Source organism: Micromonospora sp. 050-3, assembly GCF_046549335.1.
In the GTDB taxonomy this organism is placed as follows: domain Bacteria; phylum Actinomycetota; class Actinomycetes; order Mycobacteriales; family Micromonosporaceae; genus Micromonospora; species Micromonospora trifolii.
Genome location: NZ_JAJPVX010000001.1, coordinates 56,671 through 112,546 on the forward strand (window position 1 = coordinate 56,671; position 55,876 = coordinate 112,546).

57 protein-coding genes, 1 pseudogene and 1 riboswitch (1 of these 59 cut by a window edge) are annotated in these 55,876 nt (G+C 71.1%); of the genes and pseudogenes, 35 read left to right on the forward strand and 23 right to left on the reverse strand.

Annotation, left to right across the window (positions count from 1 at the left end; genetic code table 11):
* Positions 1-138 precede the first annotated feature (138 nt).
* From ACLJOK_RS00275 to ACLJOK_RS00295, 5 genes are all read left to right on the forward strand, one after another.
* Entirely contained in the window at positions 139-1,425 is a 1,287-nt protein-coding gene (locus ACLJOK_RS00275) for a sugar ABC transporter substrate-binding protein (protein ID WP_410815390.1), read from the forward strand.
* Entirely contained in the window at positions 1,422-2,408 is a 987-nt protein-coding gene (locus ACLJOK_RS00280) for a carbohydrate ABC transporter permease (protein ID WP_410815392.1), read from the forward strand. The genes ACLJOK_RS00275 and ACLJOK_RS00280 overlap by 4 nt, the downstream gene beginning before the upstream one ends.
* Positions 2,405-3,235, forward strand: a complete 831-nt coding sequence (locus ACLJOK_RS00285) for a carbohydrate ABC transporter permease (RefSeq protein WP_410815393.1) — start codon at positions 2,405-2,407, stop codon at positions 3,233-3,235. The genes ACLJOK_RS00280 and ACLJOK_RS00285 overlap by 4 nt, the downstream gene beginning before the upstream one ends.
* A gap of 83 nt (positions 3,236-3,318) precedes the next feature.
* Positions 3,319-3,960: an MOSC domain-containing protein gene (locus ACLJOK_RS00290; protein ID WP_410815394.1), complete on the forward strand. Its 642-nt coding sequence runs from the start codon at positions 3,319-3,321 to the stop codon at positions 3,958-3,960.
* Between the two features lie 152 nt (positions 3,961-4,112).
* A complete protein-coding gene (locus ACLJOK_RS00295) occupies positions 4,113-5,306 on the forward strand; it encodes a low temperature requirement protein A (RefSeq protein WP_410815395.1) in 1,194 nt (397 codons plus the stop codon).
* Between the two features lie 27 nt (positions 5,307-5,333).
* Here the strand turns inward: ACLJOK_RS00295 and ACLJOK_RS00300 are convergent, their stop codons facing one another.
* The 3 genes from ACLJOK_RS00300 to ACLJOK_RS00310 all read right to left on the reverse strand — a co-directional run bounded on the left by ACLJOK_RS00300 (position 5,334) and on the right by ACLJOK_RS00310 (position 8,696).
* Positions 5,334-6,521: a low temperature requirement protein A gene (locus ACLJOK_RS00300; protein ID WP_410815396.1), complete on the reverse strand. Its 1,188-nt coding sequence runs from the start codon at positions 6,519-6,521 to the stop codon at positions 5,334-5,336.
* 190 nt (positions 6,522-6,711) lie between these two features.
* Positions 6,712-7,614 (reverse strand): phytanoyl-CoA dioxygenase family protein, encoded by a 903-nt coding sequence (locus ACLJOK_RS00305; protein ID WP_091409805.1) that lies wholly within the window; start codon positions 7,612-7,614, stop codon positions 6,712-6,714.
* A 221-nt stretch (positions 7,615-7,835) separates the two neighbouring features.
* A complete protein-coding gene (locus tag ACLJOK_RS00310; protein ID WP_410815397.1) occupies positions 7,836-8,696 on the reverse strand; it encodes a hypothetical protein in 861 nt (286 codons plus the stop codon).
* A 321-nt stretch (positions 8,697-9,017) separates the two neighbouring features.
* Between ACLJOK_RS00310 and ACLJOK_RS00315 the strand changes: the two genes are divergently transcribed.
* Positions 9,018-9,782: an SDR family NAD(P)-dependent oxidoreductase gene (locus ACLJOK_RS00315; protein WP_328652545.1), complete on the forward strand. Its 765-nt coding sequence runs from the start codon at positions 9,018-9,020 to the stop codon at positions 9,780-9,782.
* Between the two features lie 42 nt (positions 9,783-9,824).
* On the opposite strand, the gene ACLJOK_RS00320 is transcribed toward ACLJOK_RS00315, so the two are convergent.
* On the reverse strand, positions 9,825-10,613 hold the full coding sequence (locus ACLJOK_RS00320; RefSeq protein WP_410815399.1) for an enoyl-CoA hydratase-related protein: 789 nt from the start codon (positions 10,611-10,613) through the stop codon (positions 9,825-9,827).
* A gap of 19 nt (positions 10,614-10,632) precedes the next feature.
* Between ACLJOK_RS00320 and hemW the strand changes: the two genes are divergently transcribed.
* Positions 10,633-11,856 carry a radical SAM family heme chaperone HemW gene (gene hemW / locus ACLJOK_RS00325; RefSeq protein ID WP_410819181.1) on the forward strand — a complete coding sequence of 408 codons (1,224 nt, stop codon included), beginning with the start codon at positions 10,633-10,635 and terminating at the stop codon, positions 11,854-11,856.
* 66 nt (positions 11,857-11,922) lie between these two features.
* Here the strand turns inward: hemW and ACLJOK_RS00330 are convergent, their stop codons facing one another.
* Complete coding sequence (locus tag ACLJOK_RS00330; protein WP_410815401.1) at positions 11,923-12,549, reverse strand: DUF4870 domain-containing protein; 627 nt, start codon at positions 12,547-12,549, stop codon at positions 11,923-11,925.
* A 225-nt stretch (positions 12,550-12,774) separates the two neighbouring features.
* On the opposite strand from ACLJOK_RS00330, the gene hrcA reads away from it, so the two are divergent.
* From hrcA to ACLJOK_RS00345, 3 genes are all read left to right on the forward strand, one after another.
* Complete coding sequence (gene hrcA / locus ACLJOK_RS00335; RefSeq protein WP_354946410.1) at positions 12,775-13,797, forward strand: heat-inducible transcriptional repressor HrcA; 1,023 nt, start codon at positions 12,775-12,777, stop codon at positions 13,795-13,797.
* Positions 13,798-13,872: 75 nt separating this feature from the next.
* The gene (gene dnaJ / locus ACLJOK_RS00340; RefSeq protein ID WP_181518639.1) at positions 13,873-15,018 is read left to right on the forward strand and encodes a molecular chaperone DnaJ; all 1,146 of its coding nucleotides are present in this window, start codon (positions 13,873-13,875) and stop codon (positions 15,016-15,018) included.
* Position 15,019: 1 nt separating this feature from the next.
* Positions 15,020-15,754 (forward strand): 16S rRNA (uracil(1498)-N(3))-methyltransferase, encoded by a 735-nt coding sequence (locus ACLJOK_RS00345; RefSeq protein ID WP_410815402.1) that lies wholly within the window; start codon positions 15,020-15,022, stop codon positions 15,752-15,754.
* A gap of 20 nt (positions 15,755-15,774) precedes the next feature.
* On the opposite strand, the gene ppk2 is transcribed toward ACLJOK_RS00345, so the two are convergent.
* Positions 15,775-16,686, reverse strand: coding sequence for a polyphosphate kinase 2 (gene ppk2 / locus ACLJOK_RS00350; protein ID WP_410815403.1), 912 nt, complete (start codon positions 16,684-16,686; stop codon positions 15,775-15,777).
* A 168-nt stretch (positions 16,687-16,854) separates the two neighbouring features.
* On the opposite strand from ppk2, the gene ACLJOK_RS00355 reads away from it, so the two are divergent.
* Positions 16,855-17,526 (forward strand): hypothetical protein, encoded by a 672-nt coding sequence (locus ACLJOK_RS00355; protein ID WP_410815405.1) that lies wholly within the window; start codon positions 16,855-16,857, stop codon positions 17,524-17,526.
* Positions 17,527-17,553: 27 nt separating this feature from the next.
* On the opposite strand, the gene ACLJOK_RS00360 is transcribed toward ACLJOK_RS00355, so the two are convergent.
* Positions 17,554-18,315, reverse strand: a complete 762-nt coding sequence (locus ACLJOK_RS00360) for an SDR family NAD(P)-dependent oxidoreductase (protein ID WP_410815406.1) — start codon at positions 18,313-18,315, stop codon at positions 17,554-17,556.
* A gap of 98 nt (positions 18,316-18,413) precedes the next feature.
* Here ACLJOK_RS00360 and ACLJOK_RS00365 point away from each other — a divergent pair, with 98 nt between their 5' ends.
* The 8 genes from ACLJOK_RS00365 to ACLJOK_RS00400 all read left to right on the forward strand — a co-directional run bounded on the left by ACLJOK_RS00365 (position 18,414) and on the right by ACLJOK_RS00400 (position 25,846).
* A complete protein-coding gene (locus tag ACLJOK_RS00365) occupies positions 18,414-18,773 on the forward strand; it encodes a histidine triad nucleotide-binding protein (protein ID WP_124774517.1) in 360 nt (119 codons plus the stop codon).
* Positions 18,770-20,164: a serine hydrolase domain-containing protein gene (locus ACLJOK_RS00370; protein WP_410815408.1), complete on the forward strand. Its 1,395-nt coding sequence runs from the start codon at positions 18,770-18,772 to the stop codon at positions 20,162-20,164. Before ACLJOK_RS00365 ends, ACLJOK_RS00370 begins: the two co-directional genes overlap by 4 nt.
* A gap of 131 nt (positions 20,165-20,295) precedes the next feature.
* Positions 20,296-21,354 carry a PhoH family protein gene (locus ACLJOK_RS00375; protein ID WP_393222717.1) on the forward strand — a complete coding sequence of 353 codons (1,059 nt, stop codon included), beginning with the start codon at positions 20,296-20,298 and terminating at the stop codon, positions 21,352-21,354.
* Between the two features lie 15 nt (positions 21,355-21,369).
* A complete protein-coding gene (gene ybeY / locus ACLJOK_RS00380; RefSeq protein WP_030491788.1) occupies positions 21,370-21,843 on the forward strand; it encodes an rRNA maturation RNase YbeY in 474 nt (157 codons plus the stop codon).
* Complete coding sequence (locus ACLJOK_RS00385) at positions 21,819-23,243, forward strand: hemolysin family protein (RefSeq protein WP_410819183.1); 1,425 nt, start codon at positions 21,819-21,821, stop codon at positions 23,241-23,243. Before ybeY ends, ACLJOK_RS00385 begins: the two co-directional genes overlap by 25 nt.
* A complete protein-coding gene (locus tag ACLJOK_RS00390) occupies positions 23,236-23,622 on the forward strand; it encodes a cytidine deaminase (RefSeq protein WP_112619633.1) in 387 nt (128 codons plus the stop codon). Before ACLJOK_RS00385 ends, ACLJOK_RS00390 begins: the two co-directional genes overlap by 8 nt.
* A 5-nt stretch (positions 23,623-23,627) precedes the next feature.
* A complete protein-coding gene (gene era, locus ACLJOK_RS00395) occupies positions 23,628-24,524 on the forward strand; it encodes a GTPase Era (RefSeq protein ID WP_112677269.1) in 897 nt (298 codons plus the stop codon).
* Positions 24,525-24,676: 152 nt separating this feature from the next.
* Positions 24,677-25,846: an acyltransferase family protein gene (locus ACLJOK_RS00400; RefSeq protein WP_410815410.1), complete on the forward strand. Its 1,170-nt coding sequence runs from the start codon at positions 24,677-24,679 to the stop codon at positions 25,844-25,846.
* A gap of 11 nt (positions 25,847-25,857) precedes the next feature.
* Here ACLJOK_RS00400 and ACLJOK_RS00405 read toward each other — a convergent pair.
* Positions 25,858-26,532 (reverse strand): annotated as a pseudogene (locus tag ACLJOK_RS00405) (DUF4097 family beta strand repeat-containing protein); the annotation flags it as partial.
* Between the two features lie 102 nt (positions 26,533-26,634).
* Here ACLJOK_RS00405 and recO point away from each other — a divergent pair.
* The 5 genes from recO to ACLJOK_RS00430 all read left to right on the forward strand — a co-directional run bounded on the left by recO (position 26,635) and on the right by ACLJOK_RS00430 (position 29,720).
* Positions 26,635-27,501 (forward strand): DNA repair protein RecO, encoded by an 867-nt coding sequence (gene recO, locus ACLJOK_RS00410; protein WP_354946403.1) that lies wholly within the window; start codon positions 26,635-26,637, stop codon positions 27,499-27,501.
* A gap of 4 nt (positions 27,502-27,505) precedes the next feature.
* On the forward strand, positions 27,506-28,318 hold the full coding sequence (locus ACLJOK_RS00415) for an isoprenyl transferase (RefSeq protein WP_091409745.1): 813 nt from the start codon (positions 27,506-27,508) through the stop codon (positions 28,316-28,318).
* Positions 28,319-28,389: 71 nt separating this feature from the next.
* A complete protein-coding gene (locus ACLJOK_RS00420) occupies positions 28,390-28,575 on the forward strand; it encodes a hypothetical protein (protein WP_124820420.1) in 186 nt (61 codons plus the stop codon).
* A gap of 186 nt (positions 28,576-28,761) precedes the next feature.
* Positions 28,762-28,962 (forward strand): thioredoxin reductase, encoded by a 201-nt coding sequence (locus ACLJOK_RS00425; RefSeq protein ID WP_410815411.1) that lies wholly within the window; start codon positions 28,762-28,764, stop codon positions 28,960-28,962.
* Positions 28,959-29,720: a pirin family protein gene (locus tag ACLJOK_RS00430; protein ID WP_410815413.1), complete on the forward strand. Its 762-nt coding sequence runs from the start codon at positions 28,959-28,961 to the stop codon at positions 29,718-29,720. Before ACLJOK_RS00425 ends, ACLJOK_RS00430 begins: the two co-directional genes overlap by 4 nt.
* A gap of 122 nt (positions 29,721-29,842) precedes the next feature.
* Here ACLJOK_RS00430 and gndA read toward each other — a convergent pair whose 3' ends face one another.
* Positions 29,843-31,285: an NADP-dependent phosphogluconate dehydrogenase gene (gndA, locus tag ACLJOK_RS00435; protein WP_410815414.1), complete on the reverse strand. Its 1,443-nt coding sequence runs from the start codon at positions 31,283-31,285 to the stop codon at positions 29,843-29,845.
* Positions 31,286-31,474: 189 nt separating this feature from the next.
* Positions 31,475-31,771 carry an MTH1187 family thiamine-binding protein gene (locus ACLJOK_RS00440; RefSeq protein ID WP_196929949.1) on the reverse strand — a complete coding sequence of 99 codons (297 nt, stop codon included), beginning with the start codon at positions 31,769-31,771 and terminating at the stop codon, positions 31,475-31,477.
* A 290-nt stretch (positions 31,772-32,061) separates the two neighbouring features.
* On the opposite strand from ACLJOK_RS00440, the gene ACLJOK_RS00445 reads away from it, so the two are divergent.
* Complete coding sequence (locus ACLJOK_RS00445) at positions 32,062-32,478, forward strand: hypothetical protein (protein WP_410815415.1); 417 nt, start codon at positions 32,062-32,064, stop codon at positions 32,476-32,478.
* A gap of 279 nt (positions 32,479-32,757) precedes the next feature.
* Here ACLJOK_RS00445 and ACLJOK_RS00450 read toward each other — a convergent pair whose 3' ends face one another.
* The 3 genes from ACLJOK_RS00450 to ACLJOK_RS00460 form a co-directional block, all read right to left on the reverse strand.
* Positions 32,758-33,558 (reverse strand): energy-coupling factor transporter transmembrane component T family protein, encoded by an 801-nt coding sequence (locus ACLJOK_RS00450; protein WP_410815416.1) that lies wholly within the window; start codon positions 33,556-33,558, stop codon positions 32,758-32,760.
* Complete coding sequence (locus tag ACLJOK_RS00455; protein WP_410815418.1) at positions 33,555-34,985, reverse strand: ABC transporter ATP-binding protein; 1,431 nt, start codon at positions 34,983-34,985, stop codon at positions 33,555-33,557. The genes ACLJOK_RS00450 and ACLJOK_RS00455 overlap by 4 nt, the downstream gene beginning before the upstream one ends.
* A gap of 119 nt (positions 34,986-35,104) precedes the next feature.
* Complete coding sequence (locus ACLJOK_RS00460) at positions 35,105-35,698, reverse strand: ECF transporter S component (RefSeq protein ID WP_410815419.1); 594 nt, start codon at positions 35,696-35,698, stop codon at positions 35,105-35,107.
* Between the two features lie 74 nt (positions 35,699-35,772).
* A riboswitch (TPP riboswitch) is annotated at positions 35,773-35,877 on the reverse strand.
* Between the two features lie 107 nt (positions 35,878-35,984).
* Here ACLJOK_RS00460 and ACLJOK_RS00465 point away from each other — a divergent pair.
* The 5 genes from ACLJOK_RS00465 to ACLJOK_RS00485 all read left to right on the forward strand — a co-directional run bounded on the left by ACLJOK_RS00465 (position 35,985) and on the right by ACLJOK_RS00485 (position 41,142).
* On the forward strand, positions 35,985-36,815 hold the full coding sequence (locus ACLJOK_RS00465; protein ID WP_410815420.1) for an alpha/beta fold hydrolase: 831 nt from the start codon (positions 35,985-35,987) through the stop codon (positions 36,813-36,815).
* A gap of 29 nt (positions 36,816-36,844) precedes the next feature.
* Positions 36,845-37,651: an aminoglycoside N(3)-acetyltransferase gene (locus tag ACLJOK_RS00470; protein ID WP_410815422.1), complete on the forward strand. Its 807-nt coding sequence runs from the start codon at positions 36,845-36,847 to the stop codon at positions 37,649-37,651.
* The gene (locus tag ACLJOK_RS00475; protein WP_410815423.1) at positions 37,648-38,397 is read left to right on the forward strand and encodes a sugar isomerase domain-containing protein; all 750 of its coding nucleotides are present in this window, start codon (positions 37,648-37,650) and stop codon (positions 38,395-38,397) included. The genes ACLJOK_RS00470 and ACLJOK_RS00475 overlap by 4 nt, the downstream gene beginning before the upstream one ends.
* Before the next feature lie 139 nt (positions 38,398-38,536).
* Positions 38,537-39,040, forward strand: coding sequence for a DUF6328 family protein (locus ACLJOK_RS00480; RefSeq protein ID WP_410815425.1), 504 nt, complete (start codon positions 38,537-38,539; stop codon positions 39,038-39,040).
* Positions 39,041-39,144: 104 nt separating this feature from the next.
* The gene (locus ACLJOK_RS00485; protein ID WP_410815426.1) at positions 39,145-41,142 is read left to right on the forward strand and encodes an acyl-CoA dehydrogenase family protein; all 1,998 of its coding nucleotides are present in this window, start codon (positions 39,145-39,147) and stop codon (positions 41,140-41,142) included.
* A gap of 63 nt (positions 41,143-41,205) precedes the next feature.
* Here ACLJOK_RS00485 and ACLJOK_RS00490 read toward each other — a convergent pair whose 3' ends face one another.
* From ACLJOK_RS00490 to ACLJOK_RS00525, 8 genes are all read right to left on the reverse strand, one after another.
* Positions 41,206-41,373 carry a hypothetical protein gene (locus tag ACLJOK_RS00490; protein ID WP_179780499.1) on the reverse strand — a complete coding sequence of 56 codons (168 nt, stop codon included), beginning with the start codon at positions 41,371-41,373 and terminating at the stop codon, positions 41,206-41,208.
* A gap of 158 nt (positions 41,374-41,531) precedes the next feature.
* Positions 41,532-42,140, reverse strand: a complete 609-nt coding sequence (locus tag ACLJOK_RS00495) for a hypothetical protein (RefSeq protein WP_410815428.1) — start codon at positions 42,138-42,140, stop codon at positions 41,532-41,534.
* A 69-nt stretch (positions 42,141-42,209) separates the two neighbouring features.
* On the reverse strand, positions 42,210-42,608 hold the full coding sequence (locus ACLJOK_RS00500) for a Fur family transcriptional regulator (protein WP_091409697.1): 399 nt from the start codon (positions 42,606-42,608) through the stop codon (positions 42,210-42,212).
* On the reverse strand, positions 42,605-42,904 hold the full coding sequence (locus ACLJOK_RS00505; protein ID WP_030338189.1) for an ArsR/SmtB family transcription factor: 300 nt from the start codon (positions 42,902-42,904) through the stop codon (positions 42,605-42,607). The genes ACLJOK_RS00500 and ACLJOK_RS00505 overlap by 4 nt, the downstream gene beginning before the upstream one ends.
* Positions 42,905-42,947: 43 nt before the next feature.
* Complete coding sequence (locus ACLJOK_RS00510) at positions 42,948-43,814, reverse strand: metal ABC transporter permease (RefSeq protein WP_410815429.1); 867 nt, start codon at positions 43,812-43,814, stop codon at positions 42,948-42,950.
* A 3-nt stretch (positions 43,815-43,817) separates the two neighbouring features.
* Complete coding sequence (locus ACLJOK_RS00515; RefSeq protein ID WP_410815430.1) at positions 43,818-44,579, reverse strand: metal ABC transporter ATP-binding protein; 762 nt, start codon at positions 44,577-44,579, stop codon at positions 43,818-43,820.
* Positions 44,576-45,523, reverse strand: coding sequence for a metal ABC transporter substrate-binding protein (locus ACLJOK_RS00520; protein WP_410815432.1), 948 nt, complete (start codon positions 45,521-45,523; stop codon positions 44,576-44,578). Before ACLJOK_RS00520 ends, ACLJOK_RS00515 begins: the two co-directional genes overlap by 4 nt.
* A gap of 54 nt (positions 45,524-45,577) precedes the next feature.
* Positions 45,578-45,835 (reverse strand): hypothetical protein, encoded by a 258-nt coding sequence (locus ACLJOK_RS00525; protein ID WP_030338196.1) that lies wholly within the window; start codon positions 45,833-45,835, stop codon positions 45,578-45,580.
* A gap of 29 nt (positions 45,836-45,864) precedes the next feature.
* On the opposite strand from ACLJOK_RS00525, the gene ACLJOK_RS00530 reads away from it, so the two are divergent.
* The 4 genes from ACLJOK_RS00530 to dusB all read left to right on the forward strand — a co-directional run bounded on the left by ACLJOK_RS00530 (position 45,865) and on the right by dusB (position 50,334).
* Entirely contained in the window at positions 45,865-46,206 is a 342-nt protein-coding gene (locus ACLJOK_RS00530; protein WP_112642190.1) for an antibiotic biosynthesis monooxygenase family protein, read from the forward strand.
* 24 nt (positions 46,207-46,230) lie between these two features.
* Positions 46,231-46,710 (forward strand): hypothetical protein, encoded by a 480-nt coding sequence (locus ACLJOK_RS00535; RefSeq protein ID WP_238678531.1) that lies wholly within the window; start codon positions 46,231-46,233, stop codon positions 46,708-46,710.
* 114 nt (positions 46,711-46,824) lie between these two features.
* On the forward strand, positions 46,825-48,204 hold the full coding sequence (locus ACLJOK_RS00540; RefSeq protein WP_410815434.1) for a glycine--tRNA ligase: 1,380 nt from the start codon (positions 46,825-46,827) through the stop codon (positions 48,202-48,204).
* Positions 48,205-49,161: 957 nt separating this feature from the next.
* Entirely contained in the window at positions 49,162-50,334 is a 1,173-nt protein-coding gene (gene dusB / locus ACLJOK_RS00545; RefSeq protein WP_410815436.1) for a tRNA dihydrouridine synthase DusB, read from the forward strand.
* A gap of 475 nt (positions 50,335-50,809) precedes the next feature.
* Here the strand turns inward: dusB and ACLJOK_RS00550 are convergent, their stop codons facing one another.
* Positions 50,810-51,472: a C39 family peptidase gene (locus tag ACLJOK_RS00550; RefSeq protein WP_410815437.1), complete on the reverse strand. Its 663-nt coding sequence runs from the start codon at positions 51,470-51,472 to the stop codon at positions 50,810-50,812.
* A 706-nt stretch (positions 51,473-52,178) separates the two neighbouring features.
* A complete protein-coding gene (locus ACLJOK_RS00555) occupies positions 52,179-53,882 on the reverse strand; it encodes a beta-N-acetylhexosaminidase (protein WP_410819184.1) in 1,704 nt (567 codons plus the stop codon).
* A 281-nt stretch (positions 53,883-54,163) separates the two neighbouring features.
* Between ACLJOK_RS00555 and ppdK the strand changes: the two genes are divergently transcribed.
* Positions 54,164-55,876, forward strand: the 5' portion of a protein-coding gene (gene ppdK, locus ACLJOK_RS00560; protein ID WP_410815438.1) for a pyruvate, phosphate dikinase. It continues 996 nt past the right edge of the window; only the first 1,713 of its 2,709 coding nucleotides appear in the window; its start codon is at positions 54,164-54,166; its stop codon lies beyond the right edge, outside the window.

A 55,876-nucleotide genomic window follows, 5' to 3' on the forward strand; every position in this document is an offset into this window, starting at 1 on the left:
TGTTGGAGTGCTGGTCGTCGGGCCGCTGCGGTACGGTCGCCACGCTTCGGCCAGTCCCGCCCACTGTCGTAAAGGAATTCTCCGTACTAGGGTGCGGCGGAGAAGGTTAGTTCCAAGCGGCGCGAGGGGAGAAGTGGCGTGAACAGGTGGAAGCGGCTGGCCCCGGTCACCGCCATGGTGGCCTCGGCCGCGATGGTGCTGACCGGCTGTGGAGGTTCCGGCGACGACGCGGCCGACGACAGCAAGCTCACGGTCTGGATGATGGGCGAGGGCGGCGACGCGCAGAACTCCTTCCTCGACGGAGTCGAGGCCGAGTTCCGCCAGAAGCACCCCGACACCGACGTGGTCGTGCAGTACATCCCCTGGCTGGAGGCGCCCAAGAAGTTCCAGGCGGCGCTCGCCGGCGGTGAGGGCCCGGACATCACCGAGTTGGGCAACACCGAGACTCAGGGTTGGGCCGCCCAGGAGGCGCTCGCCGACGTGAGTGGTCGGATGGGCGGCTGGGCCGACGGCAAGGATCTGCTGCCCGACCTGGTGCGCAACGCGCAGCTCGACGGCAAGCAGTACGGAGTGCCCTGGTACGCCGGTGTGCGCGCCATCTACTACCGCACCGACTGGTTCGCCGAGGCCGGCGTGCAGCCCCCGAAGACCTGGGACGAGCTTGTCACTGTGGCCAAGGCCGTGCAGGCGAAGAAGAAGGGCACCTACGGCATCGCGCTGCCCGGCAACTCCGAGCTGCCCTTCTACTCCTTCCTCTGGGGCGCGGGCGGCGAGATCGCCAGCAACCAGGGCGGCACCTGGAAGTCCGGCTACACCACGCCCGAGGCGCAGCGGGCCGTCAAGTTCTGGACCGACCTGGTGACCGTGCACAAGGTCGCCCCGCCGGCGGCGGCGGGTTGGAACGAGATCGACGCGCGTACCCAGTTCGCCACCGGCAAGGCCGCGATGGCCTTCGCGGGTAGCTGGCAGCAGGGCGCCATCAAGAAGGACAACCCCGAGATCGAGAAGGTCTGGGGTACGTTCCCGATCCCCGGCCCGGACGGCAAGGCGGCGCCCGGTTTCGCGGGCGGCTCGGACGTGGCGATCTGGAAGGACAGCGAGCGGCAGGACCTGGCCTGGGACTACCTGACAGTGCTGCTGAACAAGAAGAACGCGCAGAGCTTCGCGAGCAGCCTCGGCTTCTTCCCCGTCTACCAGGACCTGGTCTCCGGTGACGCGTACGCGAACGACAAGGTGATGGCGGCGTTCGCCACCACCATGCAGAACACCAAGCTCACGCCGCTCACCCCGAAGTGGGTGGAGGTCAGCCGGACGAAGACGGTGACCCAGGCGATGAACAGCTCGGTCATGAAGGGTCAGAAGACGGTCGAGAAGGCTACCGCCGACGCGGCCGGTGAGATGGAAGGCATTTTGAACAGCAAGTGAGCTCACAGACAAAAAACCCGGAGACGGCCGCCGCGCGGGAGACCCCCGCGCTGCGGCGTCGCCGGGTGGACCGCCTGCCCTACCTGCTGCTCCTGCCCGCCCTGCTGATCATCGGAGTGCTGCTGCTCTGGCCGCTCGGCCAGGTGGTGGTGATGTCCTTCTACCGGCTGAACAGCGTCCGCCAACTGCGCGGCGATCGGGAGTGGCCGTGGGTGGGGCTCGGCAACTACGCCGACATCCTCTCCGACCCGTTCTTCCTGACCGTGCTGCGCAACACCGTCCTGTTCGCCGCGGCCAACGTGCTGCTCACCATGGTGCTCGGCACCCTGGTGGGGCTGCTGCTCAACCGGCTCGGTCGCAAGATGGCGACGTTCGTGGCCAGCTGCGTGATGCTCGCCTGGGCCACGCCGGCGCTGACCGGCACCATCGTCTGGAAGTGGATCTTCGACGACACGAGCGGCCTCGTCACGTGGCTGTTCAACGCGTTGCCGGACGGGCTCTCGAACAGCCTGTTCGGGCGCAGCGACTGGACCGGCTACGGCTGGTTCAACTCGCCGCTGCTCTTCTTCGCCATCCTCACCCTGGTGGTGGTCTGGCACTCGTTCCCGTTCATCGCGGTGAGTGTGCTGGCCGGTCTCAAGAGTGTGCCGAGTGAGCTGCACGAGGCGGCCCGGGTGGACGGCGCCAGCCCGTGGCGGGTCTTCTGGAAGATCACCTTCCCGTTGCTGCGCCCGGTCTTCGGGATCCTGATCGTGCTCTCCACGATCTGGGACTTCAAGGTCTTCACCCAGCAGTTCGTGCTGGCCGGCGGCACCCAGGACCGGCCGACGTTCATGCTCGCCATCTACTCGTACGCCGAAGCCTTCTCACCGCCGCCCAAGTACGGGCTCGGCGCGGCCATCGCGGTGATCCTCACGCTGATCCTGCTCGTGGTCACCGGCTTCTACGTACGGATGGTGCTCAGGCAGGAGGACGAGTCATGAAGAAAATCGCCCTCAACGGCGCCGGGCTGCTGGTCGCGCTCTTCGCGGCGTTCCCGGTCTACTGGATGATCTCCACCTCGCTGAAGCCGAGCAACGAGATCTTCTCGGCCACCCCGCAGCCGGTGCCGACCCATCCGACGTTGGCGCACTACCGGGAGATCCTGACCGGCAACCTGATCCCCGGCGTCAGCTTTCTCGACTTCTTCCTCAACAGCGCGTTGGTCGCCGTCTCCACTGTGGTGCTCAGCGGCCTGGTGGCCTTGCTCGCCGCGACCGCTGTCGCCCGGTTCCGGTTCCGGCTGCGGACCAGCTTCCTGATCATGCTGCTGGTGGTGCAGATGATCCCGCTGGAGGCGTTGGTCATCCCGCTGTTCCTGATGATCCAGCGGCTCGGGCTCTACAACACCCTGCCCAGCCTGATCCTCACGTACCTCGGCTTCTCGCTGCCGTTCGCGGTCTGGATGCTGCGCGGCTTCGTCGCCGCCGTGCCCAAGGAGCTGGAAGAGGCGGCGGCGATCGACGGGGCCAGCCGGGCCCAGATCTTCCGCCGGGTGCTCTTCCCGCTGGTCGCGCCGGGCCTGGTGGCAACCAGCATCTTCTCCTTCATCACGGCGTGGAACGAGCTGATCTTCGCGTTGACGTTCATCAACGACCAGGGCAGTTACACGCTGCCGGTGGCGATGACCTTCTTCTTCGGCCGGGACGACACCAACTGGGGGCCGGTGATGGCCGCGTCCACCCTGTTCACCCTGCCGGTCATCATTTTCTTCCTGCTGGTGCAGCGTCGGATGGTCTCCGGCCTGGTGGCCGGCGCCGTCAAGGGCTGACCCGCGCCGCGACGGCTGACGCCGGTGCTGACGCCCGGCCGGGAGGGCTGGCCGGCGATGGACCGCCAACTAGGCTGACGGTCATGACGGGCAGGGTGGCAGCGGTGAACCTCGGCATCGTGACCGAGGCGGGGTGGGCCGGCGACGCGAGCGGTCGCAGCGGCATCGACAAACGGCCGGTCGACGGCCCGGTTTCGCTGCTCACCGGCGGCCTGGCGGGCGACTTCATCGGCGAGCGGGCTCATCACGGTGGCCCTGACCAGGCGGTCTACGCCTACGCGGAGGAGGACGCCGCCTGGTGGGTGGCCGAGTTGGGCCGCGCCATAGCGCCCGGCGGCTTCGGCGAGAACCTGACCACCTACGCGGTCGACGTGACGGGTGCGGTGATCGGCGAGCAGTGGCAGGTCGGCTCCGCCCTGCTCCAGGTCACCAAGCCGCGCACCCCCTGCACCACCTTCGCCGGGTTCTGGGGCGTACCGGATCTGATCAAGCGGTTCACCGTCCGGGCATCGCCCGGGGCCTACCTGCGGGTGCTGCGCGAGGGGGAGGTCGGCGCGGGCGACCCGATCGAGGTGGTGGACCGGCCGGCGCACGGTGTCACCATCGGCGAGGTGTTCCGGGCGACCAGCCTGGAGCCGGAGTTGTTGCCTCGGCTGCTCGACGCCGAGGACCTGCCGGCGCCGATCCGGGAGAAGGCCCGACGACGCCTCGCCGCCCGGGGCTGACCGGCCGGGACGACCGTCGACGCGACGGGGCCCGGGAAGCACCGACGGGCACGCCACGGATTCGCCCGCAAGAACCTCGATGACGGGCCCGGCGACCGACTTGCCCGTATTGTCCCCACGGAGGGCGTGCGGCGGGGACCGGGTGGAGCGCGATGTCGATGGCGACGGACGGCGGTGCCGCAGCGGCGTCGCCCAGCGACCCGGGCCTGGAGCGTCCGGCGTTCCTCGAGCTCTTCTTCGACCTCGTCTACGTCTTCGCGCTGGTCACCCTGGCGACGGTGCTGGCCGACGACCTGACCTGGACGGGCGTCGCCGAAACGCTGGTGCTGCTGCTCGGGTTCACGATGATCTGGGCGCTGACCGTCTGGGCGGCGGACAGCGTCGACCTGACCCGCCCGGTCGGGCAGGGTCAGTTCATCTGGGTGGCGGCGGCCAGCCTGCTGTTGGCCGCGCTCGCCGCCGATGCGTTCGGCGATCGCCGGCTGCTCTTCGCGACCACGTACGTGGTCATTCACCTCAGCACCACTGCCTACTACGTCCTGCTCGTCTCGTCGAGGAGACTGCCGCGTCGCACCATCCGGATCCAGATCTGGGAGGGCATCGCCGGCATCGGCTGGATCGGTGGGGCGCTCGTCGGCGGCTCGGGGCAGTTGGCGATCTGGGCGCTCGCTGTCGTCGTCGAGTATTGCGCAGCCGCGTTGGGCTGGCCTGTGCCCGGGATCGGCCGCTCACGGCCGCGCGACTGGCGGCTGGTCGGCGGGCGGGTGGCCGAGCGTTACCGGCAGTTCGTCATCGTCGCGCTCGGTGTCTCGATCTTCGCGACCGGAACGACCTTCAGCATGAGCGAGTACACGCTGGAGCGAGCCTGGGCGCTGCTCGTCGTGTTCACCACCATCGTCTTGATGTGGCGGATCTACATCTACCGCGCCGGTGAGCTGCTGACCGACGCAATCGCACGGTCGTCCAACCCGGCGCTGCTCACCCAGTCCGCCGCGGTCACCCATCTGATCATGGTGGCCGGAATCGTCGGCGCGGCGGTCACCAGCCGGCTCGTGGTGAGCCGCCCGTTGGGCGAGACCCCGCCCTCGTGGGCCGCGGTGATCCTCGGCGGACCCGCGTTGTACCTGATCGGTCGGGGCGTCCTCGACTTCACAGTGTTCGGGCGGATCTCGCGGTCCCGGTCGGCCGGGCTGGTGCTGTTGGCGGCCGTGGCGCCGGCAACGCCAGTGCTGCCGCCGGTGCTGGTCGCCCTGCTCGCCATGGCGGTGCTGCTCCTGATCGCCGTGGCGAACCTGGTGAGCACCCGGCGACACGCGCGTACGCCGGCACCGCCGATGCTGCGGTGACTCCGCATGGCGGTCGCGGACGGCCCGTCATGGCGATGGCGCGGCGGCCTCGACCAGGTGCCTGCGCGCGGCCAGCCCTTCCCCGACCAGGGTGATCAGCAGGACCAGGTTCGCCAGCACCAGGCCGGCCAGGGGCGGCAACAGGAGGGTGGCGGGTGCCACCAGGGCGCACAACACCACGATCGCCAGCACCCGGGACCAGAGGGTCCGGCCGGTCACCACGGCATCGAACAGGACGCTGCCGAGCAGGAACAGGACCGGTCCGCCGAGGGTGGCGACCATCAGCTCGACCGGGGCGTGGCCGAACGGCCGGTGGATGACCAGCGAGGTGCTGGTCGAGACCAGCACCACCCCGGCCACCATGACCAGATGGCTGTACGAGGTGGAGGTGCCGGAGCGGACCCGTTCCACAGTTGCGACGCTCGGTGGCGCAAGGATCCGCTGGACCCGCTGGAAGTAGAGCTGGAACAGCAGGACCGCGCTGACGAACGCGACAGCGCCGGTGGCCACCGCGCCGGCCGTGAATCCGCTGCCGGCCAGCCCCATGCCGGTGCTCAGGATCAACTCGCCGAGCGCGACGATAAAGATCGCCCGGTGCCGCTCGGAGAGGTGCACCCCGGTGAAGATCTGGCTGGCAAGCTCGGTACGCCCCAGCCTCGGCGTCGGCCAGCCGATCCGGGCCGAGCCGAGGTCGACCGCCACAGCGAGCGACCAGAGCACCAGTCGGGCGGTCCCGTCCACGAACACCCCGGCCACCCAGGGCGTCACTGTGACGCCGAACCAGAAGAACACCCGGATGCTCCTGGCCTGGATCGGACGGTTCACCCGGGTGCCGGGGATCAGGACGGCGTCGCGGACCAGGTGGATGCCGAAGTAGGCCGCGACGAAGAGCCACCCGTACCGACCGAAGGCGTACGGAGTCGCGATCGCCATCAGCAGCGTGCCGAGCATGACCAGCAGGGTGGTCGCCTGGATGATCGGCAGTCGGGGGTTGAACAGGTCGGTGAGCCACGCGGTCAGCACCCAGACCCACCAGGCGGCCAGCAGCAGGACGGCGGTCTGCGCCGCACCCCGGACGGTGAGGTTCTCGGCCAGGCTGGCAGCGAGCCGGGAGAACATGAAGATGTAGACGAGATCGAAGAAGAGTTCCAGGAAGGTCGGGTATTCCGGCTCGCCGCGGCGGCGGAGGATCCGGGGGAGCGGAGCGGATGTCACTGCGCTGCCTCCTGTGCCACCCACGCCCTGGGCGGGGGCGCCGCGCCCCGACCTGCGCACCCGCCACGCTACCGACAGTGCGGTCTCCGGTGGCCGGAACGGGCTCGGCCCGAATGGTCGGGTCCGCAGACGTGGAACGGCCCCCCGCCAACGCTGAGCGTCGGCAGGGGGCCGTCCTACGGGCAGTGGATCAGCGGAGCCAGGGGATGTTGCGGTCGAGCAGACCGCGCTCCTTGAGCTCCTTGCGCAGCGGGATCTCGTCGTCGACGTACCCGTCCCAGTTGATGCCCCAGTAGTTGGCGGTGTGGGTGCCCTCACCGATCAGCTGGCGCTGCACCGGGGTGCGGTTGCGGTACCACTCGCCGTTCACGTCGGGGTGCAGTTCGTCCAGCGGACGGATCCACCGGTAGGTGTAGCCGACGAAGAGCATCTTGCGGGTGATGGTCGACAGGTTCGTCGACCGCGAGTGCCACTGCCGGCGGTCGAAGATGAAGGCGTCGCCCGGGTTGGCGGTGATCTCCACCGTGCCCTCCGGGTCGGGGTTCTGCACCGTGAGGTCCGCCGGCCGGGGCAGCGAGTTCTTCAGGTGGCTGCCCGGGATGACCTTGGTGGCGCCGCGGCCGGTCTCGGAGAGGTCCGACAGCACGTACGCGACCTTCAGCGAGAACATCGGCCGAGGCAGGTTCGGGTCCATCGTCTCCGGGTCGGAGTTCTGCCGGTAGCCGTCCTGGTGCCAACCCCAGTACGGCTTCTCCGGCTCGGCGGCCGGCGGGGTGACGTCCAGGTGGTTGTGGTGGGTGTAGATGTTCCAGCCGGCCAGCCCCCACATGTACGGGAAGGCGATCGGGTGGGTCAGCAGCTCACCGAAGAGTTCGTCGCGCTCCAGGAAGCCCAGCAGGTGCAGGGTCCCGTCCTTCTTGGTGGTGCCCTTCGCCTGCTCCTCCGCGTAGACGCGGTCGACCGCCGCCTCCAGCGCCGCCCGGTGGTCCTCCGTCAGGACGTTGCGCAGCAGGAGGAAGCCCTGCTCGTGGAACTCCTTGCGGTCAGTGTCGCTGATCGGTTCGTAACCGGTCCGGTCGCCGTAATCGAACACCGCGTCGTACCCCTCCCCATGAGGTGAAACCTTTTCTGGCACAGGCCGCCGATCGTAACGCGGTGGTCCAGGCATCGGGGAGGGTGTGGCGCGGGATCGGGCCACGGTGGGACCCCACGCAGCGAGAGAAACGCACAGGGTGAGATCTGGGCGATCAATAGTGCGATTTGGCAGGTATTGCCCGATTGTGCGGTGACTGCCGGTTAAGAGATCCGGGTCGGTCAACCCTCGTTGAACACCTCGGCCACCACCTGGCCGGCGGGGCTCTGCCGACCGTCCACCCGGCCCCACGAGCCGTCGCGGGCGGTCCACTCCAGGTCGCCGAAGCGGACCCGCTTGACCCCGTGGTCCTGGGCGTGCGAGACCAGCCAGTGCGCGTACCGCCAGCCGTCGCGCTGGTCGCCCGGAGTCACCGCCAACCCGGTCGGGTTGGTCGGGTCGGTGCCCTTCAACCCCCAGTCGAGCACCAGGTTGCGGGTCAGCTGCGCGGCCGCCGCCGCGCCGTGCATCGCCGGGGTACGCCCCACCGAGCAGGCGACCGCGCCGCTGGCGTCGCCGAGCAGGGCCCGGCTGAGCACCTCGGAGTCGTCGGACCACTTCTGGTACGCCTCGGGGAACGCCGAGCGCTGCACCCGCTGGGCGGCATCGGTGACCCGCATCTTCTCCCAGCCACGCACCTTCTTCAGGGCCGCGTAGAACCGGTTGGCCGCGTAGCGCGGGTCACGGATCTGCGCCGGAGTGCCCCAGCCCTGGCTCGGCCGCTGCTGGAACAGGCCGACCGAGTCGCGGTCGCCGTCGGCGAGGTTGCGCAGCCCGGACTCCTGGTAAGCGGTGGCGAGCGCGACCACGACGGCCCGTTCGGGCATTCCGCGCTTCGCGCCGATCGCGGCGATGGTCGCGGCGTTTGCCATCTGGTCGGCGTCCAGCGCGACCCGTCCGTCGGCCTGCACTGTGCACTTCCGTGCCACCAACGGCAACCTCAGGTTGTCGCCCACCTGCCGTACGACGAGCCAGATCGCGATCACGGCGACGAGGATGAGCACCACTCCACCCGCCACGGTTGCCCGAGTTCGCACCCACACCCCCAGATCGACAGTTCGCCAAGCGTACGTCCCCGCAGGCCCTCTGCGGGTCGTCCGAGTAGTTCGGGCCCAGCCTGGCCGACTCCGACCGGTTCGGGGGCGGCTCCGCTGTCGCGTACCGGTTGGCGACGTTCCCGCTCCGGTCGCGATCTCACCTGCCGCGCCGTTCTGTCACAGGCCCCGGTGCGGGGCTGTCGTGCGCGTCACCGGGTAAGCGATAACGGGAAGCGATTGACCGGTCAAGGACTTAACCTAGTTGACATATCAATCCGACCTACCACCCATGCCGGGCGCGTTGGTCGTCAACCGAGGAGGAGTTCCATGGGAACGCTCGATGGCAAGGTCGTGCTGATCACCGGCACCGGCGGTGGGCTGGGCCGCGTCGCGGCGCTGACCTTCGCCCGCGAGGGCGCAAAGGTCGTCGGGGCCGACCTCCAGGTCGCCGGTAACGACGAGACCGTCGAACTCGTCCGTCGCGCCGGCGGCGAGATGACCGGCATCGCGCCGGTCGACCTCACCGACCCCGAGCAGGTACGCAAGCTCGTCGACGACGCCGCGGCCGCCTACGGCGGGCTCGACGTGGTCTACAACAACGCAGCAGCGCTCCGCTTCGGCCCGATGCCCGACTTCTCCGTGGAGGACTGGCGCTACACCATCACCGGAGAACTCGACATTCCGTACTTCGTGTCGAAGTTCGCCTGGCCGCACCTGGTGCGGCGGGGCGGCGGTGTCATCATCAGCGCCGCCTCCATGGCCGGGTTGATCGGCGGCCACGTCCCGCCGATGGTCGGTCACACCGCCGCGAACGCCGGCATCATCGGCATGACGCGACAGCTCGCGCTCGAAGGCGCGCCCCACGGCATCCGCGCGGTGGCGGTCAGCCCCGGGCCCACCCTCACCCCGGCCAGCGAACGCGACCTCGGTGACAACCAGGAGGCGCGGGACGCCATCACCGCCAAGACGCTCCTCAAGCGCTTCGCGCGCCCCGAGGAGGTCGTCGAGCTGGTGGTCTTCCTCGCCTCCGACCGGGCGTCGTACATCACCGGGGCGAACTACCCGGTCGACGGCGGCGCGACCGCCTGGTGACCCAGCCTTGGGGCGCCACCGCTCCCGGTGGCGCCCCGACCGTCAGTCGTCGAAGGCGGGCACCCAGCGCGCCGGTCGACGTTCGCGGAACGCCATGACGCCCTCGCGCCCCTCGTCGGACAGGAAGTAGCCGGTCGAGACGGCGGAGAGTCGGGCCAGGTCGGCGCGCAACTCGGCGGTACCCGGTCGGCGCAGCAGCTCCTTCGCGCCGGCCAGCGCCCCGGGCGCGCCGCGCACCAGCGAGTCGCAGTAGCCCCGTACCGCGTCGTCCAGCCCGTCCGCCGGGACCGAGGCAGTCACCAGGCCGATCTCGGCGGCGCGACGACCGTCGAAGGTCTCGCCGGTCAGGTACAGCTCGGCGGCGGCGCGGGGGTGCAGCCGGGGCAGCACGGTCGCCGAGATCACCGCCGGGATCACCCCGATGCGTACCTCGGTGAACGCGAAGGTCGCCTCGTCGGCGCAGACCGCCAGGTCGGCGGCGGCGATCAGGCCAAGCCCACCGGCCCGCGCGGGCCCGCCGACCCGGGCCAGCACCGGCTTCGGGCACTCCCAGAGCGCCGCGAGCACGTCACCCAGCATCCCGGCCGGCACCGTGCCGCTGGCGTACGCCGCGGCGGTCTCCTTCAGGTCCGCGCCGGAGCAGAAGACCGGGCCGGTGTGGTCGAGCACGATCACTCGGACCGCCTCGTCGGCGACCGCGTCCGCCAGCCCGGCCAGCAGTTGGGTCATCAGGCCGGTGGAGAGCGCGTTGCGGTTGTGCGGGCTGTCCAGGGTGAGGGTGGTCACCCCGCGGGCCGTGGCGACCCGCACGAGGACGTCGGGAGAGGTCATGCCGGGCACACTAGTGGCCATGCCCGGCGTCCTTCCAGATGGTGAGACCGTCCCCGTCGACGGATCGTTGCCCGCCACCGCCACCACTGCGGTCGGCGCGCGCGGCTTCGGCGTGTACGTGCACGTCCCGTTCTGCGCCAGCCGCTGCGGTTACTGCGACTTCAACACCTACACCGCCTCCGAGCTGGGCGGCGGCGCCAGCCGCGAGGGGTACGCCGACACCGTCCTGGCCGAGCTGACGCTCGCCGCCCGGGTGCTCGGCGACACCCCGCCGCCCCGGGTCGACACCGTCTTCGTCGGCGGCGGCACGCCCACCCTGCTCCCCGCCGACGACCTGGCCCGCATCCTCGACGGCATCGACAGCACCTGGGGGCTGGCCGCCGACGCCGAAGTGACCACCGAGGCCAACCCCGAGTCGGTCACCCCGGAATCGTTGAAGCTGCTGCGGGCCGCCGGCTACACCCGGATCTCGCTGGGCATGCAGTCCGCCTCCCCGGGGGTGCTGGCGATCCTGGACCGCAAACACAGCGCCGGCCGGGCCACCGCCGCCGCCCTGGAGGCGCGCGACGCCGGGTTCGAGCACGTCAACCTGGACCTGATCTACGGCACCCCCGGGGAGCGGGCCGAGGACTTCGCCGCCTCGCTGGAGCAGGTCGTCGCCGCCGGAGTGGACCACGTCAGCGCGTACGCCTTGATCGTCGAGGACGGCACCCGGCTCGCCGCCCGGATGCGGCGCGGCGAGCTGGCGTACCCCAGTGACGACGTGGCCGCGGACCGCTACCTGGCCGCGGAGGCCGCGCTCGACGCGGCGGGGCTCTCCTGGTACGAGGTCTCCAACTGGGCCCGCACCGAGGAGGCCCGCTGCCGGCACAACCTGCTCTACTGGACCGGCGCGGACTGGTGGGGGCTGGGGCCGGGGGCGCACAGCCACGTCGGTGGGGTGCGCTGGTGGAACGTGAAACACCCCTCGGCGTACGCCCAACGCTTGGCCGCGGGCGCGTCTCCCGGCCTGGCCCGAGAGGTGCTCACTGTCGACGAGGCCCACATGGAGGACGTGATGCTCCGGCTGCGGCTGGCCAGCGGCCTCCCGCTGGCGGTGCTCGACGCCACCGGCCGGGCCGGCGCCGAACGGGCGCTCGCCGGCGGCCTGCTGGCCGCCGACGAGTACGCCGCCGGCCGGGCGGTGCTCACAGTGCGCGGGCGGCTGCTCGCCGACGCTGTCGTCCGCGACCTGCTGCCCTGAGTGGCCCACCGCCCCTGGACCGCGGCAGCGGTGAACCAGTCCGGCCGGGGGAGCGGCCGGCCCGGTTCACTTGATGAAGTTGGCCGTCATCGGGTAGCGGTACGGGGTGCCCTCGTTGGCCTTCATGCCGGCGATGATCCCGAACAGGATCTGGATCACCACGACGGCGATGCTGGGCAGGAAGAGCAGGCACCAGCTCACGAAGAGCAGCACGAACGCGATGATCGACCAGAGGATCTGGAAGTTCAGGGCGGCGAGGGCGTGCGCCCGGACGGTCGGCGACTGCTGGCCGCGGGCCAGGTAGGCGATCAGCGGGGCGACGAAGCCCAGCGGACCGAAGCTGACCAGCGCGCCGAGGGCGCCGCCGAAGTGCGCGACCAGCGCCCAGGTCTTGTCCTCGTTGTTGGCGTAGCCGCCACCGGGGCCGCCGTAGGCCCCACCGGCCGGGTAGCCACCGGGCGGGGGGTAGCCACCGGGCGGGGGGTAGCCGCCTGCCGGAGGGTAGCCGCCTGACGGCGGTTGGTCACCGGTGGGCGGAGGATAGCCACCGGCCGGGGGATAGCCGGCCGGGCCGGGAGCCCCGGACAGTGGTGCGGTGGGCGGCTCGGCCGACGGGAACGGGCCTGGGGAGGTGGGCTCCGGCGGGTAGTTGCCGGGGTCGCCCGACCCGGGAGGGCGAGGAGGTTCAGTCATGGATGTCACGGTAGGGGCCCATGGCAACGCCGCACCAGAGCGACACCGCCTGGCAGTGCGGGCCGATCGGCCCAACAGCGTGGCGTGGGCCGCACCGGCGGGTGGCCGTTGATCATCGCGTCGGCGGGTCCGCCGACGTAGACTGGCACTCGCTACAGTCGAGTGCCAGTACGGCCCGGCCGGCCCGGAGCGCCGGCGGCCGACGTGCGACAGGAGGTGCGGAGGATGGGTCTCGACGACCGGAAACTCGCCGTGCTCCGCGCCATCGTCGAAGACTACGTCTCCACCCAGGAGCCGGTCGGCAGCAAGGCGCTGGTCGAGCGGCACCAGCTCGGGGTCTCCCCGGCCACGGTTCGCAACGACATGGCCGTGCTGGAGGAGGAGGGCTACATCCGGCAGCCGCACACCAGTGCCGGCCGGGTGCCCACCGACCGCGGCTACCGCCTCTTCGTCGACAGGTTGTCCCGGGTCAAGCCGCTCAGCCCGGCCGAGCGCCGGGCCATCGAGCGCTTCCTGGTCGGCGCGGTCGACCTCGACGACGTGGTGCACCGCACAGTGCGGTTGCTCGCCCAGCTGACCAGGCAGGTCGCCGTCGTGCAGTACCCGAGCCTGGCCCGCTCCTCGGTGCGTCACCTGGAGCTGGTGCCGATCTCCACCACCCGGCTGATGCTCGTCATGATCGCCGACACCGGGCGGGTGGAGCAGCGACTCGTGGAGCTGCCCGGGCCGGTGCCCGCCGACGACGTCACCGACCTGCGCCGACTGATCAACGAGAAGCTCGCCAACGCCCGGCTGTCCGAGACGCCACCGCTGGTGCAGGCGCTGGTCGAGGAAGCGCCGACCGGGCTGCGTCCGACAATGACCACGCTCGCCACCGTTCTGCTGGAGACGCTCGTCGAGCGGCACGAGGAGCGGATCGCGCTCGCCGGCACCGCGAACCTCACCCGGGGCGGCCTGCTCGACTTCCAGGGCTCCCTGCGGCCGATCCTCGAAGCTCTGGAGGAGGAGGTCGTGCTGCTCAAGCTCATCGGTGAGACCGAGCCAAGCACGACCCGTGTGCTGATCGGCGACGAGAACGAGTTCGACAACCTGCGCGCCGCCTCGGTGGTCAGCACCGGGTACGGCCCGGGCACCACCATCCTGGGCGGCCTGGGGGTGCTGGGGCCCACCCGGATGGACTACCCCGGCAACATCGCCACGGTGCGCGCCGTGGCACGCTACGTGGGCGAGTTGCTGGCCCAGAACTGATTGGTCAGGGCCGATGCGGCCGGCTGCGGCCGCCGACCGGCACAACGCGAGACGAACATGAGGACACGGAACGCAGTGGCCAGGGACTACTACGGCATTCTCGGTGTGAGCCGGGAAGCCTCCGATGACGAGATCAAGCGCGCCTACCGCAAGCTGGCGCGCCAGTTCCACCCGGACGTCAATCCGGACCCGGAGGCTCAGGAGAAGTTCAAGGACATCAACGCCGCGTACGAGGTCCTCTCGGATGACCGGAAGCGGCAGATCGTCGACCTGGGCGGCGACCCGCTCGCCCCGGGTGGTGGCGGCGCCGGTGGCCCGGGTGGCCCCGGAGGCGCCGGCCCGTTCGTCGGTTTCCAGGACATCATGGACGCGTTCTTCGGCGGTGCCGGAGGTGGTGCCCGTGGCCCACGCCCGCGTACCCGCCCGGGCGCCGACGCGATCCTGCGGCTCGAACTCGACCTGCACGAGACGGCGTTCGGCGTCGAGGCCCCGATCACCGTCGACACCGCTGTCCTCTGCACCACCTGCTCCGGTGCCGGCACGGCCGCCGGCACGCACCTGGCGACCTGCGAGGCGTGCGGCGGTCGGGGCGAGGTGCAGTCGGTGCAGCGCACCTTCCTCGGCCAGGTGGTCTCCGCCCGGCCGTGCACCGTGTGCCAGGGCTACGGCACCACCATCCCGCACCCCTGCCCCACCTGCGCCGGCGACGGCCGGGTGCGGACCCGCCGCTCGCTGACCGTCAAGATCCCGGCCGGCGTCGAGGACGGCATGCGGATCCGGCTGGCCCAGCAGGGCGAGGTGGGCCCCGGCGGCGGCACCGCCGGCGACCTCTACGTGGAGATCCACGAGCGCCCGCACGACGTGTACTCCCGCAAGGGCGACGACCTGCACTGCCGGGTCACAGTGCCGATGACGGCGGCGGCGCTGGGCACCCGGCTGACCATCAAGACGCTGGACAGCGAGGAGACCGTCGACGTCAAGGCCGGCACCCAGCCGGCCAGCACGCTGCGACTGCGCGCCCGGGGCGTGCCGCACCTGCGCGGCACCGGCCGAGGCGACCTCTACGTGCACCTGGACGTGCGGACTCCGACCAAGCTCGACCCGGACCAGGAGAAGATGCTGCGCGACTTCGCCAAGACCCGTGGTGAGGAGGTCGCCGAGTTATCCAAGCAGGGCGGCTTCTTCTCCCGGATGCGCGACGCGTTCAACGGGCACGCCTGAGGTGTCCGCACCGCTCTTCCTGGTCGAGGCGCTGCCCACCGGCGACGCGCTGACCCTGGACGGCCCGGAGGGGCACCACGCCGCCACAGTGCAGCGGTTGCGCGTCGGCGAGGAGTTGCTGCTCGCCGACGGCCGAGGCGGCACGGCCGCCGCCGTGGTCACGGCCGTCGGCCGGGGCAGCCTGGAGGTCACCGTCACCTCCCGGGGGTACGCGGACGCGCCAGTACCCCGGTTGGTGACGGTGCAGGGCATCGCCAAGGGCGACCGGGGCGAACTTGCCGTGCAGGCGATGACCGAGGTCGGGGTGGACGAGATCGTGCCCTGGGCGGCCTCGCGCTCGGTGACCCAGTGGCGCGGCGACCGGGGCGTACGCGCCCGGGAAAAGTGGGTGGCCACCGCCCGGGAGGCGGCCAAGCAGGCCCGCCGGCCGTGGCTGCCGGTGGTGGCCGGTGCGCCGGACGAGTCCACCGCCACGGTGGCCCGTCGGATCGCCGGTGCCGCCGCCGGGTTCGTGCTGCACGAGGAGGCCGAGGACCGGCTCACCACGGCCGATTTGCCCTCCACCGGCGAGATCGTCCTGGTGGTCGGCCCGGAGGGTGGCATCGCGCCGGCCGAGCTGACCGCCTTCGCCGAAGCCGGCGGGCGACCCGTACGCCTCGGGCCGGCCGTGCTGCGCACCTCCACCGCCGGGGTGGCGGCCCTCAGCGTGCTGGCCGCCCGCCTCGGCCGCTGGTGACCCGTCGGCGGCTGGCTCGGTCAGGGCCGGGGGAACACCGGCACCACCTCTTCCTCCGGCCGTAGGTCCAGCCCGGCCGGCCCGATGATCCGCGGGTCCGGTGTGCCAACCACCTCGGGGTCCTTGCCGGTGTAGTCGAAGCGGTGCAGCACGTGCCGTATCGCCTCCAGCCGGGCCCGCTTCTTGTCGTTGCTCTTCACCACCGTCCACGGCGCGTCGGCCGTGTCGGTCCAGAAGAACATCGCCTCCTTGGCCTCGGTGTACTCGTCCCACCGGTCGAGCGAGGCGATGTCCATCGGGGACAGCTTCCACTGCCGGACCGGGTCGACCTGACGGATCGCGAACCGGGTGCGCTGCTCGTTCTGGGAGACGGAGAACCAGAACTTGACCAGCCGGATACCTGAGCGCACCAGCATCCGTTCCAGCTCCGGGGCCTGCCGCAGGAACTCCAGGTACTCCTTGCGGCTACAGAAGCCCATCACCCGCTCCACGCCGGCCCGGTTGTACCAGGAGCGGTCGAACAGCACGATCTCGCCGGCCGCCGGCAGGTGGGCCAGCCACCGCTGGAAGTACCACTGGGCGGCTTCCCGCTCGTCCGGCTTGGCGAGCGCCACCACCGACGCGCCACGCGGGTTCAGGTGCTCCATGAAGCGTTTGATGGTGCCGCCCTTGCCGGCCGCGTCCCGGCCCTCGAAGATGATCACCAAACGCTCGCCGGACTCCTTGATCCAGTCCTGGAGTTTCAGCAGCTCGATCTGGAGCAGCCGCTTGTCGCGGTCGTACTCCTCGCGGTCCAGTCGCTCGTCGTACGGGTAGTCCTCGCGCCAGGTCTCGACGGGGGTGCCGTCGGGGCGGAGCAGGACAGGGTCGTCGTCGTGGCCATCGGCCACCCGGTAGTCGGCGGTGAGGTCCAGCAGCGCGGAGTCGGCCATGTCGGTGGGACTTACCCGCCCGCGAACCGTCAACCACCTCCCCGTCCGGGTGATCTGTCGGCGGTCGGCACGAGAGCCCGCCGCAGCCGTGCGAGCGCCACGGCGGGGGACGGTCCAATGGCTGACAATCGATCAACAATTGTGGATGGTCACGCGTACCCTGGCGCGGTGCTCGCTGCCGAGGCTCCGAAGATCACCGACTGGATGCAGGCGTGGGGAAGTGTCGTCGGCCTGCTGCTGTCGGGTCTTGCCGCAATGGCTACCTGGCTGCTGTTCCGCCATGAGATCCAGGTGCGGCGAGAGGAACAACGCGACAATGAGGCAGCTCAGGCGCGGCTGATCGTTCCGGTGTTGGACGACCTGCCTCGGGATCCTGATGAGCTACGAAGCTTCACGATTGCCAATTACAGTGGCGTGCCGTTTTACGACCTGCGGGTCATGCTTCTCCGTGACGAGCGGTTGATCGGCACCTATCCCTCCGCTCTCCACGTTCTCATGGGAGAGGTCAAGGGCAGCTTCTCCTACCTGCAGTTGCCAGGAGTTAACGTCGAGCGGGCCGCCAGAACTGGAACGCTGGGCATCGGAGTGTATTTCACCGACGCTTCTGGTTTGCGCTGGAGCAAACTCAACCGTGAGCCACCGACTCGGGTGCAACGCGATGACCGCTGGAGCAAGATTACTGGTCGTGAACAGCAACGTGCAGCGGCGAGATCGAGGCTGGAAAAGGAGATGCAGCTGCGGGCGATGGCCCGTCGGAACAAATCACGGTTCCGGATTGCAGCCTCGATCGCCGCAGTTGTTGCTGCGGCGGTTTTCTTGGTGTTTCTCATTTACAGGTAGGCGCGCCCACCTCTTCGCGATGTCGGGTCAGCTGCGCAGGTAGGAGGCGCCGTTGAGGTCGACGATCGTGCCGGAGGCCCACTCGGCCTGCGGCGAGGCCAGCCAGTGCACGGCGGCCGCGATCTCCTCCGGTTGGCCCACCCGGTCGAACGGGCTCTGCGCCCGGATGGCCGCGCCCCGCTCGCCGCGCAGGTGCTCGGTGGTCATGTCGGTCGCCACGAAGCCCGGCGCGACGGTGGCGACAGTGATGCCGTACGGCGCGAGCGCCACGGCGAGGGACTGGCCCAGCGCGTTCAGCCCCGCCTTGCTGGCGCCGTACGCCGGCTGCTCCGGCTCGCCGCGGAACGCGCCACGGGACGACACGTTGACGATCCGCCCGCCGCGTTCGCGCATGTGCTGGGCGGCGCACCAGGTGACGTTGCCGGCGCCGGTCAGGTTGGTCTCCAACACCTGCCGCCAGCGCTTCTGCCACTCCTCGTACGAGGCGCCGAAGATCGGGTGCGGGTCGTCGCGGTCGCCGTACGTCCCGGCGTTGTTGACCAGCACGTCCAGCCCGCCGAGCTGTTCGGCGGCCCGGTCGACCATGACCCGGACCGCGTCCGGGTCGGTGAGGTCGGCGCGGACCACCACGTGCCCGGTGCCCGGCAGCTGCGCGCGCAGTGCCTTGGCCGCGTCGGCGGAGTCGCGGTGGTGGATGGCCACCCGGTCGCCGCCGGCTGCGAACGCCTTCGCCACCGCCCGGCCGATCCCGCCCGAGGCCCCGGTCACGAGTACCGCCCGATCCGTCATGCCGGCCATCCTGCCTCAGCCGTACGTTCCCTGCGAACGGGCCGGCGGCGCATGCTGCGCCGAAGCGACCCCGGACCGTTAGTCCTTACACTGCCCCGATGGGATCCGACTGCCTGTTCTGCCGCATCGTCGCCGGGGAGATCCCGGCCACAGTGGTCCGGGAGACCGACACCACCCTCGCCTTCCGCGACATCGACCCGAAGGCACCGGTGCACGTCCTGGTCATTCCGAAGGAGCACTACGCCGACGTCGCCACGCTCGCCCAGGGTGACCCGGCGCTGGCCGCCGACGTGCTGGCGACGTCCGCCGCCGTGGCCGAGGACGAAGGGCTGCTCGGCGACGGTTTCCGGCTGATGTTCAACACCGGCGCGTACGGCGGGCAGGAGGTGTTCCACGTGCACGCGCACCTGCTCGGTGGTGCGCCGCTCGGCCCGATGCTCGCCCGGAACCTGGCGTGAGCGAGCGCGGTCCCGACAGTCGCGGCAATGAGCACCTGGACCGGTTGGTCCGGCGGGTGCAGGCCGAAGCCCGGGTGCCGGCGGTGTCGGCGGCGCTGCACCGGGCCGACCGGCCGCTCTGGAGCCGCACCGTCGGCGAGACCGGCACCGACAGCCCGCTGGGGCCGGGCACCCAGTTCCGGATCGGCTCGGTCACCAAGACGTTCACCGCGGTGCTGGTCCTCCAGTGCCGCGACGACGGGCTGCTGGACCTGGACGACCCGGTGGGCCGGCACCTGGACCTCCCGGCGCACGGCGAGCTGACCGTACGCCGGTTGCTGTCGCACACCGGTGGCCTGCAACGCGAGCCGTTCGGCGATGTGTGGGACACCCTGCGCGCACCGGACAACGACCAACTGGTCGCCGAGCTGGACCGGGCCGAGCGGGTGCTGCCGACCGGCCGGCGGTTCCACTACTCCAACCTGGGCGTGGCCGTACTCGGGCAACTCGTCGCCCGGCTCCGGGGCGGCAGTTGGGCGCAGGCGCTCACCGAGCGGATCCTGACGCCGCTGGAGCTGACCGACACCACTGTGACCCCACGGCCGACGGCGGCCACCGGGTTCCTGGTCGACGCGTACTCCGACGAGGCGCACCCGGAACCGCCCACCGACTTCGGCGCGGTCGGCCCGGCCGCCCAGCTCTGGAGCACCGCGCCCGACATGGCCCGGTGGGCGGCGTTCCTGGCCGACCCGGTGGCGCTGGACCCGGCCGGCGCGGTCCTCGCCCCGGCCACCCTGGACGAGATGCGTTGGCCGCTGACCACCACCGACGAGACGCTCTGGGTGGCGGGCTTCGGTCTCGGGCTGATCCTGATCCCGCAGGGGGAGCGGGTGATGCACGCGGGGCACGACGGGGCGATGCCCGGCTTCCTCGCCGGGGTGTACGGCCGCCGCGGCGGTGACGGCACGGCCGGTGCGATGGGCGCTGCGGTGCTCGGCTCGTCCGGCACGGCGACCGAACTGTTCGATCTGCCGCACCTGCTGCTCGCCGCGGCGGTCGAGCACGACCCGGCCGAGATCGAGCCCTGGCGACCCGGTGCGCCCGCGCCGGAGGCCCTGCGGGGTGCGCTCGGCCGCTGGTGGGGCGAGGGCTCCGAGTACGTCTTCTCCTGGCACGGCGGCACCCTGCGGGCGCGCGGGGTCGGTGACCCGGCCGGACGTCCGCCGGCGATCTTCACCCCGCTGCCGGACCAGCCGGACGTGTTCCGGGTGGTCTCCGGTCGGGAGGTCGGTGAGCTGCTGCGGCTGACCCGGGACGAGGCCGGCGCGGTGGTCCGGATGCACTGGGCGACGTACCGGTTCACCCGCCATCAGGAGACCTTCGACCGGTACGACTTCCGGGCCGGGAGTTGATCGCGGCCAGCGGAAATGGGCGCGATGCGGCCCGCGTTGAACCGATACGATGGGTGTAACGTCCGCACGCCAGGCCACCAGGCCGGCGCCGAGATCGAGAGCAGGTGGCGCAGGGCCCTTCGGCCCAACCTATGACCGGCACCCCACCTCCCGGCCCGCCCCGGGTGCAGACCAGGATCACCGTGCCCGATCCGAAGATCATGGTCAATCTGCTCGGCGCAGGCGACGAGATCCTCAGACTCGTCGAACGCTCGGTCACCAGTGACGTGCACGTCCGCGGCAACGAGATCACCATCACCGGTGACCCCGCGGACAACGCCCTCGCCGAGCGGGTCTTCAGCGAGCTCCTCGAACTCATCGAGAAAGGCGAGACCCTGACCAGTGACGCCGTCCGGCGTACCGTCGGCATGCTCGAGCAGGGCAGCGCCGAGCGGCCCGCCGAGGTCCTGACACTCAACATCCTCTCCCGGCGCGGGCGCACCATCCGCCCCAAGACACTCGGGCAGAAGAAGTACGTCGACGCCATCGACACCCACACCATCGTCTTCGGCATCGGCCCGGCCGGCACCGGAAAGACCTACCTGGCGATGGCGAAGGCCGTCCAGGCGTTGCAGGCCAAGCAGGTCAACCGGATCATCCTCACCCGGCCGGCGGTCGAGGCGGGCGAGCGACTGGGCTTCCTGCCCGGCACGCTCAACGAGAAGATCGACCCGTACCTGCGCCCGCTCTACGACGCGCTGCACGACATGCTCGACCCGGAGACCATCCCGAAGCTGATGGCCGCCGGCACGATCGAGGTCGCCCCCCTCGCCTACATGCGGGGTCGGACGCTCAACGACGCGTTCATCATCCTGGACGAGGCGCAGAACACGACGCCCGAGCAGATGAAGATGTTCCTCACTCGACTCGGCTTCAACTCCAAGATCGTCGTGACCGGTGACATCACCCAGGTGGACCTTCCCGGCGGGACGAGCAGCGGCCTGCGGGTGGTTCGGGAGATCCTGGAAAACGTCGATGACGTGCACTTCTCCCAGTTGTCCAGCTCCGACGTGGTCCGCCACCAGTTGGTCGGGGAGATCGTCGACGCGTACGCCCGCTGGGACGCCGAGCGGGAGAACCAGCAGGCGCAGGGCGTTCACGCCGTGCCTGGGCGACCCGCCCAGGGCGGCCGGGCCGGCCGCCGCCGCTAAAGCAGAGGAAAGCAGTTGTCCATCGAGATCGCCAACGAGTCCGGTGTCGACGTCGACACCGACGCCGTGCTCGCCGTCGCCCGGCACGCCCTCGACGAGATGGGGGTCAATCCCCTCGCCGAGCTGTCAGTGCTGCTGGTCGACATCGACTACATGACCGAGCTGAACCACCGCTGGATGGGTGGCGACGGCCCGACCGACGTGCTCGCCTTCCCCATGGACGAGGGCAGCGTCGACCACGGCCCGGGTGAGTCCGCACCGGCCGGCGGCGAGCCCGCCCTGCTCGGCGACATCGTGCTCTGTCCGGAGGTGGCGGCCAAGCAGGCCGCGACCGCCGGGCACGCGCCGGCCGACGAGCTGCACCTGCTCACCGTGCACGGGGTGCTGCACCTGCTCGGCTACGACCACGCCGAGCCGGAGGAGGAGCGGGAGATGTTCGCACTCCAGGCTCGGCTGCTGGCGAGCTGGCGGTCGACCCGCACCCAGTGATGTCCACTCCTCCGTTACTGGCGGCCGGCGCCACCGCCGGCCTTCCCGACTTTCAGCTGATCGTCTTCGCGGCCGGTCTGGTGGTGCTGGCCGGCCTGATCGCGATGACCGAGGCGGCCCTCGCCGCGGTCTCACCGGCCCGAGCCGCCGAGCTGGCCCGCGACGGCGTGCGCGGCGCCCGTACCCTCCAGGTCGTCGCCGGCGACGTCGTCCGGCACCTCAACCTGCTCCTGCTGTTGCGGCTGCTCGCCGAGCTGACCGCCACCACACTGGTGGCGCTCGTGGCGGTGGACAGCTTCGGCGCCGGCTGGCGGGCCGCGCTGGTGACCGCCGGCGCGATGACAGTGGTCAGCTTCGTGGTGGTGGGCGTCGCCCCGCGCACCATCGGCCGGCAGCACGCCTACGCCGTGGGTCGTGCGGTGGCGCCGCTGGTCCGCTGGCTGGGCCGGGCGCTCAACCCGCTCGCGTCGCTGCTGATCCTGATCGGCAACGCGGTCACCCCGGGGCGCGGCTTCCGGGAAGGTCCGTTCGCCACCCAGGTGGAGCTGCGGGAGCTGGTCGACCTTGCCGAGCAGCGCGGCGTGGTCGAGCACGGCGAACGCCAGATGATCCACTCCGTCTTCGCGCTCGGCGACACCATCGCCCGCGAGGTGATGGTGCCGCGTACGGAGATGGTGTGGATCGAGGAGGGCAAGACGCTCGAGCAGGCGCTGGCGCTCTTCCTGCGCTCCGGCTTCTCCCGCATCCCGGTGATCGGCGAGAGCGTCGACGACGTGCTGGGGGTGCTCTACCTCAAGGACCTGATCCGGCGCTCCCGTGGCGGGGACCCGAGGGCCGAGCAGTTGCCGGTGGCCGAGCTGATGCGCCCGGCGACCTTCGTACCGGAGTCCAAGCCGGTCGACGACCTGCTGTCCGAGATGCAGGCGGCCCGCAACCACCTGGTCATCGTGGTCGACGAGTACGGCGGCACCGGCGGTCTGGTCACCATCGAGGACATCCTCGAGGAGATCGTCGGCGAGATCACCGACGAGTACGATGTCGAGCGCCCGCCCGTCGAACGTCTGGCCGACTCCTCGGTGCGGGTGACCGCCCGCCTTCCGGTGGAGAATCTCGGCGAGATGTTCGACACCGACCTGCCCACCGACGAGGTGGAGACGGTCGGCGGTCTGCTCGCCCAGTCGCTGGGGCGGGTGCCGATCCCGGGTGCCGAGGCCGAGGTCGCCGGTCTCCGCCTGGTCGCCGAGGGCACCACCGGCCGGCGCAACCGGATCGACACCGTCCTGGTCAGTCGGGTGGAGCCGGGCGATGAGCAGGACAGCGCGGGGCGCGGCGAGCACGCCGGCCCCGGGGACGACACGGACAACTATCGAGACGACGAGAGGCAACCCGCCGATGCCTGACACACCCGCCGCGCCTGCCGCCCGGCCCACCCCCACCGCGTCGGGCGCACTGAGCGCCGAGGACGGCAAGCTCGTCGTCCTGGCCCGGGGAGCCCGCGCGCGGGTCGGCGCCGTGGAGGGCGCCGCGGTCCGCGACCAGGACGGCCGGACGTACGCGGCGGCCAGTGTCGCGCTGCCGTCGCTGACGCTCACCGCGTTGCAGTTGGCTGTCGCTTCGGCAGTGGCGGCCGGGGCGAGTCGGCTGGAGGCCGCGGTGGTGGTGACCGAGGCGTCGACGCTGGACGGCGCCGGGCACGCGGCGGTACGGGACCTCGCGGCGGACGCGCCGGTCCACGTGGCTGCTCCGGACGGCACGGTCCTCGGCACGGTGACCCAGTGAGCCCGGTGCAGGATCCGGAGGCGCGTCCGTACCGGGCCGGGTTCGGCTGCTTCGTCGGTCGTCCCAACGCCGGCAAGTCGACGCTGACCAACGCCATCGTCGGCACCAAGATCGCCATCACCTCGAACAAGCCGCAGACCACCCGGCACGTCATCCGGGCGGTGCTGCACCGACCGGAGTCGCAGCTGGTCCTCGTCGACACGCCGGGCCTGCACCGCCCCCGTACGCTGCTCGGCGAGCGTCTCAACGACCTGGTCCGGTCCACCTGGACCGAGGTCGACGTGATCGGTCTGTGCATCCCGGCGGACGAGCCGGTCGGGCGCGGTGACCGGTTCATCACCGGCGAGCTGGCCGAGTTGAAGGCGACAGTGCTGGCGGTGGTCACCAAGACCGACCTGGTGGACAAGCGTCGCCTGGCGGAGCAGCTGCTGGCGGTCAGCAAGATGGGGGAGTTCGCCGAGATCGTGCCGGTGAGCGCGGTGTCCGGGCACCAGGTGGACACCCTCGTCGAGGTGATGACCAAGTACCTGCCGCCGTCGCCGCAGCTCTACCCGGACGACATGCTCACCGACGATCCCGAGCAGGTGCTGGTCGCCGAGCTGATCCGCGAGGCCGCCCTGGAGGGGGTCCGCGACGAGCTGCCGCACTCCATCGCCGTGGTGGTGGAGGAGATGATCCCCGAGGGTCAGGTCATGAAGATCTACGCCGACCTGTACGTGGAGCGGCCCAGCCAGAAGGCCATCGTGCTCGGCCACAAGGCGAGTCGGCTCAAGGAGGTCGGCACCAACGCCCGCAAGCAGATCGAGGAGCTGCTCGGCGGTCGGGTCTACCTCGACCTGCACGTGCGGGTCGCGAAGGATTGGCAGCGCGACCCGAGGCAACTGCGCAAGCTGGGCTTCTGACCCACCTCGTCGGCGGTGCCCGACCGGCGGCACGATCGCCTTCGGTCGGGCGGCTGGGGATGTTCACGTTCGGTTGAGGCAGCCGTCGTTTGGTGCGGGCGCCACGCAGGGTAGGAAAGTTGTGCCCGCGTCCCCGACCGAGTTGCAGGCTGATGCGCAACAGGTACCTCGACGTCCTCCGTGCCCTGGCCATCGTTCGAGTGGTGGTCTACCACGTCACCGGATGGGCGACCCTCACCCTCGTCTTCCCCGCCATGTCGGTCATGTTCGCGCTGGCGGGCTCGCTGATGGCCGCGTCGCTGACCCGCGCCGGACCGGCGGCGGTCGGGCGTCGGTTGCGTCGGCTGCTGCCGTCGCTGTGGGTGCTCGCGGTGGTCGTCGTGCCGGCCATGCTGTTCACCGGGCTGTCGGTGAGCCCACGGGTGCTGCTGTGGTTGTTCCCGATCGCCGACCCGCCGGCCAACAACTGGGGCGCGCTGGCGTTGAGCATCATCTGGTACCTGCGCGACTATCTCTGGTTCGTGCTCGCCTCGCCGGTCGCGTTCTGGCTGTTCCGGCGTGCCCCGCTACTGACCCTGCTCGCCCCGTACCTCCTGCTGGCGTCGATCGAGGTGGGGATCTACCCGGCGCCGCCGGTGCTGCGCGAGTTCGGGCTCTACTTCGGCGCGTGGCTGCTCGGCTTCGCCCACCACGCCGGGATGCTGCGCCGACTCTCCGGCCGGCTGCTGTATCCGTTGGCGCTCGCCCTCGCCGTGGGCGGCGGCGCCTGGATCGTCGGGCATCCCGGGCCACGCGGGTACGACCTGAACGACAACCCCCTGGGCAACGCCCTCTGGTCGGCCGCGTTCATCTTGATCGTGCTGGGCCGGGCGCCCGCCGGGGTGGCCTGGCTGAGCCGGAGCCGACTGGCCGACCGGGCGGTGACAGTGCTCAACCGGCGGGCGCTCACCGTCTACCTCTGGCACATGCCGTTCGTGGTGGCGCTCACTCCACTGGTCGACGTGGTGGGCTGGTCCCACCAGGACCCGGTGGGCCTGGCCATCCGGGTGCTGCTGGTCTTCGCCCTGGTCGGGCTGGTCACCCTGGCCGTCGGCTGGGTCGAGGACGTCGCCGCCCGTCGCCGCCCCGAGCTGATCCCCGGTGGCCCGGCGCAGTCCGCCGGCGCAGCGGACGACCGGGGAGGCGGCCAGCGTCGAGATCAACGCTCGCTGATCGTGAGGTTGCCGCTGTCGGCCGAACCGTCGAGCACCAGGGACGCCGCCGGGTTGTCGGCGACGGTGACGGTCTTGTCGCCGGAGTCGGCGCTGGACCGGACCCGGTAGCTGCCCTGCGGCACCACCAGCGTGACATCACCGCTGGAGGCGTGGACCCGGGCCGAGGCGGGCTTGTCCAGCTCCACGTTGACATTGCCGGAGCTGGCCTCGGCGTCGACCGCGCCGCCCAGTCGGCGTGCGCTGATGTCTCCGGACGAGGCGCGCAGCCGTACCGCCGCGGCGGCCTCGCTCACCTCGATGTTGCCGGAGCGGGCCTCCACCCCGACCGCGCCGGACGCGCCGGAGATCCGCACGTCGCCCGAGCTCACCTGTAGCTCCACGGTGCCGACCCGGCTCAGCTCGACGTTGCCGGAGCTGGTCTCGCCCTGCACCGCCACGCCCTCCGGCACCGTCACCTCGTAGGAGATGCTGCACCGCGAGCCGCAGTTGGTGTTCAGCACCAGCTCGCTGCCCTTGATCTCGTAGCGGGCGTTGTCCGGTTCACCGCCCTGGTAGCGCACCACCCGCTTGATCCGCACCTCGGACGCCGGGCCGGTGCCGCGGATCACCACGTCGCCCGAGCCCCCGGAGAGCCGGACCGTGGTGATCCGGACCGCCTCGGTGTTGTCGTAGTCGAGCCGACGGAACGACAGGTTGTCGCACCCCGCGAGCACGATGAGGGTGGTGGCGAGCCCTAGCGCGACCGGAGCGGCGACGCGACGACGGCGGAGGGTGGTGGTCAGCTGTAGTGCCATGACCAGCACGCTACGACCGAGCACGAGTCGGCCGCATCGGGGTTCATCCGCGCTTGCACCCCGAACCAACCCTGATTTCACACCCCGAGGGAGAATGGCCCGATGGCCGGGTATCGCCGACAGCTCTACCGCGACGACGCGGTGGTGCTGCGTGTGCAGAAGCTCGGCGAGTCCGACCGGATCATCACCCTGCTCACCCGCCGGCACGGCCGGCTGCGGGCGGTGGCGCGAGGGATCCGCCGCACCACCAGCAAGTTCGGTGCCCGGCTGGAGCCGTTCGGCCACGTCGACCTCCAACTCGCCGGTGACCCGAAGGGCAACCACGGCAGTTCCCTGCACACAGTGAGCCAGGTCGAGGGCATCGAGCTGTACGGCAAACGGTTCCTGGGTGACTATCCGCGCTACACGGCGGCCAGCGCGATCGCCGAGACCGCCGAGCGGCTGACCCCGGTGGAACGGGAGCCGTCGCTGCGGCTGTTCCAGCTCACCATCGGCGCGCTGAAGGCGCTGTCCCGGGGCGAGCACGCCACCACCCTGGTGCTCGACGCGTACCTGCTGCGCGGGATGTCCCTGGCCGGCTGGGCGCCGGCGCTGGTCGCCTGCGCGGTCTGCGGCACGCCCGGGCGGCACCGGGCGTTCTCGGTACCGGCCGGTGGCGCGGTCTGTCCGGATTGTCGGCCACCCGGTGCGGCTCATCCCGCACCGGCCACCATCGATCTGATGTCCGCGCTCACCACCGGCGACTGGGTTATCGCCGACGCCACCGACGCCGCCGTACGTCGGGAGTGCAGTGGGCTGGTCGCGGCTCACCTGCAGTGGCACCTGGAGCGCGCGCTACGCTCGCTGCCGCTGGTCGACCGGGGTTCCTCGGCGGCCGGCACGGCCCCGCCGCCGGAGGGCACCGGGGCCGTGGTGCTCCGGCCACGCGGTGACGTCGAGGCCGGGGCGGACGGCGCGAACAGGGAGTGACCGAGTGATCCGATCGAAGAAGGCCGGCCGGCGCGAGCCCACGCCGCCGGTGCCACACCCGTCCGGGGCCCGCCCCCCGGCGTTGCCCACCGAGGCGGTGCCGAAGCACGTGGCGGTGGTGATGGACGGCAACGGCCGCTGGGCCAAGGATCGCGGGCTGCCCCGCACCAAGGGGCACGAGGCGGGGGAGCACAGCCTCTTCGACACCATCGAGGGCGCCATCGAGATGGGCATCCCGTACCTGTCGGCGTACGCGTTCTCCACCGAGAACTGGCGACGCTCGCCGGACGAGGTCCGGTTCCTGATGGGCTTCAACCGGGACGTGATCCGTCGTCGCCGTGACCAGCTGGTCGACCTGGGCGTACGGGTGGTGTGGTCGGGGCGGCCCGGACGGCTGTGGAAGAGCGTCATCTCCGAGTTGCAGACCGCTGAGGAGATGTCCCGCGACAACTCGACGCTGACCCTGCAGTTCTGCGTGAACTACGGCGGGCAGGCCGAGATCGGTGACGCCGCCGCCGCGATCGCGCGGGACGTGGCGGCCGGCCGGCTGGACCCGGCGAAGGTCACCGAGAAGACCGTGGCGAAGTACCTCTACCACCCGGAGATCCCGGAGGTGGACCTGTTCCTGCGCCCCTCCGGGGAGGAGCGGATCTCCAACTTCCTGCTCTGGCAGACCGCGTACGCCGAGTTGGTCTTCCTGGACACGCTCTGGCCCGACTTCGACCGCCGCCACCTCTGGTACGCGTGTGAGTTGTACGCCCAGCGGGACCGACGCTTCGGCGGCGCGCTGCCCAACCCGGTCGCCCCGGTTATCTGAGCCGACACGCTTACCCGCACGTCACTCTGGGTATCAGAGACGTCAGAAGCCACTGACGGAGGTGAACCCACATGATCCAGAAGCGCATTGCCCAGTGGGCGGTGATGGCGGTCGCGGTGCCGCTGGCCGCCGCCGGTGCCCGCCGGCTCAGCCACACCCTGGAGGCCCGGCGTGGTCCCTCCGGGGCGACGCGGTTGCTGACCAAGGGCGCGGACCTGATGCGTCCGCAGAAGGCCAAGCGCCGCCGCTTCTTTTGACCGACCCCCAGCTTTCCCGGCGCCGCCCGCACCCCGTGCGGGCGGCGCCGTCGCGTCCCTCCTCGGTGTCGAGGTGGGGTGGTGCGCTCGTTTCGGGGTCCTGCGCAGGGGCTGCGGGTAGGGTCCGGAGGTGGTGGGACGACGGCGGTTGGGGGGCACATGCGCGATCTCCGATTTAAAATGATCATGGCGTTGAACGCCGCCGACCTGGGCGACCCGATCTGCGAGCAGGTGGCCGAGATCTGTGCCGAGATCGCCGAGCAGCACTGCGCCGAGTTCGGTCACACACCGCAGCTGCGCACCGGTGAGATCGCCGAACTGGCCACCGGCGAGCCGGCCCTGACCTGGGCCCCGTCGACCCCCGACGCCGGGCCGCGTGCCTGGTGACCGCGCCCGCGCCCGCTGTCGACATCCGTCGTGCCGATGATCGCTTCGCCACCAGCATCTCCTGGCTGGACTCTAAGCACTCCTTCTCGTTCTCCCGGCACTACGACCCGGCCAACACCCACCACGGCCTGCTGCTCGTCAACAACGACGACGTGGTCCGACCGGGGGCCGGCTTCGAAACCCACCCGCACCAGGACATGGAGATCGTGACCTGGGTGCTGCGCGGTTCCCTGGTGCACCAGGACTCCACCGGGCACTCCGGGGTGATCTACCCGGGTCTGGCCCAGCGGATGAGCGCCGGCACCGGCATCCTGCACTCGGAGAAGAACGACGCCTGGCGGCTCAACAACCAGGAGCCGCACACCGACCCGGTGCACTTCGTGCAGATGTGGGTGCTCCCTGACGAGCAGGGCGTCGACCCCGGCTACGAGCAGTTGGAGATCGAGGACGAGCTGCTCCGCGGGGGCCTGGTGCCAATCGCCTCCGGGATGGACCGCTACGACGGCGCGTCCGCGATCCGGATCCGCAACCGGTACGCGACGCTGCACGCCGCCCGTCTCGCCCCTGGCGACGAGGTCACCATCCCCGACGCGCCCTACGTGCACCTCTACGTGCCCAACGGCACTGTGACCCTGGAGGGCAGCGGCCCGCTCGGCAGTGGCGACGCCGCCCGGCTCACCATGACCGGTGGCCGGCGGGTCACCGCCGACGAACCGGCCGAGATCCTCGTCTGGGAGATGCACGCAACGGTCGCCTGACCGTCACCCGCGCGGCCCTCCCCCTGTTCTCGCCCCGAACATGGATGTAGTGGCCTCCCCACCGGGGGAGGCCACTACATCAAGGATCGAGCACGGTCACGGCGCGCCCGCCGCCGCCCCGGCTACGCCGGAGACTCGGTGCGGTCGGCGGCCCAGGTGGTGTGGAACGAGCCCTCGCGGTCCACCCGCTGGTAGGTGTGCGCGCCGAAGTTGTCCCGCAGACCCTGGATCAGCGCGGCCGGCAGCCGCTCCGCGCGCAACGCGTCGAAGTACGCCAACGACGACGAGAACGCGGGCGTCGGCACGCCGGCCCGGGTCGCGTCGGCCACCACCCGCCGCCAGCTCGGCACGCCAGCGCTGACGGCCTCGGCGAAGTACGGCGCCACCAGCAGCGTCGGCAGGTCCGGCTGCTCGTCGTACGCCTCGCGGATCCGGTTGAGGAAGCGGGCCCGGATGATGCAGCCGCCCCGCCAGATCGTCGCGGTGCCGCCCAGGTCGATGTCCCAGTTGTATTCCTGGCTACCCGCGCGGATGTGGTCGAAGCCCTGCGCGTACGCGACGATCTTGGAAGCGAGCAGCGCCCGGCGCACGTCCTCGACGAAGGTCTCCCGGTCGGTGACCTGCCACTTCTCACCCGCGTCGGGGAACGCCCGGCGGGCCGCCTCGCGCTGGTCGACGTGCCCGGAGAGCGAACGGGCGAAGGTCGCCTCGGCGATCCCGGTGATCGGGATGCCCAGGTCCAGGGCGCTCTGCACGGTCCACCGGCCGGTGCCCTTCTGCTCGGCCCGGTCCTGCACGATGTCCACGAACGACCGGCCGGTCGCCGCGTCGGTGTGCGCGAGCACGTCGGCGGTGATCTCGATGAGGAACGACTCCAGCTCGCCGTTGTTCCACTCCCGGAAGATCTCCGCGATCTCGGCCGGCGTCGCGTCCAGGCCAGCCCGGAGCAGGTCGTACGCCTCGGCGATGAGCTGCATGTCGGCGTACTCGATGCCGTTGTGCACCATCTTGACGAAGTGCCCGGCGCCGTCCGGCCCGACGTGCGTGCAGCACGGCACGCCGTCCACCTGGGCGGCGATCTTCTCGAACATCGGCCCGAGCTTCGCGTACGACTCGGCGGAACCGCCCGGCATGATGCTCGGCCCGCGAAGCGCGCCCTCCTCGCCGCCGGAGACGCCGGTGCCGCTGAAGTGCAGCCCCTGCGCCCGCAGCGCCTCCTCACGGCGGCGCGTGTCGGCGAAGTGGGCGTTGCCACAGTCGACGATGATGTCGCCCTCGTCGAGCAGCGGCACCAACTCGTCGATCACCGCGTCGGTGGGCGCGCCGGCCTTCACCATGACGATGACCGCGCGGGGGCGTTCCAGTGCTGCCACGAAATCGGCCATCGTCTCGCCCGGCACGAACGTGCCCTCGTCGCCGTGCTCGGCGACCAGGCTGCGGGTGCGCTCCGGCGAGCGGTTGTGCACTGCCACCGTGAAGCCGTTGCGGGCCAGGTTGCGGGCCACGTTGCGACCCATCACCGCCAGCCCGGTCACACCGATTTGTGCCCTCGCCTGATCAGCCATCCGTGCCGCCACCTCTCGTCACACCACTATCAGCGTTTGGAAACTTACCGTGATGTGGGCCGATACGGACCAGTGATCGACGTCCCGTTACTACACGTGATGTGGACATTGCCGCTGGCGGCTCGGGCTCTCGACGCTGGTCGGTGAGCCCCGCACAGGGAAACGTGTCGTCATTCCGCGCCGCGCACGTCAGCCTTCGGCGAGACGGGCTTCGATTCGGGCGATCTTCCCGGTCAGCGCGTCGGTAACCCCGGGCCGGACGTCGGCCTTGAGTACCACACTCACCCGGGGCGCCTGCGCGGCGACCACGTCGACCGCCCGCTTCACCACCGCCATCACCTCGTCCCACTCGCCCTCGACGGTGGTGAACATGGCATCGGTCCGGTTGGGCAGGCCGGACGCACGGACCACCCGCACCGCCTCGGCGACCAGGTCACCCACGGAGTCGTCACCGCCGAGCGGGGTGATCGAGAACGCGATCAGCATGTGCCGATCGTGCCAGTAAAAACGGATGCGCGTCGGTCGGGCGGTGGCTACCGTACGAACATGCGCAACTGACGCCCCACTTCCGAGCCGGCCCGCCGTCCCGCGTCGCGGACCGTGCGCTCCTGGGCGTCCCGCATCCCCTCCCCGCCGTTCGGCGGCGATGGCCCTGCCTGGCCCCGGTGAGCAGTCCCTTCCCCACTCGACCGTCGCGCAACGGCGGTCACCAGCCGATCCGACCGACCGCCGCAGCGCGGGACCGGCCGTGCCGGTCGGCATTGAAGGAGGCCCGGATGCCTGCCAGGCGTAACCCGAAGAAGTCCCGTACCCCCAGAGCGACGCCGCTCGGCGTCGACCCGGCGGCCGGCCACGGCCCGCTCCCAACCACCCTTGCGGCCCTCGACCTCGCGGTCGAACCGGCTTTGCCGGCGGTGCTCGTCGAGCCGGCAACGCTGGCCGAGCCGGCGCCGCAGGTGGCACTGATGGAGGCGGTGCTGCCGGAGCCGGCGCTTTCGGACGAGCTGGCGGTGCCGGCAGCTGTGGACGTGCCGGCGGTCGTCGACGCGCCGTCGGTGGGCGATCTGCCGAAGCCGACCGGCCGACCGAAGGCGCCGACGGCCGGGCCACCGCAAGGCAGCGGCAACCGCTCCGGCGGCGGCCGCAGCCAGCAAGCCGGCCAGACCCGCCGCTACGCCTTCCGCCGCAGCTAAATCGAACCACCCCACCCGCCCCGCCCCGCCCCCGCGCCCCCACCCCGCGCCCCGCCACTAGCCCCGCCGATCTTCCACTTTCTGTCCTCGCATAACCGGCTTATCGGGATGATTCGGCGACAGAAACCGCAAGATCGGCGGGAGCGGTGCGTGGGCGCTGGGTGGTGACAGCACTATCAGGGATGTAGTGGCCTCCGTGGGCAGCGAGGCCACTACATCCCTGATGTTGTGCGGATCTTGGCGGCGGGCGCCAGCGGCGGGCGCCAGCGGTGGGTTGGGTCAGCTGATCAGGGGGCGGAAGGCGCCTAGGAGGATGCTCGTGGTGAGGGTGGCTGCGGCGAGGACGGCGGACCCGGCGATGAGGAGGACGTCGGCGCGGGTGAAGTGCTGCCGGCGGGCGACGGTACGGGGTGTGCCGGCGTCGAAGCCACGCGCGTCCATCGCCACCGCCAGCCGGGTGCCTCGACGGATCGCCCCGACCAGCAGCGCGAACGCGGTGGAGGCGAAGAGCCGCAGCTTCGCCACCGGGTTGCGTCCCGCGTCGACGCCCCGGGCGCGCCGGGCCATGCTGATCATCTGCCACTCCTGACCGAGCAGCGGCACCAGCCGGAACGCGGCCAGCGCCCCGATGGCGAACCGGGCCGGCGCCTTCGCGTTCTGGATCAACGCGTCGGCCAGGTCGGTGGGGTCGGTGGTCGCGAAGACGATTACACCGGGCAGGGCCACCGCGAACACCCGCAGCACCAGGCCGAGCGCGGTGAGCAGGACGCCGGTGCTCACCAGTACCGGTCCCGCGTCCAGCAGGACCCGGCCGGACCGGTCGGCCGCGAACAGCACCAGGGTGACCAGGATGCCGGCGGCACTGAGCAGCAGTGGCCAGGCCCGCCGGGCCAGCACCCGGTAGCGGATGCCGAACAGCGGCAGGACGGCCAGTTCGAGGGCGATGGCGATCGCCGGGGCAACCGGGTCCAGGGTCGCCAGCAGTGTGAACGAGAAGACCAGCGCGGCGGCGACCTTCGCCACCGGGTTGCGGCGGGCCAACGGCGCGTCCGGCGCGGCGACCGGCTCGATGCTGATCATCGCTGGTCGTCCGTGGCGCGGTGCAGGGTGACGGTGCGATCGGCGAGCGCGGCGACGAAGTCCGCGTCGTGGGTGACTGTGACGACGCCGTGCCCGGCGTCGCGCAGGTCGGCGAAGAGGTCCACCAGTTCCCGCCAGGTCCGCCGGTCCTGGCCGAAGGTGGGTTCGTCGCAGATCAGCAGGCGTGGCGCGGTGGCCAGGGCGGTCGCCACGCTCAGTCGCCGCGCCTCGCCACCCGAGAGGGTGTACGGGTTGGCGGCGGCGAGCCGGGCCAGCCGCAGTCGGTCCAGCAGCCCGGCCACTGTCTCCTTGACGGCTGCCTCGGTTTGGCCGGTGCGGCGCGGGCCGAGCGCCAGCTCGTCGAAGACCGTGCTGGTGACGAACTGGTGCTCCGGATCCTGGAAGACCGACCCGATCCGTCGGGCCAGCGCGGGTGCCCGCCACCGATGCGGGGAAGTGCTGTGGTCCGCGCCGGCCAACTCGACGGACGCGGTGACCCGCCCACTGCCCGGCCGGAGCAGGCCGCCGAGCAGCAACGCCAGGGTGGACTTGCCGGCACCGTTCGGTCCGCGTACGGCGAGTGCTTCACCGGCGCGTACCGCCAGGTCGGTGATGCCCAGCCGGGGCGGCAGGCCGAGCCGGTCGGCGGTGAGCAACAGCTCCCCGGGGCCGGCGGTGGCCGCCCGAGGCGCGATGGGGTGACCGGGCACCCAGACCCCCTCGGCGGCCAGGGCGGCACCGTGGGCGGCGAAGACCGCCTCGGGTGTGCCGTCCGCGCGGACGCCGCCGCCCGGTTCCAGGACGACCACCCGGTCGACAAGCGGCAGTGCCTCGGCGACCCGGTGTTCGACCAGGATCAGCGTGGTGTCGGCGTCCAGCGCGCCGGCCACCGCGTGCCGGACCAGTTCGGCGCCGGCCGGGTCGAGGTTGGCGGTCGGCTCGTCGAGCAGCAGCAGGGCGGGGCGCAGGGCCAGCGCGCCGGCCAGAGCGAGGCGTTGCTGTTCGCCGCCGGAGAGCGCCGCGGTGTGGCGGTCCCGGGAGTACGGGAAGCCGACGCGGTGCAGCGCCTCGTCCACGCGGGGCCAGATCTCGTCGGCCGGCACTCCCCGGTTCTCCAGCCCGAAGGCGACGTCGTCGCCGCAGCGCGCCATCACCAGTTGGGTCTCCGGGTCCTGGAAGACGATGCCGACCCGTTCCCGCCCCTTGCGCGGGTCGAGCCCGTCGATCTCGACGGTGCCCTCCTGCTCGCCGGAGTCCTCGGGAAGCAGCCCGGCCAACGCGCTGAGCACTGTGCTCTTACCGGCCCCCGACGGCCCGAGGAGCAAAACCCGCTCCCCAGCCTCAACCCGCAGGTCAACACCCCGAACGGCCCAAGCGCGGCGCCCAGCGTGCCGCCACCCGAACCCCCGCAGCAGTACCCCGCCCACCAAACCACCCCCTCCGGGCAGCGCCCCCGCCTCCACCCTGCACGGTCGATCATGAGGTTGACGGTGGTTATGAAGATCCATCCGCCCGTCAACCTCATGATCGACGCGAGTGGGTGGGGTCAGATCAGGGCTCGGTTTCGGCCTGCTGGGAAGCGGTCCAGGACGCCGGTGTTGGCCAGGGCCTGGGTTAGCAGCCAGCCGCCCAGGCCGGCGATCACTGTGGCGCTGACGATGGTGAGCAGCGCGTACGGGATGCGGTAGTCGGTGAGCGCGTAGTCGACGTTCCAGACGAAGAAGTCGAACAGCGCTGCGCTGAGGCCGGTCAGCGCGCCCGCGAACACAGCTGTCGGCAGCCGGAACGACCGGTACCGGAAGGCGGCGAAGGCCAGCTCGGCGCCGATGCCCTGCACGATGCCCTGCGGGATCACCGTGCCGGCCCACTGGCTGCCCAACAGCGCGGACAGGACCGCGGCCACTGTTTCGCAGTAGAGCGCGGCGCCGGGCTTGCGGATGACCAGCCCACCGATCACCGCCGGCATCAGCCAGACGCCGTAGAGCAGCGTCTGCGCCGGCGGGAAGAAGGCGAACGCGCCCTCGGTGGCGCTCCAGACCAGGCCCCAGGCCCAGAAGATGACGCCGAAGGCGACCGCGATCACCGAGGCGACCACGATGTCGATGGTGCGCCAACGGTGTGTGTCGGTGGTGGAATTCATGTGTTGCTCCCAGTTCGTGAGTGCGAACCAGAAGAAGACGCACGCCGCGTCCGGTGGCACCGGACTGCGGCGCGGCTGGAGGTCGACCGAACTCCCTGCGCTGGCATTACCCAGATCAGGTTCGAGGGTCTGCGGGCGTGCCCGCACTCTCAGCGCTGTGCGCTCCCCTGTCGGATATGAAGTTGTCTCGCTGACGCTAACACCGACCAGGGTCGCGGGCCCAGCAGGGCATCCGCCTGACCTGCGGGAGCGACCGGCGCACCGCCGTCTGGGTACGCTTCCGATCATGCGGGTTGACGCGCGAGGCTTCACGTTCGAGGTGACCGTCGGCGGTCCGACGGACGGCGTACCCGTCCTGCTGCTGCACGGTTTCCCTCAGCACAGCGGCGAGTGGGACGACGTGGTGCCGGCGCTGCACGCGGGCGGGCTGCGCACGTACGCGCTGGACCAGCGCGGTTACTCACCCGGCGCCCGGCCCACTGCGGTGGCCGACTACCGGATCCCCGAACTCGTCACCGACGTGGTGGCGGTGCTCGACGCGCTCGCGCTGGACGCCGTGCACCTGGTCGGCCACGACTGGGGCGCGATAGTGGCCTGGGGGGTCGCCGCCCGGCACCCCGAGCGGGTGCACACGCTGACCGCGGTGTCCGTACCGCATCCGGCGGCCATGGCGCACGCCCTGAGCACCGACGCCCAACAGAAGGCCCGGTCGTCGTACATCGCGCTGTTCCGCAAGCCCGACAAGGCGGAGAAGGTGCTGCTGGCGTGGCACGCCACCGCGCTGCGCAAGCTGCTCGGCGGGGTGGGCGACACGTCCCGGGTGAACCGGTACGCCGACCCGATGCGTGAGCCGGGGGCGCTCACCGCGGCGCTGAACTGGTACCGGGCGATGTCCCGCGCCGACCTGGCCGGCGTCGACCCGGTCGCGGTGCCCACCACGTACGTCTGGAGTGACCGGGACGTCGCCATCGGCCGGATCGCCGCCGAGGCGTGCGCGCAGAACGTCACCGGGGACTACCGGTTCGTGCAGCTGCCCGGGGTGAGCCACTGGATCCCGGACGCGGCGCCGGCCCCGCTCGCCGAGGCGATCCTGGCCCGAGCCGGCGGAACGGCCTGAGCTGTGCGGGTCACCGAAGGAAGGTCATCGTGACCACGGACGCCAGCGGGCCGGGCAGCCGTCGCTCGATCGCCGCGCAGCTGCGCGTCCTGGGCGTACGCCCAGGCGCGACGCTGCTGGTGCACGCCTCGCTGCGTCCGCTGGGCTTCATCAGCGGCGGCCCGCACGCGGTGGTGCTCGCCCTGCGCGACGCGCTCGGCCCGGACGGCACGATCGTCGTGCCCACCCACACGCCCGACAACAGCGACCCCGCGCAGTGGCGCAACCCCCCGGTGCCGGCGGACTGGTGGCCGCTGATCCGCTCGGAGATGCCGGGCTTCGACCCGGCGGTCACCCAGAGCCGGTTCATGGGTGCGCTCGCCGAGACGGTCCGCGGCTGGCCCGGTGCGCTGCGCAGCTCCCATCCGCACGTGTCGTTCGCCGCGCTCGGCCCGGCCGCCGAGCAGGTGGTGGCCGGGCACGCCCTGGCGGACATGCTCGGCGAGGGCTCCCCGCTTGCCCGCCTCTACGACCTCGACGCCGACGTGTTGCTGCTCGGCGTGGACCACTCGGTGAGCACCTCGCTGCACCTGGCTGAGTACCGCTGCCCCGGCTCGCCCCGCGAGCGGATCGGTGCTGCCGTGCGTACCGCCGACGGTGGTCGGGAATGGGTGTGGTGGCAGGACGTACGACTCGACGCGGACGACTTCGCCGCGTTGGGCGGGGACCTGGAGGCCACCGGGGCGGTACGCACCGCACCGGTCGGCACCGGGACCGGCAGGTTGATGCGCCAGCGGGCGGCGGTCGACTTCGCGGTTCGTTGGCTGGCCCGTAATCGAACGACGGAGGACGTATGACGGTGAGTGCCGAGGACTACCTGGCCGTGGTGACCGAGACGATCGGCCAGGTGGCCGCCAGTCAGCGGGAGGCGGTGGGGCGGGCCGCCGACCTGATCGCCGAGGCCGTCCGAGCCGACGGCGTGGTGCACGCGTTCGGCACCGGGCACTCGGAGGCCCTCGCCATGGAGATCGCCGGACGGGCCGGCGGACTGGTGCCGACCAACCGGATCGCGCTACGCGACCTGGTGCTGCTCGGCGGCGAACCGGCCGACCGGCTGGGCCCGCTGCTGGAACGGGACCCGTCCGTCGCGCACCGCCTCTACGAGTTGGCCCCGGTGCGTCCCACCGACGTCTTCGTGCTCGCCTCGAACTCCGGGGTCAACGGCGCGATGGTGGAGTTCGCCACCCTGGTGAAGGAGCGCGGGCACGGGTTGGTGGCGATCACCTCGGCGCGGCACTCCGGCCGGATGACCTCCCGGCACCCGTCCGGGCGCAAGCTGAGCGACCTCGCCGACGTGGTGCTCGACAACGGCGCGCCGTACGGCGACGCGACGCTGCCCCTGCCCGGCGGCGGTGCGGTCGGCGCGGTCTCCTCGATCACCGCGGCGCTGCTGGCGCAGCAGGTGACAGTGGAGGTGGTGGCGCGGTTGCTGGCGGCGGGGGAGCGCCCCCCGGTCTACCTGTCGGCGAACATCCCGGACGGCGACGCGCACAACAACGAGCTGGAGGCGCGGTACGCGGGCCGGATCCGACGCGGGTCCTGACAGGGTTCCGGTGGCCGGCTTGCGTCGCCGAGATGAACGGCAGATGTCGTGAACCAGTTTCGCGCTCGGCCGGGTGGGGCATTGGCGTTGCTGCCGGCGGCCGGGACCGCCGGCAGTAACGTCTCACCGGAGGTAGCGCGTGTCCAAGGAGACCGAGAAGCAGCGCTGGCAGCGCAACTTCGCCGACCTGCTGCAGGAGTTGCGGGTCGCCCAGACCGGCGTGCAGATCCTCTTCGCCTTCCTGCTCACCCTGCCGTTCAGTAACGGGTTCACCGAGACGACGGAGTTCCAGCGCGACGTCTACATCGTGGCGTTGCTCGCGGCGGCCGCCGCCACCGCACTGATCATCTCGCCGGTGGCGTTCCACCGGGCGCTGTTCCGGCAGGGGCGCAAACCGGAGCTGGTCCGCTTCGCGCACCGGATGGCCACCGGCGGCCTCGCCTTCATGTTGATCGCGATGGTCAGCGCGGTGCTGCTGATCACCGACTTCGTGCTGGACCGGCCGATCGCCTTCCTGCTCAGCGCCCTCGCCGGAATCTGGTTCCTCACGTTCTGGGTGGCCCTGCCGTTCGCCCGACGCAGCTGGGGTGAGGACGACATCGACGACGATGACGACGACCCGGACACGATCAGCGGGCGCTGACCGCGCCGATCTTCACGCAGCGCTACCCCTGGGTAACAACCGGGGGTAGCGTGGCAATAGTCGCGCACGTCGACGCAGCCGCACCGAGCTTCGAGGGGGCAGCCGTGACCACGACGCAGAATGGCCGACCGGCACCGGACGGCCCCGACTCCGAAACCACGGCTGGCGCTGCCGCGCCGCTGCCCGCGGAAGCCGGGCAGGTCACCGAGAAGGAGGCCCGGCAGGTTGCCGAGGCCGCCCGCGAGTCCACCTGGGACCGGCCCAGCTTCGGCAAGGAGCTGTTCCTCGGCCGGTTCCGGCTCGACCTGATCGACCCGTGGCCCCGATCCGATCCGGAGGACGTAGCTCGCGCGGAGGAGTTCCTTGGTCGGTTCCGCGCCTTCCTGGCCTCCGAGGTGGATGGTGAGGCCATCGAGCGGGACGCGTCGATACCCGACTCGGTGTTCCACGGCCTGGCCGACCTCGGCGCGTTCGGCATGAAGATCGACCGGAAGTACGGCGGGCTCGAGCTGAGCAACCTGCACTACTGCCGGGCGCTCATGCTGGCCGGCTCGGTCAGCCCGGCCATCGGCGCGCTGCTCTCGGCACACCAGTCGATCGGGGTGCCGCAGCCACTGAAGATGTTCGGCACCGCCGAGCAGAAGCAACGCTTCCTGCCCCGGCTCGCCGCCGGCGAGGTGTCCGCGTTCCTGCTCACCGAGCCCGACGTCGGCTCCGACCCGGCCCGGCTGGCCACCATCGCCGAGCCGACCGAGGACGGCACGGGTTACCGGCTCAACGGGGTGAAGCTCTGGGCCACCAACGGCATCGTGGCCACCCTGCTGGTGGTGATGGCCCGGGTGCCGGCCACGGAGGGCCGTCGGGGCGGCATCACCGCGTTCGTTGTGGACGGCGACAGCCCCGGCATCACTGTCGAGCGGCGCAACGAGTTCATCGGCCTGCGCGGCTTGGAGAACAGCCTGACCCGGTTCCACGACGTGATCGTCCCCGCCGAGAACGTCATCGGTGGCGAGGGCAAGGGGCTGAAGATCGCCCTGACCACTCTGAACACCGGCCGGCTCTCGCTGCCGGCCATGTGTGTGGGCGCCGGCAAATGGGCGTTGAACGTGGCCCGGGGGTGGGCCGCCGACCGCGTCCAGTGGGGAAGGCCGGTAGGCGAGCACGAGGCGGTCGCGCAGAAGCTGTCCTTCATCGCCGCCACCACGTACGGCATGGAGACCATGCTCGACCTTTGCTGCCTGCTCGCCGACGACGACCGCAACGACATCCGGATCGAAGCGGCGCTGGTCAAGCTGTACGCCAGCGAGATGGCCTGGAAGATCGCCGACGAGCTGATCCAGATCCGGGGTGGGCGCGGCTACGAGACGGCCGACTCACTCGCTGCCCGAGGCGAACGCCCGGCCGCCGTCGAGCAGATGCTGCGCGACCTGCGGATCAACCGGATCTTCGAGGGCTCCACCGAGATCATGCACCTGCTGATCGCGCGGGAGGCGGTCGACGCCCACCTGTCGGTGGCCGGCGACATCATCGACCCGGACGCGGGGCTGGGCCGCAAGGCCCGAGCCGGCGCGCGAGCGGGTGCCTTCTACGCGAAGTGGCTGCCCACCCTCGCCGTGGGTCGGGGGCAGAGCCCTTCGGCGTACGCCGAGTTCGGCCCACTCGCCCCGCACCTGCGCCAGGTGGAGCGTTCGTCACGCAAGCTGGCCCGGTCGACGTTCTACGCCATGTCCCGCTGGCAGGGAAAGATGGAGCGCAAGCAGGCGTTCCTCGGCCGGGTGGTCGACATCGGCGCCGAGTTGTTCGCGATGTCAGCGGTCTGCGTCCGGGCCTCCGCCGAACGGGACAGCCGCCCGGAGAACGTCGAGCTGGCCGACCTGTTCTGCCGGCAGGCGCGGGTACGGGTGGACGCCCTGTTCGCCGCACTCTGGGACAACACCGACTCGGTCGACACCGCCGCCGCGAAGCGCATCCTCGCCGGCCGCTACGCGGGCCTGGAGGAGGGCGTGCTCACCCCGTCCGACGAGCTGCCCTGGGTGGCCCGCTGGTCGCCCGGCCCGTCCACCGCCGAGGACGTCCGCCGCCGCATCCCCCCAAAGCCCTGACCAGCCCGGTCGCGCCGGCGCGACGCCATGCGGGCCGGTGGTCGCGCGGGGCAGCGGTGTCGGTCAGCGGGAGACCGCCCAGGCCAGTACTCCCGCCAGGATCAGACCGTTGAGCCCGGCCAGGGCCAGGTACGCCGCGGGTGGGATCTTCCTGCCCCGGCGGACGAAGGAGACCAGAACGGCGGCGTAGCCGAGCAGCAGGACGGCGATGACGACGAGGAAGTAGAACACCCGACGACTTTAACGACACCCTCGTCGGGCTGAACCTGCGCCCAGCCGAACGGCTGTGCGTCAACCCACCCTGCCTGGTCGATCATGGAGTTGTGGTGGGTCACAAAGCACCCGCCAAACGTCCAAGCCAGGCACCACAACTCCTTGATCGACGGGGCTCAGCGACTTCGGCCTCGTAGGCCTAGTTGGCGCAGCTCGAGGGCGGCCAGGGCGTCTACTGTCGTGTCGTCGCCGCGTCGCCACGCCTCGGCTACGTCCGGACCGATCCGGGTGAGTTTGCCCAATGGTTGGGTGGCCAGCGCGCGCAGGGCGAGCAGGTCCCGGCCGGCCGGCCCGGCGGCCAGCTTCGCCGCTGATCCGGCCCGGCGCATCCAACGGACCCGCAGCGGCAGCCAACCGAACAGCACGATGCCGAGCGGGAAGATCAGCACCGCGATGGCGAGGGCCAGGGCGAGCTGGTCGACCAATTGCTGCTGGTCGCGGCCAGCGTCGGCCAGCGATCGGGCGGCGTCGGCGGCGCGCTGGAACGGTGCGGTGAGTTCGTCGCCGACCAGTGGCACCCGCCCGACCTTGCTGCCGGCGTCGCCCAGGTTGTCGGCGAGCCCACTGCCGGCGCCCTCCAACTTCTGCCCCGGCACGGCGAGCTTCTGCACCAGGTCGTGCAGCCACAGCGCGCCGCGGATCGCCACGTACACCCAGGCGACGACGAGCAGGTCGGTGAGCAACTGACGGGCGGCGGTCGGAAACCGATCGGCATAGATTTTCACGCCGGCCAGCGTGCCACGAACGCCCCGCCCGGTGTACCCGTCAAGTGAGCCCGGATCGCGATCTGACGGTCAGCGCGGGCAGGTCGGGCAGGTGCCGAAGATCTCCAGGGTGTGGCTGACGTCGGCGTAGCCGTGCTGCGCGGCGACCCGATCGGCCCAGCTCTCCACGGCCGGGCCGGCCACCTCGACCGTACGCCCGCACACCCGGCAGACCAGGTGGTGGTGGTGCCCCTCGCTGCACCGGCGGTAGAGGTGCTCGCCGCCCGGCGGACGCATCACGTCGATCTCACCGGCGTCGGCGAGCCCCTGGAGGGTGCGGTAGACGGTGGTCAGGCCGACCCGCTCGCCGCGCTGCCGCAGCATCGCGTGCAGGTCCTGAGCGCTGTGGAAGCCCTCCATCTCGCCCAGCAGCGCGCTCACCGCCGACCGCTGCCGGGTGTTGCGCACCGCGGCGCTGCTCTCGCTCATGATCCCTCCCCGGCGTGGCTGACCGCGTCCGCCACGATGTGCGCGACGTGCTCGTCGACCAGGCTGTAAGCGATCTCCCGGCCTCGGCGGGACCCGCGCACCACGCCCGCTCCGCGCAACACCCGCAGGTGCTGGGAGACCAGCGGTTGTGCCGCCCCGAGCTTCTCCACCAACTCGTGCACGCACCGCTCGCCGCCGGCCAGCTCACTGACGATGGCCAGCCGAATGGGCGCGGACAGGGCGCGGAGCAACTCGCTGGCCCCGTCGAACCCGTCGTAGCCCGTCGCGCTGGTCATCCCGCAACGGTAACCAATACCACCGACGTCGCGCTGACCAGGCTCAGCTCAGCACGACCTCGTGCGGTTCCGGGGTCGGCGCGGCGGTCGGCGTCGTCCGGCGGCGCACGACCCGCCAGACAGCGCCGGCCACGGCCACCACCAGGAACGAGGCGATCGCCACCAGCACCACCGAGGCGCCCGGCGCGGTGTCCGCCGTGGCCGCCACCCAGACACCCGAGCCGGCGGCGAAGAGCCCGAGCGCCATCGCGGCGGCCATCGTGCTGCGGAAGCCCCGGGTGACCTGCTGCGCGGTGGCGACCGGCACCACCATCAACGCGCTGATCAGCAGCACTCCGACGGCCCGCATGGCGATGGTCACGGTGACCGCTGTGGCGACAGCGATCAGCAGGTTCAGCGTGCGGACCGGCAGGCCGGAGACCTGGGCGTACTCCTCGTCGTGACTGACCGCGAAGAGCGCGGGCCGCAACGCGATCATCGTGACCAGGATCGCCGCGCCGAGCACCCCGATGGTGGTCAGGTCGGCGGGCGAGATGGTGGTCAGCGACCCGAACAGGTAGGCGTTGAGGTTCGCGCTGGTCGCGTCGGAGAGGCCGACCAGGAGTACGCCGCCCGCGATGCCGCCGTAGAAGAGCAGGGCCAGGGCCAGGTCACCGGAGGTACGCCCACGAGCCCGGACGATCTCGATGGCGATCGCGCCGATGGTGGCGGCGATCACCGCGACCAGCACCGGTGAGCGGTTGAGCAGCAGCCCCGCCCCGACGCCGGTCAGCGCCACGTGCCCCACACCATCGCCGATCAGCGCCAGCCGGCGCTGCACCAGGTAGATGCCGAGCGCCGGCGCGGCCAGGCCGATCACCAGCGCGCCGATCAGGGCGCGCTGCATGTAGGGGTACTGGAAGAGTTCCATGGGTCAGTTGCTCCACAGCCCGGCGGGCTCGTCGTAGCAGTGCGGGTGCACGTGGTCGTGGTCGGGCTCCGCGTGATGGCCGGCCGGGTCCGGCACTGCGCCGTCGTGGGCGATGCGACCCTCGTGAACGACGACAGCCCGGCTGATCACCGGTCGCAGCGGGCCCAGCTCGTGGGCGACGAGCAGCACCGTTCCGCCCTCGGATACGAAGTCGCGCAGCGCGCCGGCGAACGCCTCCTGGCTGGCCGCGTCCACCCCGGCGGTGGGTTCGTCGAGCACCAGCAGCTCCGGCTGGCCGGCCAGGGCGCGGGCGATCAGGGTGCGCTGCTGCTGGCCGCCGGAGAGCGTGGACACCGGGTCACCGGCCCGGTCAGCGAGCCCGACCGCGCGCAGCGCGGCGTCGACGGCGGACCGGTCGGCTCGACCCGGCGGACGCAGCACCCCCCGACGGGCCAGCCGGCCGGAGGCCACCACCTCCCGGACGGTGGCCGGTACGCCGCCGCCGGCGCCCAGGCGCTGCGGGACGTACCCGATGCGTGCCCACTGCCGGAACCGGCGCAACGGCCGGTCGAAGAGGATGACCGAGCCGGCGCTGATCGGCACCAGCCCGAGCACGGCGCGGATCAGGGTCGACTTGCCCGAGCCGTTGGCGCCGAGGATCGCGACCACCTCGCCGGCGGTCACTGTGAGCGAGATGTCCCGGAGCACGGGGCGGCCGTCGTAGCCGACCACCCCGTGCTCGACGGTGATGACAGGTGAGGTCACGAGCAGCTCAAGGCCGTCTGCAGGGTCCGCAGGTTGGTGCGCATCACCGAAAGGTAGTCCCCGTTGCTGCTGGCGGCGAGCCCTTCGATCGGGTCGAGCACGGCGGTCTTCGCGCCGACCTGACCGGCGATGGTCTCGGCCACCTTCGGGCTGACCAGGGTCTCGAAGAAGATCGTGGTGGCCTGGTGCTCCTTGGCCTCCTCGATCACGTGCGCGAGGCGCTGCGGCGAGGGCTCGACGTCCGGGCTCAGCCCGGTGATGCCGACCTGGTCGAGCTTGTAGCGGTCGGCGAGGTAGCCGAACGCGGCGTGGCTGGTGACGATCTCCCGCCGCTGGCAGGTCGCCAGACCGTGCTTGAACTCGCCGTCCAGGGTCGTCAGGTCGGCGCGCAGGGCTGCCGCCCGGGAGGTGTAGTCGGCGGCGTGGTCCGGGTCGGCCTTGCCGAGCCGCTGGGCGAGCTGGTCGCCGATGCCGGCCAGTCGGGTCGGGTCGAGCCAGACGTGCGGGTCCTTGCCGCCGTTGCCCTCCTCGGCGTGCCCCTCCTCGCCCTCGTGGTTGTGCCCGCCGGCGGACGCGTCCAACAGTGGCTGCACGCTGGTCACGTCGAACGCCCGGTCGCCGCCGTTCTGGGCCACGGCGTCGTCCACCGCCGGCTGGAACCCCTTGAGGTAGACAATCAGCTCCGCGTCGCTGACCTCACCGACCTGGCTCGGGTTGAGTTCCAGGTCGTGCGGCTCGGCGCCGGGCTTGGCCAGGTTGGTCACCCGGACCGCGTCGCCGCCGATCCGCTCGGCCAGGAACTGGAGGGGGTAGAACGCTGCCACCACGTCGACTCGCTGGGGATCGGCGCCGGCGGCACCACCGCTGGAGCAGCCGGCCCCGGCACCCAGGGCGAGGAGGGCGGTCGCGGCGGCGAGGACACGGTACGTGGCGCGGTTGGTCATGTCGTCAACTGTCCGTGGCAACGATAATGATTGTCAAAAACGCATGATTGCATGTCAGAGGAGCTTCGCGAGGCCCACAGTCACCAGCAGGGTGAGCATCACCAGTCGGATCAGCCGGGTCTGCGGTGCCTGAACCGCCCAGGTCGTCGCCAACAGGGCGATCAGGACCCCGGCGAGCGCGAGCGTGAGCAGCCCGCCGATCACCCCGGGCGTGAAGAACGCCACCAGCACCACCACCAGGGTGAGCAGGAACACCGACGTCGGGTTCGCCCCGGCCAACCGGGCGAGCAGAGGGCGCTGCGTACGCTGCATCCCACAGACTCTACGAGGAGGAACCCCCGGTGCTGGTGACCAACCGGTTCGTGGTCGACGTCGATGCCGCCGACGGCTTCACCGAACGGGCGCACGCCGCCCTCACCGCGCTGGCCGCCCGGCCCGGCTACCTGCGCGGCCAACTGGTCCGGGCGCTGGACGACCCCCGGCACTGGTCACTGGTCACCGAATGGGAGTCGGTCGGCACGTACCGGCGGGCGCTCGGCGCCTTCGAGGTCAAGGTCAGCGCCGTGCCGCTGCTCGCCGAGTCCGTCGACGAGCCCTCCGCCTACGAGGCGCTGGCCACCGCCGCTCCCGGCGGGGCCGTGGTCGTCGCCGACAGTGATCGGGCTGCGGGTCCTTACCGCTGAGCCGGCGGACACTACGCTGCTCCTATGACCGCACCCGCCCCGCCACCCGGTCCCGGGGTGGCTCCGCCGTTCGCCGCGCCGCCCACCGAGGGCCGCCGGACTCGGCTCTGGATCGGCCTCGGCGTCGGCGCGCTCGCCGTGGTGCTCTGCTGCGGCGGGGGTGGCACCGCCGTCGTCGGCCTGGCCGTCAGCGGAGTCCAGGCCATCCGGGAACAGGCCCGCACCGTGACCGGCGACTACTACCAGGCGCTGGTCGAGCGGAACTACGGGCGGGCGTACGACCAGCTCTGCGACGACGCGCAGCGGCGTGAGTCCCGGCCGGAGTTCGAGCGGCGCGCTGCCGCCGAACCGCAGGTGACCGGGTTCCGGGTGGGTGAGGTGGACACCACCTACCTGACCGTGCCGGTCGACGTGACCCTCGACGGCGGCGACCGGGAGCGGCAACAGGTCAGCCTCGGCCAGGACGGGCAGACCGGCGGTGTGGAGGTCTGCGAGGTCAGCTGACCCGTCCCCGGTATTCTGCTGGGCTCGGGGGGACGGTGGTCGTACCGTTGTCCCGAACCGACCGTTCCATCCACATCTCGCCCCCGCCGACCGCCAGCCGGCGTAGGAGGAAACATGCCAGCCGACCGTATCGATGCCGTCGTCAGCCTCGCCAAGCGCCGGGGCTTCGTCTTCCCCTCCAGTGAGATCTACGGAGGCACCCGATCGGCGTGGGACTACGGCCCGCTCGGCGTGGAACTCAAGGAGAACGTCCGCCGGCAGTGGTGGAAGACAATGGTCCAGCAGCGCGACGACGTCGTCGGCCTGGACTCCGCGGTGATCCTGTCCCGCAAGGTGTGGGAGGCGTCCGGCCACATCGCCGAGTTCGTCGACCCGCTCACCGAGTGCCAGTTCTGTCACAAGCGGTTCCGGGCAGACCACCTGGAAGAGGCGTACGCCGAGAAGCACGGCAAGCCGCTCACCTCACTGGCCGAGCTGAACTGCCCCAACTGCGGCAACAAGGGCACCTTCACCGAGCCGAAGATGTTCAACGGCCTGATGAAGACCTACCTGGGCCCGGTGGAGAGCGACGAGGGGCTGCACTACCTGCGCCCGGAGACCGCGCAGGGCATCTTCGTCAACTACAAGAACGTCGAGACGGTCGCCCGCAAGAAGCCCCCGTTCGGCATCGCGCAGACCGGCAAGTCGTTCCGTAACGAGATCACCCCGGGCAACTTCATCTTCCGGACCCGCGAGTTCGAGCAGATGGAGATGGAGTTCTTCGTCGAGCCGGGCACCGACGAGCAGTGGCACGAGTACTGGCTCCAGGAGCGCTGGAACTGGTACCTCGACCTCGGCCTCTCGGCGGACAATCTGCGCCTGTTCGAGCACCCCCAGGAGAAGCTGTCGCACTACTCGAAGCGGACGGTGGACATCGAGTACCGCTTCCAGTTCGGTGGCACCGAGTTCGCCGAGCTGGAGGGTGTCGCCAACCGCACGGACTTCGACCTCTCCACGCACAGCAAGCACTCCGGAGTCGACCTGTCGTACTTCGACCAGGGCAAGAGTGAGCGCTGGATGCCGTACGTCATCGAGCCGGCCGCGGGTCTGACCCGTGCGGTGCTCGCCTTCCTGCTGGAGGCGTACGACGAGGACGAGGCGCCCAACACCAAGGGCGGCGTGGACAAGCGCACAGTGATGCGGTTCGACCCGAGGCTCGCCCCGGTCAAGGTGGCGGTGCTGCCGTTGTCCCGCAACGAGGCGCTGTCGCCCAAGGCCAAGGACCTCGCAACGCTGCTGCGCAAGCGCTGGGTGGTGGAGTTCGACGACTCGCAGGCGATCGGGCGTCGCTACCGCCGGCAGGACGAGATCGGCACCCCGTTCTGTGTGACTGTCGACTTCGACACCCTGGACGACAACGCGGTGACGGTGCGCAACCGGGACACCATGGCCCAGGAGCGCGTTTCCCTGGACCAGGTCGAGCGCTACCTGATCGAGCGCCTCCCCGGCTGCTGACGCGCGCCGAGGGGCGGGACGCGAGACAAACCGCTGGCGGTTCGCGGGCCGATGAAATTAATTCAATGCCATCTTTCGATATCTTGGTCTGAATCGGAAGAAGGTGGGGACGACATGGCGAAGCGGATTTCCGTCCTCCGCTTGTTGGTGGCTGCGTCGGTTGTCGCGGGACTGTCGGCGCTCTCGGGTTCCACAGGCCACCGCATTGCCGCCCAAGCTCCCTCGGCCGAGGCTGCCGCCCACACCACGCCGTCGCCGAGCGCGTCATCAGTGTCGCGCGGATCGGCCGGTGCGGTCGCCACGGCCACGCCGCCCGAGTCGTCCGTCGGAGGGATGATCGAGGCCGCTCAGTCGAGGATCGAGCCAGCGGTCGCATCCCGTAGCGCTTCCGCGCGGGGTGCGGCCCCGGCGGTGCCGGCATCCCCGGCGGTGCCGGCATCCCCGGCGGTGCCGGCATCCCCGGCGGTGCCGGCATCCCCGGCGGTCCCGGCATCCCCGGCGGTCCCGGCACCCCCGGCATCCCCGGCGGTCCCGGCGGCCCCCGTGACACGTCTTTCCCCTGTCACGGCGATCCACTCGCAGAGCACGATCGACCGGGGAGCGCTGGTCACCTGGACGACCTCGCCGACGTGTCTCCTAGCGGGGCACGACACCATGGGTTGGGCATGGCTGGACGACCTCCCGACGGGGAGGCTGGTGCGGGTCGTGTCAGGGCCGTGCGCGGGCACCTACCAGGTGGTCGGGCACCGGTGGCAGCCGCGCAAGGGCGGCGCGCTGCCCCACTGGATGAGCCGATACGACCTCGTGCTCCAGACCTGCACGGGGCGGAGCGGGACGGGATTCAGCACCGCCCGACGAGTGGCCCGGTAAGGGCCCGGTCGGTTCGGTCAGGGCGTCGACCCGAGCGCTCGCCCTCCGGCAGGCATAGGGGGAGGAACCCCTCCGTATACTTGCAGGGTGAGTGATGTGGCGGTGGCGGCCGGACGCCCGTTGACCCTCGGTGGCCACCAGGTGTGGCCCCCGGTCGTGCTCGCGCCGATGGCCGGGATCACCAACGTCGGGTTCCGTCGGCTCTGCCGGGAGCAGGGCGGCGGCATCTACGTCTGCGAGATGATCACCACTCGGGCGCTGGTCGAGCGCAACCCGAAGACGCTGCGCATGATCGCGTTCGGCGACGACGAGAAGCCGCGCAGTCTCCAGCTCTACGGCACCGATCCGGAGATCACCGCCGCCGCCGTGCGGATTGTCGTCGAGCGCAACCTGGCCGATCACATCGACCTCAACTTCGGCTGCCCGGTCCCCAAGGTCACCCGGCGTGGCGGCGGCGCGGCGCTACCGTGGCGGCGCCGGCTCTTCGCGCGGCTCGTGCGGGCCGCGGTGGCCGCCGCGGCACCGTCCGGCGTGCCGGTCACTGTCAAGATGCGCAAGGGCATCGACGACGACCACCTGACGTACGTCGAAGCCGGGCTCGCCGCCCAGGAAGCCGGCGTGGCCGCGGTGGCCCTGCACGGGCGGACGGCGTCGCAGCGCTACTCGGGCACCGCCGACTGGGACGCTATCGCCACCCTGAAGCAGGCCCTCGACGTGCCGGTGCTCGGCAACGGCGACATCTGGGAGGCCGACGACGCGCTGCGCATGGTGGCCCACACCGGCGTTGACGGCGTGGTCATCGGGCGCGGTTGCCTGGGCCGGCCATGGCTGTTCGCCGACCTGGAGGCCGCCTTCAACGGTCGGCCGGAGCGGCGGCTGCCCACCCTCGGCGAGGTGGCGGTGACCATGCGCCGGCACGCCGAGCTGCTGGTCGACCAGTTCACGGCCGGCGCCCGCAACCCGGCCCGAGGTGAACGGGACGGCTGCACCGACTTCCGTAAGCACGTCGCCTGGTACCTCAAGGGCTTCCCGGTCGGCGGCGAACTGCGCCGCTCGCTGGCGATGATCGAGAGCCTGGCCCAGCTCGACGACCTGCTCGGCAAGCTCGACCCGGCGGAGCCGTTCCCGGTGACCGCCCTGGGCCAGCCGCGCGGGCGTACCAACTCGCCCGGCAAGGTCGCCCTGCCGGAAGGCTGGCTGGCCAGCCGGGACGACGACACGGTCCCCGAGGGCGCCGAGATGGACGACTCCGGCGGCTGAGCCCCTGGCCGGTCGGGCGAGAGACGCCCCGCGACCGCCCCCCGGAACGAGGGCACGCAGCAGGGTCCGTGCCGGCGCGCCGGTCATTCGCGAGCCCTCGGGTCGTGGCGCTCGGTTCTTTCCTCGACTCCGCGCCGGGGCTGGGCACTCGACACTCCGCGCCGAGGCTGGGCAGACGAGTTCGGCGCCCTGTCGAGCTGATGTCGTGAACGAATCACCAGCTCGGCTCGGTCGGCCATGCCCTGATTCGTCTACGACATCAGCTCGAAAGGACCCGTGAGCCAGCCCGTGGGGTTGCCCGCTGTGGTCGGGTGGTTCGGTCCGGTGGGTGGCTTGCCGGGGGTGGGTGGCGTCGTCAGCTCGGTTGACCCTCGACGTCGGTCAAGCCTGCCGAGGGCGGGCGGAGAATGACCCAGTCATGCCAAAGGGCCGGGCCCCGTGGTGGGGTCCGGCCCTTCGGTCATGTGGTGCGGGGTCAGCTGGTGGCGTAGCCGCGGGTGGCGATCCAGTCCGCGAGGTGCTCGACGCTGATCCAGTAAGCGGCGGTGTTCGGGTCGGCGGAGTCGGCGATCTTCACGGTGTTGCCGTTGTCGCGGTAGCCGACGACGCTGATGTAGTGCCCGCCCTCGTAGGAGTGGGTGGCACCGTCGGTGTCGGTGCTGGTGCCGGCGATGTTGGCGACCACGGCCCGGCCGTCGTCGACGGTCTTGACGATGTCGGCGCGCAGCGTGTCGGTCTGCTTGGCGTCAGCGTCGGGGCTGCTGATCTCGACCGACCGGTACGCGTTGGTCTTGCCGGTTTCCTTGTTCAGCACGGGGGTGATGTCGTTGATGGAGTTGGTGCCGGCTTCGGTGGTGCCCATCTCCTTGGCCATGTCATCAACGTTGATGTTCTTGCCCTGCACAGACAGGGCGTTGCGGGTGGCGGCGGGGCCGCAGTAGTAGAAGTTCGGCTGTGCCTCGTAGCGCACACCCAGCTCCCGCTCACCGTGACCCTTACGATCCGACTGGGTCTGCGTGGCCGGCTTGGCGGTGCTCGGCGCGGCGAAGGCGGTGGTGACGGGGCCGGCGATGGCGCCTCCGGTGAAGGCGAGGCCGGCGGCGGTGAGGGCGGTCTTACGGATCAGATCGGTACGCATGATGGCGTGCTCCTCTGCATCGGGGGAACCCGCACCACCTCAGGGGGGTGTGGTCGTGCGGGGGAAGTTCGAGGGTTCTGCCCGGTGACCCGCGTAGGGGGTCGGCGTCGGGACAGGGTGTAACGGGTGCCGGTGGCGGATCATTCCGCCTGCCCGTCGGCCGTTTGGGGTGCTCGGCCGTGCGGGTGGTGGGCCGTTGTGGTGCTCGGCCGTGCGGGGGATGTAACCGGGGCGGCCTGGCGGATGTTCCCGGCGGCTGTCTCCGGTCGGAGGGTCTGGCGGCGTTCCCGGCGGGGCCGGCGCACCATGACCCGGGCTGTTGCGGTGGTCTGCCAGGTATAACGACCCGGCCCGGCCCACGATTCCGCCGCCGGGGTGGCCCCGACCACCCGACACCCCATGCCAAACCGGACAACCCACCCACGCCGCGCGGGCCGGAGAAACGGACACGCGGGACGAGATGGCGTGATCGACTCGGTTTCACGGAAGTCGCGGGGTCTGGACGCCGGGGATGCCCCGCCTTCATGAAAGCCGAGTGGATCATGCCGCTCTGCGCCGTTTGAGCGCCGCGGACCGCCCCGGACCGCCCCGGACCGCCCCGGACCGAGGCGGGGCGGGGCGCGACCGGCCCATCAAGCGGCGAGCGAGGACGGTCAGCGTGAACGGTCGGCTGAGCGCCGGGCCGGCCGGGCAGCCGAGCCGGGGATCAGGGCGTGGCGGTGTCGGTTTGGGGCACGTTGCGCTGTGCCGGGATGGTCGGTGCGGTCGGCCAGGGGATCTCGGGCGCGCGGTGGAAGGTGATTCCGGCCGTCGTCCAGCGCGGGCCCTGGCCGGCCAGGCGGTCGCGGAAGCCGGCCCAGTCGTGGCTTGCCCGGGGTGACCAGCCCAACTCGGCGATGGCCGGGAGGCGGGGCAGGAGCAGGAGTTCGATGTCGGCCAGCGAGGTGACCGATTCGGTCCAGAGCGGGGCCTCCACACCGAGCACCGCCTCGGCGGGTACGCCGGCGACGTGCGTACCCGGATCCCAGTCGTAGGCCTTTCGTACGTCGATGAGGCCGGCCCAGTCGTGCCCGATCGGGGTGTCCGGGGCGTACTTCATGTCCAGGTAGGCGTGGTTGCCGGGGGAGACGATCAGCCGGGCGCCACGGCGTACGGCGTCGACGGTGGTGGGGTCCTCGCCGTTCGTGCCCCACCACTGGAGGACCCGCCCGTCGAGGTGGGCGGCGGGTGCGAGCTGGTGCCAGCCGACGACGGTCTTGCCGAGGTCGGCCACGATGCGCTGGACCCGCTCGACAAAACCGGTGTAAACCTCGCCCTTCACCTTGAACGCCTCGTCGCCGCCGATGTGCAGCCACGGGCCGGGGGTGAGCGCGGCCACCTCGCCCAACACGTCGGCGACGAAGTCGTACGTCCGCTCGTCGGCCGGGTCGACGTAGCTGAAGCCGACCTCGGTGCCGGTGTACGGCGGCGGTGCGATCTTGTCCGGTGCCAGCTCCGGGTACGCGACCAGCGCCGAGTTGGTGTGCCCGGGGAGGTCGATCTCCGGGACGACGGTGATGTGGCGGGCGGCCGCGTAGGAGACGATCCGCTGGTAGTCGGCCTTCGTGTAGTGCCCGCCGGGGCCGCCGTCGACCTCGGTCGTCCCGCCGACGGTGGTCAGCTTCGGCCAGGAGTCGACGGTGATCCGCCAGCCCTGGTCGTCGGTGAGGTGCAGGTGCAGGTGGTTGAGCTTGTAGCGGGCCAGGTGGTCGACCACCCGCAACACGTCCTCCACGGCGAAGAAGTGCCGCGCGACGTCGAGCATCGCGCCCCGGTAGGGGAACCGGGGTGCGTCGGTGATGGTCCCGCCGGGCAGCGTCCAGCGTTCGGTGACCTGGCTGGGGCTCTCGATCGCCGCCGGCAGCAGTTGGCGCAGCGTCTGCACGCCGTGGAAGAGGCCGGCGGCGGTGGCGGCGGTGACGCGTACCCCGTCGGTGGCGATGTCGAGCCGGTAGCCCTCCGCACCGAGGTCGGCGCTGTCGTCGAGCACCAGCGCGATGCCACCGGCGGGCTCCGGCGTGGTGGCGTCGGTGACCGGCAGCGGGTAGCCGGTGGCCGGACGCAGGAACTGGGCGAGCTGCTCGGCGACCGCCAGCGCGGCGGGGTCGGCGCTGGCCACGATGACCGCTTCGGCCGGCAGCGTCCAGTCGGCGGTCGGGTCCGGGTGGACCTGCTGCGGGGCGGGCACGACGTCGGTCAGCCGGTGCGGGGCCGCCGGGGCGAGCAGCGTGCCAGCGGTCTGCTCGGCCGCGCGGGCCAGCGTGGCCGCGTCCGTTTCCCCCGCCGACAGCGGCGCGGGGACGGCGGTGGGGCCGGGGGAGGAGGTGGTCGACACGGTGGCGACTCCGGGGGGTGTATTCGCGTCGGTTATGGCAAAAGTGAGGTTCACCGGCTGGCGTGGCGTCAAGCGTACGACGCTCGGCCGGGATGCGTGATGGTGCGCATGGAAGCGTTCCCAAAAACCGGTACGAACACGGATAGTCGTGATGGCTGTGCCAATTGTCACCGAACGGTCCCAGGTCACTCGATGTTCGCTTAACCTTCGCGCACCGATCGATGTCGACCCCGGGATTACCGGCGGTCCGTCCCGGGGATGAAGAAAACTGAACCTTCGTTAAGTGTCAATCCGGCGCGTGTGTTGTGGAGGCTCTGGTGGCAGCGCAAGAGACCGTCGATCACAAGTACGTCTACGACTTCTCCGAAGGCAACAAGGAACTCAAGGAACTGCTCGGCGGCAAGGGGGCAAACCTCGCCGAGATGACCAACCTGGGCCTGCCCGTCCCGCCCGGCTTCACCATCACCACCGAGGCGTGCCAGGCGTACCTCGCGACGGGACGGGAGCCGGACGGGCTCGCCGGCCAGATCGAGGCGCACCTGGAAGAGCTGGAGCGCGAGATGGGCAAGCGTCTCGGCGACCCGCGCGACCCCCTGCTGGTGTCCGTTCGCTCCGGTGCCAAGTTCTCCATGCCCGGGATGATGGAGACCGTTCTCAACGTCGGCCTCAACGACGAGAGCGTGGTTGGGCTCTCCGCTCAGGCGGGACAGAACGACAGGTTCGCCTGGGACTCCTACCGGCGACTCATCCAGATGTTCGGCAAGACCGTCTGTGAGGTGCCGGGCGAGGAGTTCGAGCACGCGCTCGACGCGGCCAAGCACGCCAAGGGCACCCACAACGACCTGGATCTGGACGCCGACGACCTGCGTGGGCTTGTCGACGCGTACAAGAAGATCTTCGTGAAGCACACCGGTCGGGAGTTCCCGCAGCAGCCACGCGAACAGCTCGACCTGGCCATCCGGGCGGTCTTCGAGTCGTGGAACGCCGAGCGCGCGGTGCTCTACCGCCGTCAGGAGCGCATCCCGGCCGACCTCGGCACCGCGGTCAACGTGGTGACAATGGTCTTCGGCAACCTCGGGCCCGACTCCGGCACCGGCGTCGCGTTCACCCGCGACCCGGCCAGCGGCGCGCAGGGCATCTACGGCGACTACCTGGCCAACGCCCAGGGCGAGGACGTGGTCGCCGGCATCCGCAACACAGTGCCATTGCAGGAGTTGGAGCAGCTCGACAAGTCCTCCTACGACGAACTGCTCGGCATCATGGCCCGGCTGGAGGAGCACTACAAGGACCTGTGCGACATCGAGTTCACCATCGAACGCGGAAAGCTCTGGATGTTGCAGACCCGGGTCGGCAAGCGCACCGCCGCCGCCGCGTTTGTCATCGCCGGGCAACTCGTCGACGAGGGTCTGATCGACCTGGACGAGGCGCTGCTCCGGGTCAACGGCGCACAACTGGCCCAGCTGATGTTCCCGCGCTTCCAGCTCGACCACGAGTTCCAGCCGGTCGCCAAGGGCATCGGCGCCTCGCCGGGCGCGGCCTCCGGCACTGTGGTCTTCACCTCCGCCCGGGCCGTCGAGCTGGCCGCCGAGGGGGAGTCGGTGATCCTGGTGCGCCGGGAGACCAACCCGGACGACCTGAACGGCATGATCGCCGCGCAGGGCATCCTCACCTCGCGCGGCGGCAAGACCAGCCACGCCGCGGTGGTGGCCCGGGGCATGGGCAAGACCTGTGTCTCCGGCGCCGACGAGATCGAGGTGAACGTGCCGGCGAAGCGGTTCACAGTGGCCGGGCAGACCGTCACCGAGGGCGATGTGGTGTCCATCGACGGCACTACCGGCAAGGTCTACCTCGGCGAGGTGCCGGTGATGCCCTCCGAGGTCGTGCAGTACTTCGAGGGCAGCCTCGACCCCGAGCACATCGACAACGCGCTGGTTCGGGCCGTACACCGGATCATGACGCACGCCGACGGGAAGCGGCGGCTGGCGGTCCGGACGAACGCCGACACCGGCGCGGACGCGGCCCGGGCCCGG

Bases quoted from the DNA above. Each gene is read 5' to 3' on its own strand.
- ACLJOK_RS00510 (WP_410815429.1), bottom strand. From the start codon at position 43,814: ATGGAACTCTTCCAGTACCCCTACATGCAGCGCGCCCTGATCGGCGCG.
- ACLJOK_RS00375 (WP_393222717.1), top strand. From the start codon at position 20,296: ATGACCGGCACCCCACCTCCCGGCCCGCCCCGGGTGCAGACCAGGATC.
- ACLJOK_RS00420 (WP_124820420.1), top strand. From the start codon at position 28,390: ATGATCCAGAAGCGCATTGCCCAGTGGGCGGTGATGGCGGTCGCGGTG.
- ppk2 (WP_410815403.1), bottom strand. From the start codon at position 16,686: ATGGCCGACTCCGCGCTGCTGGACCTCACCGCCGACTACCGGGTGGCC.
- hemW (WP_410819181.1), top strand. From the start codon at position 10,633: ATGCCCGGCGTCCTTCCAGATGGTGAGACCGTCCCCGTCGACGGATCG.
- ACLJOK_RS00320 (WP_410815399.1), bottom strand. From the start codon at position 10,613: ATGACCTCTCCCGACGTCCTCGTGCGGGTCGCCACGGCCCGCGGGGTG.
- ACLJOK_RS00365 (WP_124774517.1), top strand. From the start codon at position 18,414: ATGGGATCCGACTGCCTGTTCTGCCGCATCGTCGCCGGGGAGATCCCG.
- ACLJOK_RS00475 (WP_410815423.1), top strand. From the start codon at position 37,648: ATGACGGTGAGTGCCGAGGACTACCTGGCCGTGGTGACCGAGACGATC.
- ACLJOK_RS00330 (WP_410815401.1), bottom strand. From the start codon at position 12,549: ATGACTGAACCTCCTCGCCCTCCCGGGTCGGGCGACCCCGGCAACTAC.
- ACLJOK_RS00400 (WP_410815410.1), top strand. From the start codon at position 24,677: ATGCGCAACAGGTACCTCGACGTCCTCCGTGCCCTGGCCATCGTTCGA.
- ACLJOK_RS00550 (WP_410815437.1), bottom strand. From the start codon at position 51,472: ATGCGTACCGATCTGATCCGTAAGACCGCCCTCACCGCCGCCGGCCTC.
- ACLJOK_RS00460 (WP_410815419.1), bottom strand. From the start codon at position 35,698: ATGAATTCCACCACCGACACACACCGTTGGCGCACCATCGACATCGTG.
- ACLJOK_RS00500 (WP_091409697.1), bottom strand. From the start codon at position 42,608: ATGAGCGAGAGCAGCGCCGCGGTGCGCAACACCCGGCAGCGGTCGGCG.
- ACLJOK_RS00285 (WP_410815393.1), top strand. From the start codon at position 2,405: ATGAAGAAAATCGCCCTCAACGGCGCCGGGCTGCTGGTCGCGCTCTTC.
- ACLJOK_RS00535 (WP_238678531.1), top strand. From the start codon at position 46,231: ATGACCGCACCCGCCCCGCCACCCGGTCCCGGGGTGGCTCCGCCGTTC.
- gndA (WP_410815414.1), bottom strand. From the start codon at position 31,285: ATGGCTGATCAGGCGAGGGCACAAATCGGTGTGACCGGGCTGGCGGTG.
- ACLJOK_RS00315 (WP_328652545.1), top strand. From the start codon at position 9,018: ATGGGAACGCTCGATGGCAAGGTCGTGCTGATCACCGGCACCGGCGGT.
- ACLJOK_RS00390 (WP_112619633.1), top strand. From the start codon at position 23,236: ATGCCTGACACACCCGCCGCGCCTGCCGCCCGGCCCACCCCCACCGCG.
- ACLJOK_RS00440 (WP_196929949.1), bottom strand. From the start codon at position 31,771: ATGCTGATCGCGTTCTCGATCACCCCGCTCGGCGGTGACGACTCCGTG.
- ACLJOK_RS00360 (WP_410815406.1), bottom strand. From the start codon at position 18,315: ATGACGGATCGGGCGGTACTCGTGACCGGGGCCTCGGGCGGGATCGGC.
- ACLJOK_RS00450 (WP_410815416.1), bottom strand. From the start codon at position 33,558: ATGATCAGCATCGAGCCGGTCGCCGCGCCGGACGCGCCGTTGGCCCGC.
- ACLJOK_RS00445 (WP_410815415.1), top strand. From the start codon at position 32,062: ATGCCTGCCAGGCGTAACCCGAAGAAGTCCCGTACCCCCAGAGCGACG.
- ACLJOK_RS00540 (WP_410815434.1), top strand. From the start codon at position 46,825: ATGCCAGCCGACCGTATCGATGCCGTCGTCAGCCTCGCCAAGCGCCGG.
- ACLJOK_RS00295 (WP_410815395.1), top strand. From the start codon at position 4,113: ATGTCGATGGCGACGGACGGCGGTGCCGCAGCGGCGTCGCCCAGCGAC.
- ACLJOK_RS00425 (WP_410815411.1), top strand. From the start codon at position 28,762: ATGGCGTTGAACGCCGCCGACCTGGGCGACCCGATCTGCGAGCAGGTG.
- ACLJOK_RS00290 (WP_410815394.1), top strand. From the start codon at position 3,319: ATGACGGGCAGGGTGGCAGCGGTGAACCTCGGCATCGTGACCGAGGCG.
- ACLJOK_RS00525 (WP_030338196.1), bottom strand. From the start codon at position 45,835: ATGCAGCGTACGCAGCGCCCTCTGCTCGCCCGGTTGGCCGGGGCGAAC.
- ACLJOK_RS00505 (WP_030338189.1), bottom strand. From the start codon at position 42,904: ATGACCAGCGCGACGGGCTACGACGGGTTCGACGGGGCCAGCGAGTTG.
- ACLJOK_RS00520 (WP_410815432.1), bottom strand. From the start codon at position 45,523: ATGACCAACCGCGCCACGTACCGTGTCCTCGCCGCCGCGACCGCCCTC.
- ACLJOK_RS00465 (WP_410815420.1), top strand. From the start codon at position 35,985: ATGCGGGTTGACGCGCGAGGCTTCACGTTCGAGGTGACCGTCGGCGGT.
- hrcA (WP_354946410.1), top strand. From the start codon at position 12,775: ATGGGTCTCGACGACCGGAAACTCGCCGTGCTCCGCGCCATCGTCGAA.
- recO (WP_354946403.1), top strand. From the start codon at position 26,635: ATGGCCGGGTATCGCCGACAGCTCTACCGCGACGACGCGGTGGTGCTG.